The sequence below is a fragment of the Achromobacter sp. SD115 genome (assembly GCF_017355315.1).
GTDB lineage: Bacteria > Pseudomonadota > Gammaproteobacteria > Burkholderiales > Burkholderiaceae_B > Achromobacter > Achromobacter xylosoxidans_B.
Genome location: NZ_JADIJM010000021.1, coordinates 1 through 55,103 on the forward strand (window position 1 = coordinate 1; position 55,103 = coordinate 55,103).

Sequence of the window (55,103 nt, forward strand, 5' to 3'; positions counted from 1 at the left end):
TGAATCACATGATCTCGGCCGGCCACTACCTGGCCACGCAGGCCGGCATGGACATACTCCAGGCGGGCGGCAACGCCGTCGACGCCGGCGTTGCCGCCGGCATCGCCTTGGGCGTGGTTCAGAGCGACATCGTCAACTTCGGCGGCGTCGCCCCCATCCTGGTCTACCAGGCCAAGACCCGCAAGGTGTGGAGCATTTCCGGGCTGGGCTATTGGCCCAAGGCCGCGCGCCTGGAGACCTTCCTGGAAAAACACGCCGGCACGATCCCGGCGGGCGTGCTGCGCACCGTCATTCCGGCCGCGCCCGACGCCTGGATCACCGCGCTGGAGCGATTCGGCACCATGGGCTTCGGCGAGGTCGCGGCCGGCGCCATCCGGCTGGCGCGCGAAGGCTTCGTCATGTACCCGCTGATGGCCGAGGTACTGGCCGAAAACGAAAGGAACTACGCCCGCTGGGCGTCCAGCGCCGCCATCTACCTGCCCGGCGGCAAGCCGCCAGCGCCAGGATCGATATTCCGCCAGGCCGACCTGGCGCGCAGCATCCAGTACATGGCCGACGAAGAACGCGCCCATCGCGGCGATGGCCGGCAGGCCGGCCTGGCCGCGGCCCGCCGCGCGTTCTACGAAGGCGACATCGCCGCGGCCATCGTCAGGTACCACCGCGAGGAAGGCGGGCTGGTCACCCACGAGGACCTGGGCGGCTTTTCCGTCGAGGTCGAACCCGCGCTGTCCACCGACTTTCACGGCACGCAGGTGCACAGCTGCGGCTTCTGGTGCCAGGGCCCCTCGCTGCTGCAAATGCTGAACATTCTTGAGCCCTGCGATTTGCGCGCCCTGGGCCACAACTCCGCCCCCTATGTACATCTGCTGGCCGAAGCCATCAAACTGGCTTTTGCCGACCGCGAGGTGCACTACGCCGATCCCCGCCATGCCCAGGTGCCGCAAGCGGCCTTGCTGTCCAAGGAATATGCGCGCGCGCGGCTGGCCATGATCGCCCGGGATCGCGCCGGTCCGGACATGCCGCCGGCGGGCGCGCTGCCCGAGGCGCGCGCCATCGATCTGCGCGCCGCCGGCCCCGACGACATGGCGCGCACGGATCCGCGTCTGGATACCTCCTACGTGGCGGTAGTGGACAGGGAGGGCAACGCCTTTTCGGCCACGCCCAGCGACGGCTCCTACAACGTCCCCGTCATTCCAGGAACCGGCATCTGCGCTTCCGGGCGCGGCAGCCAATCCTGGGCCGAGGCCGGCCATCCCTGCGCGATCGGGCCGGGCCGCCGCCCGCGGCTCACGCCCAACCCCTCGCTGGCCATCCGGCCCGGCCAATATGTCATGCCTTTCGGCACGCCCGGGGGCGACGTACAGTGCCAGGCCATGCTGCAGACCTTCCTGAACATGGAGGTATTCGGCATGGACGTGCAACAGGCGGTCGAGGCTCCGCGCTTTGCAAGCTTCAGCTTCCCCTCGTCGTTCGAACCGCACAACGCCATGCCGGGCCGGCTGATGATCGAAGACATGATCGCGCGCGGCGCGGGCGAAAAGCTTGCCGAAATGGGTCATACCGTCAAATGGTGGCAAGGCCACAGCTGGCGGGCCGGCGCCGTTTGCATGGTCAGGCATGACCTGGATAGCGCCGTGCGCTGGGGCGGCGCGGACCCGCGCCGGCCGGCGTACGCGGCGGGATGGTAAGTCGGCGCGGCGTCCGGAACGCACGGCAGCGCCAGGCATGACGCCTGCTGCATCTGCCGAGCCACTTGGGTGCAATAAGCGGGAACAGCGATTGCTGGTGAACGCCAAGTACCCCACTAGATGCGCAGACCTGCAGGCGTATCTGCAACCCGTGCGCTTACTGCGGAACATGCATATGGATCGCGAGGAACTATTGGCACACATGATCGCCACGCCAGCGATCGACCGGGACTTCAATGACTGGCCCGAAGTATTGGCCAACTATGCCGAATGCCTGGTCGCGCTGCAGCCGCGGCTGCCGCCCGAGGAACTGGAAAGGCTGATACGCGTCGGCGCGGATTTCTACCGCACGCTGGCGCGCGCCGAACAATACCGGCACATGTCTGTCTGGGACGAGCAGCAGCCCTAATGCTCAGCCATACGTGTAAGAGCGCCGGCGATACGCTTCCTTGACGTAGCGCTGGAGTTCGGCCTCGACCGGCGAGACCGTCGCCGCTGGCTCCGCGTGGGGGTCGAGCAAGCGCCGCGCGGCTTCCAGCGTGCGCCGCGCCCTGAGTTCACCTTGGCTCAAAATCTCGGCGGAAGGCGCCGTCGTATCGCGTTCAAACTTGTCCATGACGCTACTCCTGGAGGTAAGGGGATGCAGCAGTCCGCTACATCAGCAAGCGGTGTGCCCGCGGCCTGGGCAGTTCACCCCGTGGGGCCATGGCTGCCGCAAAAAAGGGCGGCTGATAGCCGCCCTCTTCATCACTTCCGACTTACCAGTAGGGATCCTGGTTGTAGTACTTGTGCACGCTCAGCGCCCAACTTTCATCCGCCATCCTGGGCCAATCATCCTTGTCGAAACCCGGTGCGTTCTTCAACACCTCCTTGTCTACATTCAGGATGAAGCACTTGCGGTCCGTGTCCAGGGTCAATGCCGCCCATGGAATCGCAAAAAGCTTGTCGCCCATCCCCAGAATGCCGCCCCTCGACAACACCGCATAAGCGACTCGTCCGCGCGGCACATCTATCATGATGTCCTTGATGGACCCCAACCCCTCGCCCGCCGCGTTGACGACATCATTGCCCTCCAGGGTGTCCGCAGCCATGACTTCCGGGCCAGGCCCCGTCGCCGAGCCCTTGGGTCCGCCAACAATATTGGTTTGATGCTCCATGCGTTTCTCCTGTGCGGGGCCTATCCCCACGTTGAACTCCGGTTGCGGCGGCACCCTGTGCGCCGATCCGCAATAAGCACTCCAGCAAGCGTCATGCCCGCCTCGCCGTCCAGCACGCCGACCAATATCGCGAGGCCAACGACAACCTGCCGAGCACGCGCGGACGCGGCGCCACGCCGCCTCCTGGGTATCCCAAGAGGGGGGGCCAAGTAAGTCGCCGCCACGGCATGGCCGGCGGGCCCCGGACGGTTGTTTAATTTTGTGCAGTAGCGCCGGCATGTTTTTCACACTCCTTAAAAGACCTCGGAAAGATTCGTTCGACTCGATCGATACATTGCGCGGCAGCGGTCCCCGGACCCCCGAAAAATCGCTGCCGCGCAAACGAGGCCACCCATGCCGGAAGTTGTTGTCTATGTCAGAAGCCAGCCTCGGCTGGGCGACCAGATCGTCGCCCTGCCGGCGCTCTATCAATTGAAAACCTGGTGGGCATCCAGGCGGATCCGGGTAGTCGCCCGCGACGACCTGGCCGGCTTCTACCGGGGCGTGCCCTGGGTCGACGAGTTCGTGCGCGCCACCACCTTCGGCGACTACCTGCGCACCCTGAGGAAGAACACCCCGGTCTGCGTCAGCCTGCATCACAGCAGCGAGCGCTTCGGCCTGCTCAACCTGCTGCGCCGGCCCGCCTTGCGCTTCGGCTTTCGCAACGAACGCGTGAGCGATCTGGTCTGGACGCATTGCCACCGCAAGAACATTGCCGAATACATCGGCCTGGCCAATCTGCGCCTGCTGGCGTCGTACCGCGGATTCGACGCCGAGCTCGCGGCGCGGCGCTGTTTCCAGGCGCTGGCGCGCCCGCATATCGATGAAGCTCCGCGCGCCGACGTGGTGCTGATTCCCGGCGGCGGTTCAGGCGCCTTCAAGCGTTGGAGCCTGCTGAACTATCTGCGCCTGGCCGAAAGACTCAAGCTGCTGCTGGGCCAGGACACCCGCTTCCTGTTCGTGCTGGGAGAACAGGAAACCGTCGAACGCGACAAACTCGAAACCTTGCGGCGTCCGGAGTTCTCTATCGCCTATTGCCGCTCTGTGCCGGAGCTCAGCGCCATCATGCTGCGCGCGCGCCTCGTCGTGGCCAATGATTGCGGCCCCTCGCATATCGCGCAAGGCGCCTGCGTGCCCTATGTCGGCGTATTCAACGAGTCCAATCCCGAGTGGTTCTGGGACCGGCCCTACTCCGCCGCGGTCGTTCCCCGCCATCCCCGCGACGGCATCAACGCCATCACGCCCGACGACGTGCTGGCCGCATGCCGCAAAGTCCTGGAACATCATGCGCATCCTGCATACGTTGGCTGAACGCAGCCTGGGCGGCCTGGAGTTCCGCGTCCTCGAACAATCGGCATGGCTGCAACGCCACGGCTACGAAGTGGCTATCGCCGCTCCCGCGGACAGCGAAATCGGGCGCGAAGCGCGGCAGCGCGGCCTGCGCGCCGTGGACATCGCCTTCGATTCCGCCTACTCGCCCGCCACGGTCCTGAAGCTGCGGCGCGCCGTCAAGGCGTTGCGCATCGACATCATCGACAGCCACAGCCGGGCGGACGGCAAGACCGCCGCGCTGTGCCGCGACCTGTGCGCGGTCGTCAGGACGCGCCATTTCGCCAAGCCCATGCGCTCCTCGCCGCGGCGCCGGCTGGAGTGGAAACTTGGGTGCGACCACGTCATCGCGACCAGCCTGCTGGGCAAACAGGAACTCCTGGCCGCGCGCCTGGCCGCCCCTGAACAGGTCAGCGTGGTCGGAGAATGGGCCGCCGACGAGTTCTTCCAATCTGACGACACCCCGCAGGCGCGCCTGCGCAGCCGGCAAGCCCTGGACATGCGCGCTCCCGACAGCGCCTACGTCATCGCCACCATAGGCATGCTACGCCCCGAGAAAGGCCAGTCCGACCTGCTGCGCGTGGTGCAGCGGCTGCGCGCCCAGGGCCTGCCCGCCATCGCGCTGGTGGTCGGCATGCCCACGGCCAGCACCAAGCCCTACGCCTACGCGTTGCATCAACTGAGCGTGGACCTGGGCGTATCAGAGCATGTGGTGTTCGCCGGCCATCGCAACAATGTTGCAGAGATGATCCGCGCCGCCGACGTGGTGCTGGTGCCATCTGCCACCGAAGCCTGGTCGCGGGTCGTGCCCGAGTCCTATGCGGCGCGGCGGCCGGTGGTCGCCAGCGATGTGGGCGGCCTGCCGGAAATCGTGACGCCGGGCCAGACCGGCTGGCTGGCGCCGCCGGGCGACGTCGCCGCCTACGCAAACCGCATCATGCAGATCCGCGGCAACCCCGCGCAGACTGCGGCCATGGTCGGCAACGCCCGCGCCTATGCGGACGCGAACTTCCGCTTGGCGGGCAAGATGTTCAGCACCCTGGAGGCGTACAAGCGCGCGCTGCGTCCCGGTTGACGGACGAACGCCACGACGAAAGCGCTATCATGGTGCCCCCGATTTATTTACCCGATTCAGTACCGTGACCAAGCCCGCCCTACTGCTCGTCCTGGCAATCGCCTTGACCGGTTGCTCCAAGCAGGAAGAAACCCCCTGGGAACGGCTGCAAGCCGCCACGCCGAAACTACAGCTGGCCGCCAATACGCCCGAAGCAGCGGTGAAATCCTGGTGGCAGGTCCGTGACGCGCACGACCGCTACACCGCCACCGCCTGCAAGGAAATGGCCGAACTGTACCGTCCGTTCAGCGCGGCCGAAGACTCCCTGTCCACGGCGCAGCTCCAGGCGCGCCAGAACGGCGACGAAAAGTGCAGCCTCGAAACCTACGAGCGCAGCGTCGTCAACGTCGACGTCCAGTCCGACACGCGCGCCTTCGTCGTCGCCCAGATCCGCAACACCACGCCCTCGACCCCCGGCTTCCCCGTGGACAACGATGAGCGCGACCGCAAGGAACGCGGCGTGCGCATGCAGTACCTGCTGGAACGCGCCGACCAGACCCAGGACTGGAAGATCGCCCAGGTATTTGGCCGCAACCGCTACTGCGAAGTCGCGCCGGTCAACGGCTGGTGCCCGCTGTACAACCGCGCGGCGGGGTCGGCGAATAGTTATGTGTTTGAGTTCAGCCAGTAGGCAAGGGTGTTTCGCGAACCCCGCCAGAAAGACGGCGGGACGCGAGCCGGAGCCACCACATTACCTGCATTCGCCCTTGGCGGTCGCCTCGACCACCGTTCCCGGGCATGACGAAAATCAGCGACGGACCGGGTCCTGACCCAACCTCGCGTAGCGCCGGACAGCCACACGGCACACGGCACGTAGAATGGCGCAGGGATCACCAGGGAAACCTCAAGAAAGGTTCCAGTATCTCTCGCGCCAGCAAGGCCTATATCCCCTGGCGCGCGTCAATTTCCGGGAACGACGCTACAAGGAGACCGGATGACCTCATATGTTGCCCTTTTGCGTGCCGTGAATGTCGGCGGAACGGGCAAGCTGCCGATGTCCGACTTGAAGGCGATGTGCGAGGCAGAAGGTTTCGGCAATATCCGGACCTATATCGCCAGCGGCAATGTCGTTTTCTCCGCCGAAGGGTCCGAGGCTGATGTCAAGGCAGCCCTGGAGAAGCGTCTGATGGCCTATGCCGCAAAGCCAGTGGGCGTCATCGTGCGCAACGCGCAAGAGATGGCCGACGTTCTTAAGGCCAATCCATTCCCTGATGCCCCACCCAACTGGACCGTCGCCATATTCCTGGATGCTCCGCCCCCCGCCGGCACATTGGAGGCGGTAAAGGGCAGGCAGGATGAAGAGGTCAGCCTGGGCAAGCGGGAAATCTATGTCGCTTATGGCTCGGGCATGGGCCGGTCGAAACTCAGGATCCCGGCCGGGGCTGGCGGAACTGCCCGCAACATCAACACCATAGCGAAACTTGCTCAACTCGCAGCCGCGCCAGGCAACAAATGACGGCATGCCCTGCAACAGATCGCACGCATATCAGTTGCTGAAGCAGCGGCTGCAACAAGAGGTCAATCGGGCGCGGCGCACTCTCGCCACCGGCTCAGGCTCTTCGCGCTTGAGTTCCATTTAGAACAATTAGGCAGAATTTTTGAACTTTTAGGCAGAATTCCGATTTAAAGAAGTGATTCACTCACGGTTCAGGCAAGCTTTCTCCGGCCATGCCCTCCCTCCAAGGATTCCTCCATGACCCAACTTCAAATCAACGGCCAGGCTAAGGATATCGACGTCCCGGGCGAAACGCCCCTGCTCTGGACTTTACGGGATGAACTCGGCATGACCGGCACCAAGTTCGGGTGCGGTATGGCATTGTGCGGCGCCTGTACCGTGCACATGGACGGCGCGCCGATCCGGTCCTGTGTCACTCCGCTCTCCACCGTGGCTGGCCACAGCATCACGACCATCGAAGGGATAGAGGCGGATGCGGTCGGCCGGGCCGTGCAGCAAGCCTGGATAGAACAGAACGTTGCCCAATGCGGCTACTGCCAGGCGGGCCAGATCATGACCGCGGTAAGCCTGCTCAAGGCCTCGGCGCAGCCGACGGATCAAGACATCGAGGACGCCATGAGCGGCAATATCTGCCGTTGCGGCACCTACCCCCGCATCCGCGCAGCCATCCAGCAGGCTGCCAAGCTCCTTGCCCAGGGAGGCAAGCAATGACGCACACTGCTCAACTTTCCCGGCGCGGCTTTCTGCAGGGCGCCTTGGGCGCGTTCACCCTGACGGTCACGACCAAAGGTTTGATCACGACAGCCTGGGCCGCCGAGTCCTCCGCCCAGAAGTACGGCGCTGACAGCATGCCCGGCGGCACCGTCGACGATCCGCTGGTTTTCGTCAGCATCGCCGCGGACGGCACCGTCACCATCGTCGCGCACCGGGCCGAAATGGGCACGGGCGTGCGCACCAGCCTGCCCATGGTGGTGGCCGACGAAATGGAAGCGCGCTGGGAGCGCGTGAAAGTCATACAGGCGCAGGCCGATGAAGCGCGCTATGGCAACCAGAACGTGGATGGCTCGCGCAGCGTGCGCCACTTCCTGATGCCCATGCGGCGCGTGGGCGCGGCCGCCCGCCAGATGCTCGAAGCCGCGGCGGCGGCGCGTTGGTCCGTTCCTCTGGCCGAGGTCAAGGCGGTGCAACATGAGGTGCTGCATCAGCCATCCGGCCGCCGTTTGACTTATGGCGAGCTGGCGGCCGACGCGGCCAAACAGCCTGTCCCCACGGGCGATGCGCTCAAGCTCAAGGATCGGAAAGAGTTCCGCTACATCGGAAAGGACCAGGTGCGCCTGGTGGACCTGGAGGCCATCGGCAAGGGCCAGGCCAGCTACGGCATGGATATGCGCCTGCCCGACATGGTCTATGCCGTCGTCGCGCGTCCACCCGTCGTCGGCGGCAAGCTGCGCCGTCTCGACAGCGCCAAGGCGCTGGCCATGCCCGGCGTGCTGAAGGTCGTGGAGATTCCGCCGATGCAAGGGGCACCCGCGTTCCAGCCCCTGGGCGGCGTCGCCATCGTCGCGCGCAACACCTGGGCGGCCCGCCAAGGCCGCGACGCGCTGGAAATCGAATGGGACGACGGCCCCAACGCCAGCTATGACTCAAGCGCCTACCGCCAGACGCTGGAAGCGGCGGCGCGCAAGCCCGGCAAGACGATGCGCAGCCAGGGCGATGCCGCGCAAACCTGGGCCAAGGCGCCCGAAGCCGAGCGCGTCGCCGCGGAGTACTACGTTCCCCATCTGGCCCATGCCTCGATGGAACCGCCGGCCGCCACCGTCCGGATCAAGGATGGCCGCGCCGAGGTCTGGACGTCGATCCAGAACCCCATCGCCGCGCGCGACGCCGTCGCCGCCCGGCTGAAACTGGAGCCCTCCAACGTCACGCTCAATGTCTTGCTGCTGGGCGGTGGGTTCGGCCGCAAGTCCAAGCCCGATTTCGTGGACGAGGCCGCCATCGTCGCCCGCGCCATGCCCGAAGGCACGCCAGTCAAGCTGGTGTGGACTCGCGAGGACGACATTCACCATGACTATCTGCATACCGTGTCGGTCGAACGCCTGGAGGCCGTCCTGGACCAGAACGGCCAAGTCCAGTCCTGGCTGCACCGCAGCGCCGCCCCCACCATCGCCTCTCTCTTCGCGGAAGGCGCCAAGGGCCAGCAGCTGTTCGAATCGGCCATGTCGGCCATCAACATGCCGTACCGCATTCCCAACGTCCGGGTGGAAACGGCCGAAGTGGAAGCCCATGCCCGCATCGGCTGGTTTCGCTCGGTAGCCAACATTCCGCATGCCTACGCGGCCCAGTGCTTCATTGCAGAATTGGCCCACCACGCGGGCAAGGATCCCAAGGATTTCGCGCTCGACCTCATCGGCCCGGCGCGCAGGATCGACCCGGGCACGATGGCCGACACCTGGAATTACTCAGAATCCCCCGAGCGCTACCCCTATGACACGGGCCGCCTGCGCGGCGTGATCGAAGCGGCTTGCCAAGGCGCGGAATGGGGCAGAACCCTGCCCCAGGGCCATGGCCTCGGGCTGGCATTCTGCTACAGCTTCATGAGCTACACCGCCACCGTGGTCGAAGTGGCCGTGGATGCAAAGGGCGAGGTGCGCGTGGTGGCCGTGGACATGGCGATGGACTGCGGCCCGCAAATCAACCCAGAACGCATCCGCGCGCAGATGGAAGGCGGTGCCATCATGGGCCTGGGTCTTGCCCTTGCCAGCGAGATTACGTTCGAGCAGGGCCGCGTGAAGCAGAGCAACTTCCACGACTATGAAGTGCTGCGCCACAATGCTTCGCCGCGCGTGATCCGCACGCATCTGGTCAACGACGATCACGCCCTGCCTCCGGGCGGCGTGGGCGAGCCCCCGGTACCGCCGGTGGCGCCCGCGCTGTGCAACGCCATCTTTGCGGCCACCGGCAAGCGGATCCGCAGCCTGCCGGTGCGCAGGGTAGCCTAGGCATGGAGACGGTCGACGTCCGAGTTTTGCGCGAAGCCCGCGCCTGGCTGGCGGAGGGGCACAGGCTGCTGCTGGCCACGGTGGTCAAGACCTGGGGTTCATCGCCGCGCCCCGTCGGCTCCATGATGGCCCTGCGTGAAGACGGACGCTGCGTCGGCTCCGTATCCGGCGGCTGCATCGAAGACGACCTGATACACCGGTATACCCGCGCCTTTGGCGAGGGCGCCATTGCGCAAGGCGCGCCGGAACTGGTGCGCTACGGGATTGAAGCCGACGAAGCGCGCCGGTTCGGACTGCCTTGCGGCGGCACGCTGGAGCTGCTGCTGGAGTTCCTGCCGGACTACGAAACGCTGGACGCCCTGGTCCGGCGGCTCGAATCCGGCCAGTTGGTCCAGCGCACCGTCGATGTAACCACCGGAGCGGTGACATTGGCGCCGGCCTCGACGCCCGCGGCAGTGCAATTCGACGGCGCGACGCTTTGTTCCACGCTTGGGCCGCAGTACCGGATGCTGCTCATCGGCGCAGGCGCATTGGCGGAATACCTGGCCACCATGGCCTTGTTCAACGACTTTGCCGTGACGGTCTGCGATCCGCGGGGGGAACACGTAGGCAGCTGGTCCGTTCCCGGCGTGCACATCACACGGGAAATGCCCGATGACGCCGTGCTGGCACTGGCCCCCGACACGCGCACCTGCATCGTCGCCTTGAGCCATGATCCCAAGCTGGACGATCTTGCGCTTCTGGAAGCACTTCACAGCCCGGCGTTTTACGTGGGCGCCATTGGTTCGCGCCGCAATACGGGCATCCGCAGGCAGCGGTTCTTGGAACATTTCGGCGAAACCGCCGCATCCCTGGAACGGCTGCACGCACCAGTCGGCATTCACATCGGCAGCAAGACGCCCGCGGAAATCGCGGTGAGCATCATGGCGGAGATACTTGCCGTCAAGAACGGAATTGCATAGCCTGCCGCGCTGTCTGGCGGCATCCGGTTCCTGACATAGGAGTTTCTGGCGCGGCAGGAGGGGCTCGAACCCCCGACCCCGGGCTTAGAAGGCCCGTGCTCTATCCAGCTGAGCTACTGCCGCGCGGTGTGGTGATGGCCCGGAAACGATCCGGGCGGCGCATTTTACCTTGTTGCGGCCCGCTTGGCAGGCCGGCGGCGCTGGCGCCCTATTCCTCGCCTATATCCGCGTGGGTCGACACCCACAGCACCAGCGCATCCTCCAGGCTCAGGCTGATCACCCGGTGGCCCATCCGGCTGTCTATATAGAAGCTTTCCCCGGCCTTGAGGCGGGCGGGTTCGTAGAACTCGGTGTAGAGCTCGACCTCGCCTTCCAGGACGTAGACGAATTCCTCGCCGCGGTGGCGGCTCCAGTCGTGGAATTCTTCGAAGGAGCGCGCCTTGACCCGGGTATGGAAGGGCATCATGCGCTTGTGCGACAGCGCGGTGCACAGCAGGCGGTGGTCGTAGTACGGGGTGTCGTACTGGCGTCCTTCCCCCTGGCGGCTCAGGCTGCGGCGGCCGGTGCCCATGTGGGCGTCGGACGCGGTGAAAAGTTCGGCCACGTCCAGTTCCAGGCCGGCCGCGATCTTGATCAGGTTGTCATAGGTGGGCGACAGCAGGCTGTTTTCGATCTTGGACAACGTGGACGCGGACACGCCGGTGGCCGCGGCCGCCTGCTTCAAGGTCCACGCCCGCGCCTGGCGCAAGGCTCGCAGCCGCTGTGCCAACACGCTCTGTTTGTTGCCTTCCATCTATGCACCCTGTCATGCGCGCGACCGCCGCTCCCGCCACCAGTCGCGCGCCTGGTATGACCAATAAGTTAGTTGCACCGCCGCCGTGCCAAAGCCGCCGCCGTTCCACGCCAATCCAAAAGGCGCGAACAGCTTGTAGCGCTGGGTGTCGCCCGCGATCCCCTCGGCCACCACCCGGCCGCCGATCGACGCGGTGTTCATGCCATGTCCGCCGAATGCCGTGCAGTACCAGACGTCCGGCGACAGCTGGCCGATCTGCGGCATCAGATGCCGCGCGTAGGCCATGCGCCCCGACCACGCCGTCTCCACTTGCAGCCCCTGCAATTGGGGATAGACAGAGAGCAGTTCGCGGCGCAGCGACTCCGCCAGATCGGGCGGGTCGTCGACACGGGTGGTGATTCTACTGCCCCAGCCGATGCGCCCGCCGTCGAGCACGCGGTAATAGTTGCCGGCGCGCCGGTCGTCGCCGACGGCGGCGGTGGTCCGTATGGCGTCGAGCACCCGGTCGCCCAACGGTTCCGTCAGCATGATGTAGGTGGCGATGGGCAGCATCGCGCGGCGCAGCGCGGGCACCACGCTCTCGGTGTAGCCGCCGGTGGCCAGCACCACGGTGCGGGCCTCGACCTGGCCCTGCTCCGTCTTCAGGCGTTTGACCGCGCCGTCCAGGGCCGCCTGCGTGACGGGCGAGTCCTCGTGGATGCGCACGCCCAGGCTCGCGCATTCACGGGCCAGCGCGCGGGCGTAGTTCAGCGGATGGAAGTGGAAGGACGTGGGGTCCTCCACGCCCTGGTGGTAGACATCGGACAGCAGGCGCTCGCGGACCTGATTGCGGCTCAAGAGGCGCACCTCGCGGCCAAAGTCGCGCTGCTGGCTGTCGCACCACTGCCGCAGGGAGTCGGTCGCCTCGTAACGCACCACGCGCAGCCGGCCGTCGACCTTGCGGGCGTCGACGATGCCCAGGTCGCGGATGTTGTTGCGGATGATCTCCACGCCCTCCATCGACAGCCGGTAGAGCTTGCGGTAGTGGTCTTCGTCGACGTGTTTCCTGATGGCGTCGGCCCCTGCCGAGAATGCCGGTGACACCGAGCCGCCGTTGCGTCCCGACGCCCCCCACGCGATGCGCCGCCCTTCCAGCAAGGTGACGTCGCGGCCGCGGCGGGCCAGTTCCAGTGCGGTGGACAGGCCGGCCAGTCCGGCTCCGACCACGCAGACGTCGGTGCTGGAGGTGCCGGACAGGGGCGCATAGCGGGTGTCGCTGTCGGCCAGCGTGCGCTTGTAGTAGGTGTCGATGTACTCGGAAGCCATGGTGGTCGGCATCAGTTCAGGCCTGCGCCCTGCAAGCCGCCCGTCAAGCGCTTCTCCAGCCAGTTGGCCAGGCGCAGCAGCGGGTAGCAATAGATAAAGTAGATGGCGGCGATCATGCCGTAGATGAACAGCGACTTGGCCGGAAAGGTGATGATGAAGACCTCGCCTTGCCGCGTCAGTTCGGTGATGCCCACCACGGAAAGAATCGCGGTGCTTTTGATCAACATGACGTAGACGCCGCTCATGGGCTGCACGATCAGGCGCATGGCCTGCGGCAGGATGACCAGGCGCAGGATCTGGAACGGTCTCAGGCCCAGCGTCATGGCGCCTTCGGTCTGGCCGCGCGGCACGGCCTGGATCGCGCCCATGACGATCTCGGCTACGTAGCAGGAGGTGTAGACGGACAGCGACACGAAGGCGGCGGTGCCGGAATCCCAATGCAGCATTTCGATGCCCGAACTGGGCAGCACGAAATAAAAGATATAGAGCTGCACCAGGAACGGCGTGCCGCGCAGGATGTGGATGTACAGGCCCAGCAGCTGATGCACGCCGCGGATGCGGTAGCTGCGGATCACGCCGATCACGAAACCCAGCAGGGAGCCGGCGATGATGGCCACGAAGGAGATCTTCAAGGTCTCCCAGAAGCCCTTCAGCAGGAAGGGCAGCACGACGCCGGCGGTGGAGAGATAGGAATCCAGCATGCTTACCTCGCGTTCCAGGCGGGACCCGCCAGCCAAAGGCTCACGCCGCGCGACAGCAGCAGCATGCAGGCATAGATCAGCAGATAGCCGGCCGCGATGGTCAGGAAGCTCTCGTTGGGCACGATGCGGTCGCTGTTCATCTGCACGCCAGCCGCGACCAGTTCGAACACGGTGATCAGCGACAGCAGCGAGGTGTCCTTGATCAGCACGGCGGTCTGGCCCAGCAGGGGCGGCAGCGTATTGGCGAACGCCTGCGGCAGCACCACATAGCGCAGGCGCTGGCCGTAATTCATGCCGCAAGCCTTGGCGCCTTCGATCTGGCCGCGCGGCACGGATTCGATGCCCACGCGGATGATCTCGCTCATGTAGGCCGCATGGTGCAGCGTCATCGCCATGATGCCCAGCAGCATCTCGCTCCAGCCCTTGGCGCCCGGCACCAGCATGGGTACGGCGTAATAGACCAGGTAGATCTGCACCAGCAAGGGGGTGGAACGGATGAATTGCACATAGGCCGCCACCGGCCGCCAGACGGCGGCGCGGGGCGACATATGGGCAAGCGCCAGCGGAACGCCGGCCAGCACCGACAGCACCAGGCTTGCGCCCGCCGCGATCAGGGTGTTGGCCAGACCGGTGGCGAACTGGCCCGTGTACTGGCTGACGATGCGCCAGTTATAGAAATCGAGCAGCCAGTCCATGGGCTCAGTGGTCTTTCTTCCAGTCGGTGGAGTACCAGTACTTCACCTGTTCCGGCAGCGTGTTGTCGGCCGTCTTCAGCGTCTGCCAGTTATCCAGCCAGAACTTCAGGCGGAAAGCGTTGGGCCCGACGGCGAAGGCCAGGGGCTCGCGCACCATGATGCCGTCCAGCACGCGCAGGTTGCCGAAGTCGACCAGGAACTGGTTGGCGGTGGACAGCGACATGATGCCGGCGTCCAGCCGGCCGCTGGACAGGGCCTGCCCGACCGGCGCGCTGCCGCCCGAGAATTCCTTCATGGTGGCCTTGGGCAGCATCTTCTTGCCCACTTCCGCATAGGTGCTGGCGCCCAGCACGCCCACGGTCACGCCGTCCTTGTTGAGTTCCTCGTACGACTTGTAGGGCGAATCCTTCGGTACCACGGCCACGGTGTCCGCATAGAACATCGGGGTGGAGAACAGCACCTGGGCCGCGCGCTGCGGCGTGGGCGTCATGTCGGCGGCCACCATGTCGGCCTTGCCGGACAGCAGCGCCGGAATCAGGCCCTTCCACTCGTAGTCCTGCAGCACCAGCTTCACGCCCAGGTCGTCGGCCATGCGCTTGGCCACTTCCACGGCCAGGCCGGTGCGCTTGCCGGTCTTGTCCATGAAGCTCATCAGCGGCCCGGAGGTCTGCACCGCGACGCGCAGCTCGCCGCGCTTGAGGATGTCGCCCAGCTCGTCGGCCTGAGCCGGCAAGGCCACCGTGGCGGCCGCCAGGGCGACGCCGGCCAGGCCCAGCCATTGTTTGATTTTCAGCATTTCCTACCCCTTGTGGTGAATGGACTCACGTCGTTCCGGGCAAAGCACAGTGCGCCGGCAGCGCCCGGATCAGCCGGACCGGCCCTGGTTACCGCCGGACGCCGCGCAGGCGCGGACAGCCCGTTGCTACCTTGCTGCTAGGGACTACAGAATCTTTTCCAGGAAGGCGCGGGTGCGCGCTTCCTTGGGGTGGCCGAACACCTCGTCCGGCGTGCCCATTTCCACGATGCGGCCGGCGTCCATGAAGAGCGCGCGGTCGCCCACGTCGCGGGCGAAGCCCATTTCATGGGTCACCACGGCCATGGTCATGCCGTCGCGCGCCAGCGCGCGCATCAGTTCAAGAATGCCTCCCACGGTTTCGGGGTCGAGCGCCGAGGTGGCCTCGTCGAACAGCATCAGCTTGGGGTCCATGGCCAGCGCGCGCGCGATCGCCACGCGCTGCTGCTGGCCGCCGGAGAGCTGGCTGGGATAGCGCGCGCCGTAGTCGCCCATGCCGACGCGGCCCAGCAGCTCGCGGGCATAGCGTTCGGCGTCGGCGCGGGCGCGGCCGCGCACCACGCGCTGGGGTAGCGCGACATTGTCCAGCGCGGTACGGTGTTGGAACAGGTTGAAGTGCTGGAACACCATGCCGACTTCGGTGCGCCAGCGGTTGACGTCGGTGGCCGGGTCCGTGAGCGACACGCCGTCCACGCGGATGGCGCCGCTGTCTATGCTTTCCAGGCCGTTGAGCGTGCGCAGCAAGGTGCTTTTACCGGATCCGGACGGGCCGACCACCACCATGACCTCGCCGCGGCCGAGCTGGCAATCGATGCCGTCCAACGCCAGATGCGGGGCCTGCCCGTCGCGTTGATAGGTCTTGCTGACTGCCTGGACGACCAGCAGAGGTTCCGCCACGGATCCACCTTCGTATGAGTGCTGCCTTGGTTTAAAAAGGTTTCGCAATTCACGCTGGAGTTTCGTATAGTAAATTTTTTTCCAGAATCGCCACTTAGGCATAACCCTTAAGCGAAGACAGGCTCTTCGCAGGCAACCCAAGGAACCGGCATGGACACTCCCCAAGACATCCTGCGCGCGCTCGGGCTGAACCCGGAATCCCTCACCGGCGGCACGCTGCGCGCGCGCAGCCCGATAGACGGCGCCGAACTGGCTCAGGTGCACGAGCACACGGTGGCCCAGGCCCATTCCGCCATCACCCGCGCGCGCCAGGCCAGCCTGGCATGGCGCGACGTGCCGGCGCCGCGCCGCGGCGAACTGCTGCGCCTGTTCGGCGAAATATTGCGTCAGCACAAGCGCGAGCTGGGCCGCCTGGTCAGCCTGGAAGCCGGCAAGATCGTGGCCGAAGGCGAAGGCGAAGTGCAGGAAATGATCGACATCTGCGACTTCGCCGTTGGGCTGTCACGCCAGCTGTACGGTCTGACCATCGCTTCAGAGCGCCCCGGCCACCGCATGATGGAAACCTGGCATCCGCTGGGCGTGGTCGGCGTGATCAGCGCGTTCAACTTCCCGGTGGCCGTGTGGTCCTGGAACGCCGCGCTGGCGCTGGTCTGCGGCAACGCCGTGGTCTGGAAGCCGTCGGAGAAAACCCCGCTGACCGCCCTGGCCTGCCAGGCGCTTTTCGCGCAGGCCGCGCAACGCTTCGGCGATGCGCCCGCCGGCCTGTCCGAGGTACTGATCGGCGGCCGCGAGATCGGCGAGGCGCTGGTGGATTCGCATGCGGTGGCGCTGGTGTCGGCCACCGGCTCGACCCGCATGGGCCGCCAGGTGGGTCCGCGCGTGGCGCAGCGCTTCGGCCGCGTGCTGCTGGAACTGGGCGGCAACAACGCCATCATCGTCGGTCCCACCGCCGATCTGGACATGGCCGCGCGCGGCATCGTGTTCGGCGCCATCGGCACGGCCGGCCAGCGCTGCACTACGACGCGCCGCCTGATCGTGCACGAAAGCGTGGCCGACGACCTGGTGCAGCGCCTGCACAAGGCTTATGCCAGCGCCACCATCGGCAACCCACTGGACAGCGGCACGCTGGTCGGCCCGCTGATCGACCGCGTGTCCTTCGACGCCATGCAGGCCGCGTTGACGGCGGCGCGAGAACAGGGCGGCAAGGTCACGGGCGGCGAACGCGTGCTGGCCGAGCAGTATCCCGAGGCCTGGTACGCGCGCCCCGCCATCGCCGAAATGCCGGGCCAGACCGACGTGGTCTGCCACGAAACCTTCGCGCCCATCCTGTACGTAATGCGCTACACCGATTTCAACCAGGCCCTGGCCTTGCAGAACGGCGTGCCACAAGGCCTGTCGTCCGCCATCTTCACCAATGACCTGCGCGAGGCCGAGACCTTCCTGTCCGCGGCCGGCTCGGACTGCGGCATCGCCAACGTCAATATCGGCACCTCGGGCGCCGAGATCGGCGGCGCCTTCGGCGGAGAAAAGGAAACCGGGGGCGGCCGCGAATCGGGCTCGGACGCCTGGCGCAACTACATGCGCCGCGCAACCAACACAATCAATTATTCGCGCCAGCTGCCGCTGGCCCAGGGCATCAAGTTCGGCGAGTAGGCCCGCGCGCAGCCCTGTCCCCACAAGCCCCCGCCATGCGCGGGGGCTTACGCTTTCTACATACGATTAGCCTGGCTTACAAACTGTAGCCGGGGTCGATGCTACATTTCCTGGTCACAAAACTACGTTATGACCCGATGACCATCAGCCGTCCAGCACGATCCGCCCTCCTCCTGCGCACCCTTGCCGCCGCCCTGGCCATGGGTCTGGCGGGCGCAGCCACCGCGGGCGTGTCGTACCGGCTGGATCGTCCATCGGCCGCCCCCGGCGAGACCGTCACCATCGAAGCGGTGTACTTCAACGAAGGCACCGCCCGCTCCAACTGGGAAGCGCCGCCCGAACTGGTGCTGCAATGGCGCGGCCAGGACGGCCAGATCGTGCGCAGCCTGGCCAAGCTGCGTGGCGGCCCGGCCAGCTTCAGCGTGCCGGTCAACAACTTCGCGCGCATGGCCTGGACCGCGGTCGTGCCCGCCACGGCCAATGGCCTGCAGGCCGTGTCCATCGAGGGCCAGCCGGCGATGATGGCGCTGGATGCCACCGGCCGCGACAGCGGCACCTTGGCCAGCACGCCTGCTCGCGGCCCGGTGGTGGACGCGAGCAGCGGCCAGCCCGTGCCCGCCGCTGCCGTGGCCGCGGTCGGCGCTTCGCCCGAAGGCGGCCCCTCGCCCGACGCTTCCGCGGTGCCTACCGTGCAGCCGCAAAACGCCTTCGACCGCTTCCGCAGCTCGGTTTCCGAATACAAGCCGGTGTACTTCGACATCGGCACGCGCGGACAGACCACCGCGCGCTTCCAGATCAGCGCCAAGTACCGCCTCTTCAGCCCCGCGGGCGACCGCCCGGCGACCTGGGACGAGAACTTCTACCTGGCATATACCCAGACCTCGCTGTGGGACCTGCAGGGCGATTCCATGCCCTTCATCGACACCACCTTCAATCCCAGCGCCTTCTGGCTATCCGACAATATCTGGCAGTCGGCCAGCCAGAACTGGCGCTTCGGCATGAACACCGGCGTCGAGCACAACTCCAACGGCAAGGACGGCGCGGATTCGCGCTCGTTGAACGACGGCTATATCGAACCGCGCTTCCACTACCGCTTCGACGGCGGCAGCACGCTGACCTTCGCGCCGCGGGTCAAGGCCTACTTCGGGGTCGCCAGCGAGAACAGCGACTACGCCGACTACGCCGGCCACGTCGACTGGCAATTGCGCTGGGCCCAGGACAACGGCGCCGTCATCTCCGCCATGTACCGCCAGGGCGATCAGAAGCGCCGCACCACCCAGCTGGATTTCGCCTGGCCGCTGCAGCGCACCTGGCTGAACATGAACGGCTACCTGCATCTGCAGTACTTCAACGGCTACGGCGAAACGCTGCTGGGCTACAACCAGCGCAACGAATCGCAGTTCCGCGTCGGCCTGTCGCTGGTGCCTTGAACCTGCCGATCCGGCGGGGCGACCTAGCCTTCCATCGCCAGTTCTTCCCAGCCCAGTTCGCGGGTGCGCTCCAGCGCCACCGTAACCTGGGCGGCGGCCGCGCGCACCGCCTCGATCAGGTCCTGTCCGGTCAACAGCCGCGCCGTGACGCTGGCCATGAACACATCGCCGGTGCCGTGCACCGAGGGCGGTATCGCGATCTCCGGATGCGTCACCACGGTGGCCTGATCCCGCGTCACCACCGCCAGCTGCAAGGTGCCGGCCGCCGCGGCCATGGGCGCCGCGCTGGTCACAACGATCCAGTCCGGACCGCGCGCGATCAGTTCGCGCGCCGCAGCCACCACTTCGTCGATCGATGACAGGGCGCGCCCCACCAGCAATTCCAGCTCGAAGTGGTTCGGCGTCATACCGTTGGCCAGCGGCACCAGCAGGTCCCGGTATTGCGCGACCAGTCCTTCGTTCACGTACAGGCCGTCGTTGCGGTCGCCCATGACGGGATCGATATGGATTTTGACGTCCGGCCGCGCTGCGCGCAGCGCGGCCAGCCAATCGGCAAGCAGCCCGGCCTGCCCGGGCTGGCCCAGGTAGCCGCACACCACCGCGCGCGCCGTCCTGCTGACGCCGCGCTCGTCCAGGCCCCGCAGCAGTCCTTCGAACCAGTCCAGCGGCACCGCGCCGCCGTGCAAGGTCGGATAGTGCGGCGTGTTGCTCAGGATCACGGTAGGCACCGCGATCGCGCGCAGGCCCGCCTTGCGGAAGACCGGCATGGCGGCGTTATTGCCGACGCAGCCATACACGACCTGGGATTGGACGGAAACGATATCCACCTGCGCGGTAACGGCGGGGATTGCGCTCATGGGGCTGGCTCCTGGCTGCCGCGGTTTACGCGGCCCTACATGCGGGTGATGAAATAGATCTTCTTGACGAACTGGTCGACTTCCCAGCGGCCGGTATAGCCCTCGGGCATGACGAAGGCTTCGCCCACCGTCAGCTCGTGCACGGTGCCGTCCGGGTCGACCAGGCGCGCCGAGCCTTCGACGATGTAGCCGAACTCGATGTAGCCGGTGGTGTTGGACTGGAATACGCCGGCGGTGCTTTCCCAGACGCCGGCCTCTGCCTTGCCGCCATTGCCTTCGAAGGCGGTTACGGTGCGGAACGCGGCGTCGCCCGAGAGCGGACGGCGCGGCTTGCCTGGCACCGGATTCTTCATGGGGCCGGCGTCAATGCGGACGAGGCGCGATTGGTCGTTCTTCATGGCGGTTCCTGTATGCGGATAGATGATGAGTCCGGAGGCCTGCTCAGTGCGCGGCCACCACCAGCACTTCGGCCATGGCCCGGCTGACGGTGCGCATGCGGTGCGGCAGTTCGGAATCGAAATAGACGGAATCCCCGGTCTCCAGGCGTAACTGGCGCTCGCCCACGTGAACCTCGATGGCGCCCTTGAGCACCAGCAGGAATTCCTCGCCGGGGTGCGGAAACACCGCGGTCGCATCGGGAAATTCGCGCGGCGGATGCACCACGAAAGGCTCCATCGCCTTGACCTTGCGCCGGCCGGCCAGCGACTCGTAGTGATACTCGCTGCCCAGCCCCCGGCGCTGCAAGGCCTCGCGGTCCGCCACCCGCACCACGCTGACGACTTCCTCCTGTGCGGCGTCGTCCGTGCCCACCAGTTCCGACACGCCCAGGCCGTAAGCTTCCGCCAGCCGCAGCACGGTGGAAATGGAAGGCTCGCTCAGGCCCCGCTCCAGTTTGGAGAGGTAGCTCTTGGTCAATCCGGTGCGCTGCGCCAGCTGTTCCAGGGACAGGGTTTGCTGGCGGCGGAGGGCGCGCAGGCGGTGCGGCAGGTCTATCATCGGCGGGGTTGCGGGCGGAGATGCGAAATACGGTCGCGGAATACGACCGGTAAGCATGCCCTAATCCGGCCCCGCCGTCGAGCCGGCCCCGCCCGCAGCGGCCATCAGGCCAGCACGTCGGGATGCGCCCGCAACGCGCGCCGCGCATAGTACGAGAAGCCGACTTGCGAGCGCTTCGGCGTCAGGATCCAGTCATGCGCCTCGCGGCCCAGGGCCGGCGGAATGGGCTGGATCTTGCCGGCGGCCATGGCCAGCAGCTGCATGCGGGCGGCGCGCTCGAACTGCAGGGCCAGCACGCAGGCCTCTTCCACCGAACCCGCAGCGATCAGCATGCCGTGGTGCGACAGCAGGATGGCGCGCTTGGAACCCAGCGCCGCCGAAATGATCTCGCCTTCCTCATTTCCCACCGGCACGCCGGGCCAATCCTTCAGGAAGGCCACGTCGTCATACAGCGTGCAGTTGTCCATGTGCGAGACTTCCAGCGGCACCTCCAGCATCGACAGCGACGCGACATGCAGCGGATGCGTATGGATGATGCAGTTCACGTCGGGACGCGCGCGGTAGACCCAGGAATGGAAGCGGTTGGCCGGATTCGGCATGCCGCCGCCTTCCTGCACGCGCAGGTCCTCGTCGACCAGCAGCAGGTTGCTGGCGGTGATCTCGTCAAAGCCCAGGCCCAGGCGCTGCGTGAAATACCGGTTCGGCTCCGGCGCGCGCGCCGTGATCTGCCCGGCCAGGCCGGAATCATGCCCGCCGTCGAACAGGATGCGGCAGGTCAGCGCCAGGCGTTCGCGCAGGCTCCATTCGGGCGTCTCGAACTGGCGCTGCATTTCGGCTTTCGCCCGCGCGATCAGTTCGTCCTTGCCCAGGTGCATCGTATCGGCCATCGTCGTCACTCCTAAGATTGTGTCCGTGTCATGCCGCTACGATCAGCGGCGTAAAGCCGGGCAAGGCGCGCATGCGCGCCAGCCAGGCGTCGATATGAGCGAAGCCGGACAGGTCGTAACCGCCCTCGGCCGCCATGCTCGTATAAGGGAACAGCGCGATGTCGGCGATGGTTGGCGCGGTTCCCACCAGATAATCGCGGCCCGCCAGATGCGCATCCATCAGCGCGGCCGCCTTCATGCCGATCTCGCGCCATGCCTGCATGGCCGGATCGTCCACCTGCGCCGTGCGGCGCAAGTGGATCAGCAGCCGCGGCTGCGCGAAGGCGTGCATGTGCTGGGTCTGCTCGAAACTGAGCCAGCTGCTGACCTGCGACTGTTCCAGCCGGCCGGCGGGCAACCAGGGCGTACCCAGTCCCAGATACCAGAGTATGGCCTGCGATTCGGCCAGCCATTCCCCTTCCGGCGTCAGCAGGGCCGGCACCTGGCGCCACGGATTGATGCGCGCGAACGCCTCCGTTTCCAGGTCGCCCTGCACGATGTCGAAGGTTCGCCGCTTGATCGGCAGGCCCATGTAGCCGCAAGCCAGCCGGATCTTCCAGGCGTTGCCCGAACGCAGCGTATCGGCCAGTTCCAGCGGCTTGCCCGCCAGCGGATGCGGTGTCTGGTTCATCGTCAGTCCATCTTGATGTTGGCGCGCTTCACGATCTCGGTCCACTTGGCCTTCTCGCCGGCGATGAAGCGCTGATACTCATCCGGCTTGCCCGTGTACAGCTGCGTACCCTGGGACGCGAGCCGCTCCTTCAGTTCCGGCGACGCCAGGGTCTTCTGCAGCGCGGCGTTCAGCTTTTCCAATACTTCGGGCGGCGTGCCCGCGGGCGCGAAGAACGCGTTCCACGAACTGATCTGCAGGGCCGCGTCACCCACTTCGTTGCTGGCGGGCACCTCGGGCGCGGAAGGCAGCCTCTTGTCGGCGGCCACCGCCAGCGGGCGCAGTTTGCCGGACGCGGCGTGCGGCATGATCACCGGACTGGCGTCCATCACCACGTCCACCTGCGCGCCGATGGCGGCATTCACCGCTTCGCTGCCGCTCTTGAACGGCACATGCACGATATCCACGCCCGCCGTCAGCTTCAATAGTTCCAAACCCAGATGCGGCGAACTCGCGTTGCCGGCCGAACCGAAATTCAGCTTGGCCGGATTGGCCTTGGCATAGGCTACGAACTCGCTGAAGGTCTTCGCCGGCACGCCCTCCCGGACCGCCAGCAGATACGGCGACCCCGACACCATGCCCACCGGCGCGAACTTGTCCGCGTCGTAGCTGAGCTTGCTATAGATCAGCGGGTTGACCACCTGCGTCCCGACCGTGCCCATGAAGATCGTATAGCCGTCGGCCGGCGCGGTGGCGGCCACCTGCGCCGCAATCACCCCGCCCGCGCCCGGCCGGTTCTCGATCACGATGCTCTGTCCCAAGGCATCGCCCATGCCCTTGCCCACCTGGCGCGCCACGATATCCGTGATCCCGCCCGCGCCGAACGGCACCACCAGCCGGATCGGCCGGTCCGGATACGCCGCCAGGGCGCCACTGCCCGCCATGGCCGCAACCAACGCCAGCGCGCCGGCAATTCCCGAAATCTTCATGTCATCCCCCTACGGGCGCCGCCTATCGGCACCATCATGACACGAAGTGTCCTATAGGAGATTGATTTTCCGCAAGGAAAAAGAGTTTAGGGAAAACCCTGAGCAGCAGGAATAAAGTTCGCCTTTTTCGTTAAAGTCCGCCTTTTCGTAGAATTCCGGATCACCCACCCATCTTCTTGCATACCCTTCCAATTTGCGCTCAACATCGGACGCACGCATACCACTCATAGACTACAAATGCCTGAGTGGGTGCGAGACGGCCGTGATGTTCGAAAGAGGCTGAACAATCAGAGTTTTTGGCGGAATTGAGGCGCGGCGCATCCCAACCGTCTCGGTACAACGCAGCAGCTCGTCCCGAGTCGTTGTCACTGTCGTTTTTGTGGGGCAGAGGCGCTTAACAGCGCCGTCTTTTAAGATTTGATTAGACGTTCCCGGCTACCGCCTAAACTTTCCATCGCCGGTCCTGCCATGCGTATCGCGAGGTTCAACATGCACCGTCCCAAACAGCTAAGGCTTAACTTGACCCCGGAGTTCGGCGCGCTCTTGGAACGCGCGGCTGCGCTGGAAGGTTGTTCCGTGAATGAGTTTGCGGTCGGAGTTCTGCACCGAGCAGTCCAGCCCGTGGTCCAACCTGATGCCGTGATTAATTTGACTACGGCAGATCAAAACGCCGTTGCACAGGCGCTACTCAATCCCGATCCGCCAAATCCAGCATTAGTTCGAGCCTTTGCGCGTAAAAGACAACTACTCAGATAGGCGCTATCAGAAACCGAACTCTGCGGGCCAGGCGGCCCGATGTCTGTCGCGGACTTCCATCGCCAATGATCTAGTCAGTTGTAGCTTGCACATGGCTGAGATATCAGAGGCAGAAACCTACGCAGCTGCCAACTTTGCACAGGGGTCAACAAACCGCCTTCAGTGAAGAGGGTTTTGGGATGGTCTATGTACCGGGGCACGGCTGACGCCCCCCTCGACTTTCAAACTCTATCCCTCCCCTGCCGAATACACCTCAATCCCGTCAACGCTAACGCGTTAGCCAGAATGGAGTCGGCAGGTTAAATCGCTACCCAGCCCCCCCGCCTTGCCCAAGACCGCTTTCGGCTGTGCATTCAACCGGTCGTTGCAACACTCCCTCTGCTCGCGCAGCCTCTAGTGTGTTGCAACGACCGGTTGAATGCACAGTCGAAGGTTGGCGTCCGCGATGCCTTGATCTGGCGATCACAGCTAGCCGGACAATCTTGCCGAACAGGCGGACCGCTCCGCGGGGGCCCCGAGAATGTAATGAATCGACTCCCTTGTAATGTCCTCGTTGCCAATGACCGGCTCGTCCCTACCGATCATTCTCAGTAATTCCGGGGCACAATCACGCGGGTTCCAACTTTCTGAAATCATCATGCAAGCCACCATTGCCGCTTTGACCTGTGCCGTGTTCGTTGTGCTGTCGCTGTGGCACATCTACTGGGCCCTAGGCGGTCGCGTCGCCTACCAGATCGCCTTGCCTGTTAAAGACGGAAAGCCCCTGTTTCGGCCGTCTGCTCTGGGGACATTCGTGGTGGGTTTGGCATTGATGGCGTTTGCCGGGCTCGTTGCGGTTAACGCGGACTTACTGAACACACTTGGGGCGCCAACCTGGCTACGCTGGGTTGGCGCTGTGCTGGCGCTGGCTCTGCTCGGACGGGCAATTGGCGACTTCCGCTACGTGGGATTGTTCGAGCGGTTTGGCGGCGAGCCCTTCGCCCGGTTGGACACGTACGTGTTTTCACCACTGTGCCTGCTGCTGGCCGCCGGCGAGGCGGCCAGCAGCAGGCAAGGATGAGAGAGTAACGGGTTGGCGGCGCCCGGCCAATAAGAGACCTTCGTCCACTGCGTCCCTAAGACAACAACACACCGGCCCAACGCAGCAAGCGGTGGATCTATCGCCAAAGACCGCATCATATTCATAGTTCGCTCTAGTTGAATGCTTTGTTGAAGAATAGATAGACGGCGTTAGGCGCCAGTGAATTTCGCGTAAACACGGAGAACTGTGCCTTGAACTTAACGCTGCATTTGCAGTCCGGCATGTTGTACGCGATGACCGGCCCGACCGCCGCGCTGGCGAAGCGATTACCCGACACACGTTGCCCGTTCAGCCTGTCGTCGGCGATCTGGCGCGCGTAGTACCCCGCCACGCCCAGCTGCCATCGACCGATGACCTCACTGATCGCCATGTCCACGTCCACCACCATCCCGTTCCGGTAGCCGGTCGCAGAATTCTTGCGGGCAATGTCCAGGAAATAGCTCATGCTGAACTCGGTGCCGTCGCCCAAGAAGTTCGGCCCGGTCAGATAGGTGAACGCACCGTTCGGGATGTAATAGAGCGTATTGCGTCCTGTCGTGTACAGTTCTTTCGCGTCGTACTTGCCAGTGGGCAGTACCATCGAATACCCCAGCTTCATCGTCAAGCCGCGCGGTCGGCCCTCTTCGACAGTGCCAAGATGCTTGCTCCACATGAGTACGTCGGTGTAGATGTCGTTCATACCCTTGAAGTTCTGATGCTTGCCGTTGACGGTGATACTGCCCCAGCCGTAGCCAGTAGAGACGGAACTGCCCAGCGTCCCGCCGAACAGCTTATGCGGATAGACATACAGAAGACCGAACTGCGCAATTCCGCCCGGCAGCCTTCCGGAAGTCGTGGAACTCTGCCCGGAGTTGTCATAGAACTTTTCCCCCAACGCGCCCACGGCGATAGCCGAACCATATAAGCCCGGATACGGCGGCAGGTAGGCGCTCTGTATGTCGGTGCCCCCGACTGGACCACCATAGGTCACGCCTTGCGCCGCCAGCGCGTTGCGCGAACAGGCCCAGAGCAGGATGCCGATGAAAACGAAATGCCTCATGATTTGTCTCCTTTATAGGTCTTTTGTGTGTGACTGCTGCTTGAATGGCGCGGGCCCGCGCGGCCTGCCGGCCGGCGCCGATGCACGGACGGACGGTCTGATATCAATCCTGGCGCGCGCGGGCGTGCGTCGTTGATGGCACCGCGTCCTTCGCCAGCGCAAAGCGCGCGGGCCCGAATGCCAAGGCCAGGCGCCGCATGAAATCCTCGAAGCCGAACCAGGCCCGGTTGCCGGAGGTGAACGGATGCACGACCAGCACCCAGGGTTCGTCGGGACGCGCCGTCTCGTGGGCCAGCGCGGACAGATACAGCTGCTCATAGGCTGCCGTCGCGTCCAGCGTGCCGAAAATGCCTCCGAATCGTGGATGGATGACCGCGCCGTCGATCAGCGTGGGATCGGTAGGCAGCACCGCCACCCGCGTCGGCATCGTCGCCGTGGTGCCGGATGCTGGCGCGCGCGCGTCGGTCCCGCCAAACAGCGACAGCGACACGTAGCGGATGCCGTGCGTCGCCAGCACCTCGTCCGTCCAGGGATTGATAGCCAGCCCCGGCGGCCGGAAGCCCACCGGCGCCAGCCCTGTCAACCCACGGATGCTCGACACGGCGAGCTGGATCAGGCGGTCTTCTTCTTCGCGCGAGGAGATCCCCGTCCACATTTCATGTTTCCAGCCGTGCATGGCAACTTCATGCCCAGCCGCATGCCAGGCCAGCAGCTCATCCGGATACCGCAGGGCCGCATAGCCCTCGGCGAAGTAGGTGCAGCGGATCTGTAATTCATCCAACAACTGGAGGATGCGCGGATGGCCCAACTCCAGGCCGATTTGGTTGTAGGCAGCCCATTCGGCGGCGGGGATGCTGGCGGGGCAAGGCCAGGGCAGCGCGTCGCCGGCCGCGCTGCCGAAATTGTCAAACGTGATGCATAGCATGATCGGAAGTCCTGATTGGAAGGTGCGGACGCCGCCGTTTAGGCCTGCGCGGGCGGCGCGGCCACGACGCGGTTCCTGATGTCGCCGATGCCTTGGATATGCATGCGCACGACGTCGCCGGGTGCGAGGAACAACGGTGGTTGGCGCGCGGCGCCGATGCCGGCCGGCGTGCCCGTGGCCAGCACATCGCCGGGCTCAAGTGTCATGGCGCTGCTCAGCTCCTCGATCTGATCGAAGATGTTGAAGCGCATCTCCGCCGTGTTGCCGTCTTGCCGCAGTTCGTCATTGACCCAGGTGCGGACCCGGAGCGCATGCGGGTCCGCGATCTCGTCGGCCGTGACCAGCCACGGCCCCAGCGGGCCCAGCGAATCGAATGACTTGGCCAGCGTGATTGTCGGACTGAGGTGATGGCGCTCGCGGATGGTGGCGTCGTTGCAGACGGTGTATCCGGCGATGTAGTGGATGGCGTCGCGGGCTCGCACGTTGCGGCAACGCCGGCCGATAACCACCGCCAGCTCCACTTCGTAGTCCAGCGTCGACATGCCCGGGGGAATGATCAGGTCATCGAACGGCCCGGTGATGCAGGAGGCCTGCTTGTTGAACCAGATCTGGTGCTCTCCCACGCTGACGTTCAGATGGGCGATCTCCCGCAGATGCGAGGCATAGTTGCCGCCGATGGCCAGGAACGCTGACGGCCGCCGCAGCGGCGGCAGCAGCCGCACGGCGGATAGCGGCAGGCGCGCCGTGGACTCGCGCGCCAGCAGCGCAAGCAGCCGCCACGACGTGTCCTGCCCTGGCAGCCAGTCGGCAAGATCGGGCGACAGCGCCGGCAGGTCCGCGGTCACGTCGATGATCGCGTCCCCCTCGACGATGCCCAGGCGGTCTCGGCCGCCCTCGTGGAACATGGCAAGTTTCATCCTATCTCCTAGGCATGTTGTGGCGCCCGACCGCCAGCGAACCGGATGACGGGTGCAAGTGATGTTCGATTGCCCCAGCGCGCCGCCTCAAAGGTCCAGCGTGAGCGACGCCGACTTTGCGCGCGAAACACAGGGCAGGATGAGGTCGTTCGAGGCGCGCTCGGCCGCCGACAGCACGTCATCGCGATGGTCGGGGATGCCGTCGAGGACCCGCGTCATGCACATGCCGCACACGCCCTGCTCGCAGGACAGTGTTACCTCCACGCCGGCGCGGGCCAGCGCGGTGGCGATCGAGCAGTCCGGCGGCACGTCGACGCGCCGGCCACTGCGCGCCGCCACCACTGCGAATGTTCCCTCTGCCGCCGCCTGTGCCGCTGGCGGCCGGCTCGCGCCGAAGCGCTCGAAATGCAGGCGGCCGGCCAGGCCATGCCGTTCGGCCGAAGCCACGGCGTCGCCCAGCATCGCGTTCGGACCGCATAGATACACGTGCTGGTCCGCGTCCAGGCCGGCAAACAGCCTGTCCAGATCCAACCGCCCGTCCTCGGGCTCGTCATCGAAGTGGTATCGCACCTGGTGCCGGCAGGCGCCGGCATCGAGCCGGTCCAGGAACGCGGCGGCGGCGCGGCGGCGCGCGCAGTAGTGCATGGCGAAGTCCAGGCCGCGCCGCGCCAGGTATTCCGCCATCGCGATGATGGGCGTGATGCCGATGCCCCCCGCGATCAGCACAACCCGCCGATGCCGGGGCGACAACGCGAAAAGATTGCGCGGCCCTCGCACCAGCAACGGCGCGCCGATGGAGTGCGTCTCGCACAGATAATGCGCTACGCCGTGCGCGGACGCGCAATGGATGGCCAAGTGGTAGCCGTCCCGCGCGTCGGGTGGATTGCACAGTGAGTAGGCGCGCGTGCCGCCCGGCACCTGCACTTCGATGTGGTCGCCCGGCGCGATGTCGGGCAGCGGCGCGCCCTGCTCGCAGGCCAGCGTCACCGCATAGATGTTGTCGGCGATCCGCTGGCGCCGCGCCAGCTGCATTGGCCGCCAATTCGCCGTCTCGCGGCCCGGAGCGTGCTCAACCATGCGAAGCCCGCTCTGGGTCGTCGGATGCACTGAAGAAAATGGCCTGTGTCGGACACTCGCTGGCGGCCTGCGAGATCGCCGCCGCATAGTCGGCCAGCGGCGCGTCAGGCACGATTCGCGTCCGGTTCGTATCGTAGTCGAGCGCGAAGACCTGGGGGCACAGCGCCGCGCAGTTGCCGAAGCCGCAACACATGCCGTTCAGGATCTGGACGGTGATTTGACTCATGACCGTTCAACCTTGCTCGGCGCGCAGCGAGACCGTCATGCGCAGGAGCATCGGGAAGGTCAGGTCCGGCACGCGCTCGAAGCGCGTTTCCGTCAGCCGCATGGCGGGAAATCGCTGGAAGATCGTGCGCAGCAGCACGTCGCCTTCCAGCCGGGAAAGCTGCGAGCCCAGGCAGAAATGGCCGCCGCCCGCGAACGCCAGATGGCGGTTGTCGGGACGGTCGATGAGATAGCGGTCGGCCTGCGCGAAGCGGTTCTCGTCCCGGCTCGCCGCATGCAGCCCCAACAAGAGCCGCTTGCCCCGCGCGACGCGCTGGCCGCCGATCGTGAGCGGCTCGGACGCGTAGCGGTGCACGAAATGCACCGGCGAGTCATACCGCAGCGACTCTTCCCAGGCATTGCGAGCCAGGTCGGGCTGGGCCACCAGCCGCGCCCGTTCGCCGTCGTGGTTCAGCAGGGCCAGTACCGTGTTGGTCATCGCCACCTTGGTGGTGTGGTAGCTGGCCACCAGGAAGCCGATCAGCGTGGTCACCAGCTCGGAGCGCGTCAGGCCGTTGTCGCCGCCCTCGGCGGCCATCAGCGCGCCGACGAAGTCGTCCTCGGGCAGCTTGCCCTTGAGCGTGTCCAGCACGTCGTTCATGTACTCGTAATAGAAGGCCGCCGAGGCGTCCGCCTCGGCCAGCCGTTCCGGCGTGATGTCCGACACGCTCAATACCGCATTCAGGCCGTGCTGCCGCGCGAACAGCTCAGGGGCGTCGGACACCGGCACGTGCAGCAACCGACAGGCAATTTCCGCGGGCACCGGGTCGGCGAAGGAAGACACGAAGTCGATTTCGTCCTGGCCCTCGAGCCTGTCCAAATGCTCGACGATGACCTTTTCCACCCAGCCGCGCATGTTGGCGACGGTCTTGGGATTGAACGCAGGGGTGACGATGCGGCGGATGCGGGTATGGTCGGGCGCGTCGATGTTCGGCAGCGACTCGCGATAGAAGCGTGCCCCCGCGCCCTGGCCGATGCGCTCGGGAAACACGCCGGGAGCCTGCTGCACGGTCGCCAGCGGATTGCGCAGCACTTCGTCCACATCGCTGTAACGCGTCAGGACGATGCACTCTTCGCCATTGATGTCCATCTCGAAATGAGGAAAGTCGCTTTGCAGGCGGCGATAGGTCGGATATCGGTCGGCGAGGAAAGCCGCGGACTTGAGATCGGGGATGTCGGTAGGGAGCATCGCATTCTTCTTGAAATGGGTGAACGATCCGCCGCGCGTCTTGAGTCCCAGCTTGGTGTCTCCTGTGCTCGGAACGTCTGCGCGTCGGCCTGGCGGGAGTATGGTTTCGCGCCGCCGAGCAAGGGACTCGTTTCCTTTTGCGAAAGCGCCACCGGCGGGGGGGCTGTCCGGATGCTCGGGGATTCACGGATTGCGCGCCTGTCCGACAGTGTTTACCTTCCGGCATGGCCCCTCGAGTAAAAATTGGGGCCGCATGTCCCTCCCCGGAGGGTCGAAATGGATGGAAGACACAGATGGACCCGATAAGCGCCGCGCTTGACGCTTGCCGCCTCGCCGAGATCGAGGCGGGCCAGGCTGAATCAAGCAGCCCATGGGCCGTGCACATGCCCGGCGGCGTCTGGCCGGTGTCGCTATATGTGTTCACCGGCGCGGGCTGCAACCTGCTCATGACCCGTTCGGGGCAAAAGAACGCGGTGCGCGACAAGACCGTGTGCCTGATCCTGCGCGCCCAGGAACATATCGTCCAGGATGCGTTGCGCACCTCTCCCAACCAACCCGTTGATCTGCGCAATCCCGCCAATGCCGACCGCTTCCGTACGCTCACGTTCGGCGAGTCACCTGATACGGGCGTCACGTCGACGTTCTACGCCGGCATGGCGCCGGCCAAGGGCACGAGCACGGCGCTGTTCGACGCGTTGCCCGACGTGCTGCAACTGGACTTCGACGAACTGCCGCTGTGGCTGTGCCGCGCGACCGAATCCATCCGCGACGAACTGACTTCGCAGCGCCCGGGTTTTCGCGCCGTGGCGTTGCGCCAGGCCGAGTTGGTCGTGATCCACTTGATCCGGCACTACATCGCTGCGCACACGGCGTTACTGCCGGCATGGATAGCGCTGCCCGACGATTCAAGGGTGGCGCTTGCGCTGCGCGAGTTCCACCGCGACATTTCCCGTCCTTGGACGTTGGAAATGCTGGCCAGCGCTGCCGGAACCTCGCGCTCGCGGCTGATCGCCGCGGCGCAACGGGAGCTGGGCGCGGGCATTTTCAATTACATGACTCGCATCCGAATGCAGGAAGCCGCGCGCCTGCTTGTGGACACTTCGATGTCGATGGGCCGGATTGCCTGGCAGGTGGGCTACCAATCTGAAGCGGCGTTCTCGATCGCGTTCAAGCGCTACAGCGGCGAGCAGCCGAGGCAGTTCCGTGCAGGCGACCGGCGGCCGTTCGCGCTACGGTAGGCCAATGCTAGACAGCAATGAGTGACCCGAACCTGGGGATCACTCGATCAGTGTCGAAGCTCATTGAAGGTCGAAATTCAATCACATTGAAATCGAAGACGCGGAGAGATTTGTTCGTCTCTCGCACGGTCATTTTGCTTTGTCGAACCTGTTTTTTTACAGACAGTTCATCAACTTGCACGGCACGCGGTTTAGTCACGCCGGTTGGGGCTATCGGTAATCCCCCCATTTTTAGCGATTGCCAGAAGTAGCAACGCTATGCGGCCATGGCTAGCCGCTGATTGGGGGTGAAGCCGCCCAGTGCCATATTTGGGCGTTCGTGATTGTAGGACCACATCCATTCGGTCGCGGCGCGCTGCACGTGATCCAGGTCGTCCCAGTGGTATTGAGATAACCATTCGTAGCGCACGGTTCTGTTGAATCGTTCGACGTAGGCATTCTGCTGCGGCTTGCCCGGCTCGATGTATTCGAGCTTGATACCCCATTGCTCCGCCCACTCGGTGATGGCAGCGCTTAGATATTCCGGTCCGTTATCGCAACGTATCGCCAGTGGCTTGCCCCGCCAACCGATAATCTGCTTCAAGGAGCGGATCACGCGCTCGGAAGGCAGCGAGAAGTCGATTTCAATGCCCAGGGCTTCCCGATTGAAGTCATCGATCACGTTGAACAATCGGATACTTCGGCCGTCGGCCAACTGATCGTGCATGAAGTCCATCGACCATACGTGGTTAAGCTGGTTCGGCACGGTCAGTGGCTCGGGCGCTTGTCGCACCAGGCGCTTTCGCGGCTTGATGCGAAGATTCAGCTCAAGATCTCGGTAGATTCGGTAAACCCGCTTGTGATTCCATGGGTAGCCCTTGACGTTGCGTAGATACAGGTAGCACGGCCCGAACCCCCAACTGCGGTGGTTGTCTGTAAGCCGCATCAGCCAGTCCGCAATCTCATCGTTCTCGGTGCTGCGCTTGCAGACGTACCGGTAGCAGGTCTGGCTGATGCCAACCACCTCGCAGGCCAGGCGTACTGAAATCCCTCGCTCGCGCACCATGTGCTGGGCCATCTCGCGTCGACGAGATGGCCTCACCACTTTTTTTCGAGTGCCTCCGCTCGAAGCTCGGCTTTGAGCTTCTCCTCGACATACATCTTGCGAAGCCGGGCGTTCTCGGCCTCCAGCTCCTTCATCCGCGACATCATTGACACATCCATGCCGCCGAACTTGGCCCGCCATTTGTAGAACGTTGCCGAACTGATTCCCAGCTCGCGGCACAGTTCGGGCACTGCCAAGCCTGCCTCGGCCCGCTTGATCGCTTCGATGATCTGGCTGTCCGTAAATCTCGACTTCTTCATGCTGTAGAACTCCTCAACGAGAAAATTCTACTTCTGGATGCGACGCTTCTATGGGGGGATTACCTAGCCGCCAAGATCCCGACCACGGGAAAATTCTGTCTTCGTGATAAGAGTCGCGAGCATTGGACGGCCATTGTGATCGCCTAAATCTCGGAGCTTCCGCGGGGATTAGCTAACGTCGGCACGTTAGGCATAGCCCGCGAAGCGTTCACCTGCCTCGAGCCCTGGCGGATAGTGAGTCCGATAAGCGCCTCGTAAAGCTCTTGCTGCCCAGCGGGCAGTACAGGCTGCAGCGTGGCTCGTCGTTTTTCGACGTCGAACAGGGACTCTACCATCCACCCCACCAGATAGATTGCAGCAAGGCAGCCTCCGGCCGTTGCGATGCTTCCTTCGCATACCAAGGGCTGATCCACTGGCTCCAGTCCTAGAGCTTGCAGGCCTCCACGTGCATCCGGGTGCGTGGTGGCACGACCGCTGGAAAGCAGTCCAAGTCGCTCAAGGATGAAGGCGCCGGCACAAATGGAGCCAATAAGCTGTCGTGTGGGATCGAGCTGGAAAGATGACAGAAAATCCGGATCAGCAAGCGCAGCCGGTATGCCCAGCTTGCCGCTGGAGAACAACACTGCATCGGCCTGATTGGCCTCAGAGAGAGCGCCGTGCGCCGAAACGGACAGGCCATGCGCCGATCGCACGATGGAACTAGATGCCAAGATGCGCACGTTCCAGTCCTTAGTGTTGCGCCCCAAGATGTCCCACATTAGGAAGAGGTCGATGTCGGTGAATTGGTCGAACGTGACCAGGGCAATTTCTTTCAAGGCGAACTCCAGGAGAAGGGCCGCTGTGCGACATGCCGCGGCGGTCTGTGCTAGTGTTCGCAGCGTATCAATCTAGATCGCACCATACACAGTCTGTATGGCGCAGACATATGAGCAAACTGACTCGTAATCATTGGGTTGCGGCTGGCCTTGAGGCCCTCGACCAAGAAGGGCACACCGGCGTCTCAGCCGAAAGTATCGCTCGGCGATTGAACGTCACCCGTGGATCGTTCTATCACCACTTTCACAATCGTGAAGAGTTCGTGCGTACATTACTTGGCAAGTGGGAAGAGGACTATACGACGCGGATGCTTGCGTATGCCGCGCAGGGACGCAGCGCCAGCGAAACCCTGACGCGCTATTTGCGCATCGCCGCCGAGAAGCAACCGGGCAGGGAAGTCGCCATCCGAGCGTGGGCGTTAATCGACCCGTTGGTGGCCGAGTTTCAACGGCGAGTCGACGCAACTCGTCTGGCTTTTGCCGTGAGAACATGCAGTCGATGGGTGCGCACGCCTGGCCATGCAGAAATAGTCGGCCAAGCAGCTCACCTATGCTTGATCGGTGGCCAGCAGACAGGGCTGCGACGTGACGCCGGTCACTTCAATGGGCTAATGCAGCATGCGTTCACCCTCATCAAAGGCACACTTGCATCGCGTGCCTGAGGCCTAAGTGCTGCCTTAGCGCATGGCCGTGATGAGTTCTGGTTATCGCGCAGCAAGCGTATAGAGCTCGTTACTCAGCAGAAGTCTCCGAATCGTTGACCAGATCTCGCTCGCAATGATGTCAACAACCGTCTCCAGGGCCTCTTTGCTTGATTGGGCCGCACTCAAACGCTTAGAGCGTGTTAAGACCCTTGCCGGAGCGCGGCTATCGTAGAGGGATGTCGAAGCGACGCCCGCAATCATGGCCCAACCAAGCATGCCATTCATGGCTCTGTTCCCCCTGGGACGGGGGCCATACACTGGCCAGCTTCAGCAGTGCTTCTTCTTATCAGGTGCCTCCATGACAGATCGTATCGACTACACCCAGGCCTCTCCGGAAGGCTACAAGAGCCTTACCAACGCCTATCTCTACCTGCAGCGTTGCGGCTTGCCGACAGAACTGGTTGACCTGGTGTATCTGCGTGTGTCCCTGATCAATGGTTGCGCCTATTGCATCGACATGCATGCGCGTGAGTTGCGCGCCCGCGGCGTTGCGGATGACAAGCTTGCTCTGCTGCCCACCTGGCGCGAAGCTGGTCTGCTCTACACCGCGCAAGAGCGCGCCGCGCTGGCCTGGGCGGAAAGGCTGACGCTGGTAGCGCAGGCCGGCGTGGCCGATGCGGACTATGACGCCGTCGCGGCCGTGTTCAATGCGCGCGAAATTGCCGACTTATCCTACGCCGTCTGCCTGATCAACAGTTTCAATCGCCTAGCGATCGCGTTTCACAGGACGCCGCAGGCCGTCGCAGCACTCCAGGTCTAGGGCGTTTCAAGACACCTTGCAGGAGCGCGACTGCCGTAGCGAGGGGCAATGGTGGACGAACTGCTGCTGGCGCAGCAGCGCCAGGGCCAGCCTAGTGCTGCGATCCTTGACGGGCGCGCGCCGCAGTCGACTTGCGAGAACAGCCCGCGAGCAGGCTATAACAGCTACAAGCTCTATGGCTTGTCTTGACCGTCAAAGCCGAAAGACGGACTTCAAAAAAAAGCGAACTTTATTCCCGCTGCTCAAACCCGGAGTGGCGGGAACAAAGTTCGCCTTTTGCATTGAGGTTCGCCTTTTGGCTTTGGCGGGCAAAACCAGCTGACACCAATCAACGTAAAATGTCAGGCTTCCAGCCTCCAAATGCTTCCCTTATGAACCTCGAACGACTCCGCCGCGAATTTCCTGACTTCGACATAACCACCCTCCCGCCCCTACCCGAAGGGTATTTCGACTCGTCGAGCTACATCGACGCAGCTCCTTCATTCGAGAACAAGGAGCGCGGCTTGAAGGTGTATGTCGACTACGCCAACTATGCCGACCGCGAATCCGGCAGAAGCCAGCGCTTCTGCGTTTCGCGCTACGACGAGGAAGCAGGCGACTTCGAAGACGTCGCCCTGTCGACCAACGACTGGGCCGAAGTCACGCGCTTCCTGACCGCCTGAATGCCCTCGCCCGGGGGCGATCGATTTCCGCTCCGATCGTCGGATGATCGACCCCGCGACCGTTCCTGGCCGATAACGGACATAGCCCAGGACAAGCAAGTCGCTGGTCGAGATGCTGCGCGGTCAAGACGGCGCCCTTTGGCGGGCAAGACCGGGCTGGCAGGTCAGCCGCAACCGAGTCTATCGGCGGTATGCCGATGAACAATTGCAGTTGCGTGGCGAGGCTTGGCGCCAGGACTACAATGACGCTCGGCCTCACATGGCTTTGAAAGATCTAACACCGGGCGAATTCGCCCGGAAATACTGCCTCCGACAACAGGTCGGGGGCTCATGGCAGCCCGATCACTAGCATCGACGCGGATCAGTCCGCGAGTATTTAGTGAAGCTGCTGAAGCAGCGTTTTGAGGAAATGATGAATTTCTGGGTCCCTGTAGTCTTCGGTACGTTCAAGCTCCTCGTGTTGGGTACGGGCATGTTTCTCGCCATCAAGTCTCACTACGATGGAGAAAAAAAGGAGAAGAAGGAGAAGGAGCAGGAGATGAAGGCCCCGTAGTGGATGCAGGCTCCCGCTTCAGGCAGGCACCAGCCGGCAGGATTTCGGAGTCTCCATGAGTCGGAGACTCCCTTGAAGAAAAGCGGATTTGCAGAGAGTCGGCCGGTCACCATCGCCCACTCTAGAAAGCCATCCTGAAACCCGCGGTAGCGGTGACGATATAGCTGCCGGAGAAATCCGCGTCGGCTTCGACCTGGCCGTAGATCGCGTAGCGCTCCCCCCAACCAAAATTTGCTCCCGCTCCGATGCTGCCCCAGGTTCGCGCCATGCGACTGGCCGCCGGCACGCCGGCGACACGGACACTGGTTCCGTCCAGGAACTCATGCTTCACGTTGACCACGCCATAAACGCTGGATTCCCGCTTCATGCCGGCCGTTTGCCAATTTCTCTTGTAGTCCAGCGCGATGCCGAAACGGCCCAGCAGGCTGTCGCCCTTGTCGCTTTCAACGCGCGCGCCGAATTTGTCGTTGAAGCTGTCGAAGCGGGTCGATACGTATGTCAGCTGCGCCTGCGGGATCAGGGCGAGCTCCTCCGTCAAGCCGAAAGCCTTGCCCGCTTCGATACCCAACCCATAGCTCTGGGCCTTCTGGCCGCCCTTCAATTTGCCGGCCAGCCCTGAGTTCAGGTCGCTGTCGAACCAGGTCGCCTGAGCCTGGGTGTCGATATACAGGCCATTCTTGCCGTACCAGGTCAGTGTCGGCGTCAGGCCATAGGAAGTGGTGTCGATCGTGCCGTTGCCGTAGACCGACGACACCCGCGAGTCGGCCTTGCCGTAGTGAAAGGCCAGGCCACCCACCAGACGGGATCCCTCTTCCTTACCGGCCAGGATGCGGTCAACACCAAATTGAGCCTTCCAGCTATCGACGTTCTGGCGCGCGCCGGTGGTGGACGCCGCAGGATCGAGCCGTCCTGTCGTGCCCTCGACGCGGCTCCATACGCCATTGCGGCCGGCGTCCGCCGGATCATAGAGGCGATTGCCGACCCGCTGGCGCAGGGTAGGCAGCTGGCTCAGGTGGAGCAGCGTATTGGCATAGGCCTCGTAGACCGGCACGCCAGGCTGATAGAGCAAGGGAGGTTCCGCGCCCGGCGAACCGCCCCCGGGCGAGGGAGTGCCTGGATTGGTCGGGGTAGTGCCTGGATCCGTTGGGGTGGTGCCTGGATTGGTCGGGGTAGTCCCTGGATTGGTCGGGGTCGTGCCCGGATCCGTCGGGGTGGTGCCGGGATTGGTCAGGGACGATCGCAAGTACCAGCCGCCGTCGGCCGGGTCCTGTTGCAGCACATAGCCATAGGCGCCGGCCACCAGAGCCGGACGCCCCCCGATGACGTAGTCGCCATTGGCCAGATCGAATTTTCCGGCCGACAGGCCGTAGACCTGCACGACTTGTATCCCCCGTTGAGTCTGCGCGCCAGCGCCTCCCATGTTCTTCACCGTGACCGGCGTCGTGCCAGCGCTGTCGCCGGTAATCACCAGCTTGTCCGTCGGCGAGTCATCGGCGCCAAGCTGTGTACGGATTTCCAGGTTGCCGCCCTGCGCCGCATAATTGCCAGCAATCGTGAGGGAGCCGAAACCGCTGCGCGGACCCGGCGCGATCGTGCCCTGGTTGGCCGTTGCGCCCACGCGTCCCGTGCCGGTCAGTCGCGCTGCCACAAGCACCGTCACCGGCCCGCCAAGGATGCCATCCACCTGCAGCGTTCCAGCCTGAACATCGGTATTGCCGGTGAACGCCGCGCTGTTGCCCGACAAGGTCAACGTACCCGCGCCCAGCTTATTCAAGCGTGACGTCCCTGAGAACGCGGTCGTCACGCCCACTTCGTGGCCGTTGGTATCAAACCCGGCGCCGCCACTGCCCACCGCCTGCGTGGAGAAGCCTTTCAGGAAATTGCGTTCATCGCGATTGGCGCGCAGGACGCCGCCGTCCAGATTGAAAGTGGCGTCGCCGGCGCCCTTTATGACCGAGCCGGTCTCCAGCACGCCGCGGCCGCTGGCATCGCCGGTCAAGTTCAGCGTGCCGGTGGCGGAGGCCGCCACGGTAAGCCATGTATCGCTGGCGGCGATGGCCTTCCCGCCTTTTTCGATGGTCAATGTTCCTGTGCCTGCCGAGCCGATCTCGATGCGGTCGCTTGCCGCGAGCGTCGAAACATCGGCCGTTGCGCTCGACACCGTCACCGTGCCGACCCCGGCCGCGCTCTCGCCGATGTAAACCGTTGCCGCGGCGCCTGGCGCTGTCGATCCGACCGTGCTAACGGTGGCGCCATCCAGGACGCGAAGCTCGCCCGTTCCGTCGAGCCCCACGTAGATGTTGTTTAGCGGGTCCCAGACCGTTGCCGCGCCCGACACCGTGGCGCTGCCCTCGCTGCCGACTTCCCAGCCGAGGATCGACTGGCCGCTGTGCACCGCCCCACCATTGTCGATCCGCAGCGAGCCCTGGCCGCGCCCGCCGATCACGAACGCGTTGGGCGTGGAGAGATTCCACGTGGACCGCGGCCCGGAAACGAGAACATTCCCGACGCCGCCGGTCTCGGAGCCGATGCTGGCCGATTCGCTTTGCGCCAAGCCCCCGTCCAGGATTTTCACTGTGCCGCTGGCGCCGGTGTCGAGGCCGAGCTGTACAGAACCGAGGCTGGTCCAGGTGGAAGCGACGCCATTGCCGTCACGACCCGACACCGTCACGACGCCTGCGGCGCCATTGAAGTTTCCAATGGATGCCGAGTCATTGACTACGGAACCGCCCGCATCGATGACCAACTCCCCGGCGAGGGTATCTCCGACCGTGAGATCGCTCCCGACAGTCCAATGCGGCGTCTGGACCGGCGCGGGTTGAACGTCGCCAGTGCCGGAAACCGATTGGGCGTTTGCGGGATAGGCGAAGTTCGCCGCGTAGAAAACGAGGGCAGCCGACTTCAACCATCCCGTGCGCGGGCAATTCCTGGCGACCATGACACATCCTTTTTAAGTAGACGCAACCTCCTAGCGATACGGCATGCGGCAGGACTTTCTTAATAGGTGTCTACACCTATCCGCGTTCCGCCTGCCGAAAAGAATGCAGGATGCAGGCGCAACACCCAGTCTTGCGCTCCAAAGGATGATCTGGGATTCGCGGATCGACTGAACACAGGCGTTGGTATCCCCGAGGGCAAGGAGACGTTGAACGCGGCCGCGCGGCGCCTGGCCCTGGTTCGGAAGGCCAGCGCCGAGGGAGCTGCGAATCTTGCCCGCAACGATCAACGATCAAATGCAGCCTGCAGCGCTTCCTTGCTGTGCTGCCCCTGATGCAACAGCAGCATCAGCAGCAGCCGGGCCTTCTGCGGGCTGAGGTCGCCCGCCATGACCGCGCCGGCGTCGAAAGTGGTTTTCCCGCCGCCGGGGAAACCGTAGACCGGCATCGTCCGGCCATTGGGCACGCGCGTCGATATGACCACCGGCACATCCTTGCCCAGCGCATACTTCACGGCCTCGAACATCGAAACGTTCATGTTGCCCATGCCCACGGCCTGGACCACGATGCCCTTCGCGCCCTGGTCCACGGCATAGCGCAGCAGATCGCCGTCCGCGCCGCCGAACATCGGCAGGATTTCCACGCGCGGCATGTCGCCCGCGCCGATATCGATGTGCTGCCGCCGCAAGGGCGTGCGCGAGAATTGCACGCGATCCGACCAGACCTCGCCGAGAAAGCCGAAATCGCCCGACTTGAAGGTCTCGACATCCGCGGTATGGGTCTTGGTCGCCGTGCGCGCGGCGTTGATCTGGTTGTTCATCGCGATCATCACCCCCTTGCCCTTGGCGTCCGGCGCCGTGGCGATCCGGATGGCATTGAGCAGATTGCGCGGCCCGTCGAAATCCGGAGACGACGCATTGCGTTGCGCGCCGATCAGGATGACGGGCTTGTCGGACTTCACGGTCAGATCGAGCCAGTACGCGGTCTCCTCCATCGTGTCCGTACCATGGGCGATGACCACGCCGGCCACCTCAGGCCGCGCCAAGGCGTCATCCACCGACTTGGTCAAGCGCGTCCACCACTTGGGCTCGACATAGTTGGCCGACATGGCCGAGAAGTTGTTGACCTCTATGCGGGCGTACTTGGCGGCGTCGGGCACCGTTTGCATCAGGTCATCTCCCGAGATGGCGGGAACCACCCCCTTGGTGACCGGATCCACTTTCATCGCAATCGTTCCGCCCGTGGCAATGAACTGGACAACCGGCAGCGTTTCAGCCGCAGCGCCGGCCGACATCACGCACATGGCAAAAAGCGAGAGAATTCGTAATTGCAAGTTCATGGGACGACTCCAGAGTGGTGAACGCGAAGCCCATTCTATTCAGGAAGGCGACGCCGAGTCGATGCCAGCGGCCGGTCCCGCTCCCGGCCTTTTCCGGAGCGATGCGCCAGGCAGGCGCAGGCGCATGCGGCCGCGACGCTTGCGCCCCAGACCGCATGATGCAGCGGCATCGCCAAGGCCGTCTTCAGGCCGGCATCGCACGCCATGGCCAGCAGATCAACAGGCGTCACCGCCAGCCATAGCAGCGCCGCGGCCCTCCATTGCTCCGGCCACAAGCGGCGTTCGGCGCGCGCCAAGGCGTGCACGCCGCAGGCGATCCAAGCCAGAAAGAAAGCCGCAACCTCGCGCTCATGCAAGCCCTCCGACGTGGGCCACGCCAGGCGGTTGGCCAGCAGATAGGCGGCACAGGCGCATGCCGGGCCGCATACCATCGCCACATTCAGCCGGTGAGCCGCCCGGCCGAAGCGGAAGGCGGCGGCCGCCGGCCGCGCCGTGTACAGCACCAGTCCCGTCGCGATCATGGCTGCGCCTGACAAGGCCAGCAGAAAGTACAGCGCGCGCAACAGCGGCGCGGCGTAGTAGCCATAGTGCAGTCCGCCCAGCGTCCGGATCAGCTGCAAGGACCCGGGATAGCTCATCTGCACATCGACGACCTCGCCGCTCGCCGCCTTCAAGGACACGCGGTCGGGAAAGGCCAGCAGGCGGTCGTCGTAGCGGCGCCAGACATCCGCAAGCGCACCTTGCGTGCCGGGCTGCCTGATCCCGATCGCGGCGATCTTGCCAGCGCCCAAATCCGCCTCGGCGCGCAAGGCCAGCGTGCTCAACGGCAGCATCTCCGTCGCGCCGCCTGGCCGCGGCGCGGCCGGCGGCTGCGGAAACACCTCGGCCACCATCGCCGCCACATCGCCGCCATAGCGGCTTTGCACCCCGGCAGGCAAGTAGCCCAACAGCAGCGTGCTCAAGGCGGTGAGCAGGATCATGCAGTGGAACGGCAGCGGCAGCACCGACAGCACGTTGTGCGCATCGAGCCACGCACGGCCGGGCGAGGCGCGCGGCCTGAACACGAAGAAATCCGCGAAAAATCGCCGGTGCACGATGATGCCGGAAACCAGCGCGACCAACAGCGCCAGCGTACAGGCGCCGACCAGCCAGATACCGGCCTGTCCCGCATGCAGGCTGTAATGGAACTCGACCAGGAAGTCGCCGCCCTCGGTGTCGCGCGGCACGATCTCGCGCCCGCCGGCCGGGTCGAGCGTCGCCGCGCCGCCACCGTCTGCATCTTCCCACGACAGCGCCAGCAAGGGGCGGCGGGCATCCGGCAGTTCGATCCGCCATGCAGCCGCACCCCCGGCGTTCCGCTCCAGCCAGTCTTGCGCCAATTCCAGGGCCTGGGCCTGGCTGGCCTTGCCGGCGGCCGAAATCTCGGGCTTCATCCAGCGGCTGATCTCCGGCGCATAGACGCTGAGCGCCCCGGTCAGGAATATTGAAAACGCCAGCCAGCCGAACAGCAGGCCGACCCAGGTGTGCAGCCAGGCCATGCGCTGGCGCAGGCTGCCTTCCGGATACGCGTTCATGCCGCCGTACCCCAGGTCAGCAACCAGGAGCCCATGCATCCCGCCACAATGGCCAGCCACACCCTGCCAGGGCTGCGCGCCGCGAATGCCCAAACCGTGAGGGCCACCTGCACGGGTATGGCGGCCAGGGCCGGATAGAGTATGGCGTCGGCAGGCGCCAGCGGCAGGCGGGCCGCCGCCGCAACCGCTACCCACACCAGCGCGTAGGCGCCCAAGGTGGCTGCGGCCAGGCGCGCCGCCACGCCGCGCCAGCTGCTGCGGGGCCTCACCACGCGTACCTGAGCGTGGCCAGCAGCAAGCGCCCGGCGCCGTAGGTGCACGACGTCGTCGTCACGCAAGTACCCACGTAGGTGCGGTCGAACAGGTTGCTGGCGTTCAGCGACAGCGTCATGCCGCGCATGGCGGGCTGCATCTGGCCCAGGTCGTAGGACAGGGCGGCATCGACCAGCGTCACCGCGGGAATGCGCAAGGTATTCGCCGCGTCGCCCCAGTCCGCACCGATGTAGCGCACCCCTGCCCCCAGGCCCAGTCCTTGCAGCGGCCCGTCCTGCACCTTGTAGGCCAGCCATGCCGCAGCCTGGTGCGCCGGCGCGTAGTACTGCTTCTTGCCTTCGCGCGATTGCGGCGCGCCATCGACGATGTCGACGTTGGAGCTCTTGGTCACCACCGCGTCGACGTAGGAATACGAGGCGATCAGGTCCCAGCCGCGGGCCAGGTTGGCCTTGCCTTCCAGTTCAATCCCGCGCGAGCGGACCTCCCCCGCCTGGAGCTGGAAGCCCGGCGGACGCCCCGGGGTGGTATCGGTGGTCAGCACATTGGTTTGCGTCAGTTGATAGGCCGACAGGGTCACCATGCTGTCGCTGCCCGGCGGCTGGTACTTCAGTCCCGCCTCGATCTGCCGGCCCTTGGTCGGCTGGAACGGGTTGCCCTGGTAGTCGGTGCCGCCCGTGGGCGCGAACGACGTCGAGTACGCCACGTAAGGCGCCAGGCCGCTCTCCAGCATGTAGGTCAGGCCCGCCCTGCCGGTGAAGGCCGAGTCGTCTTGCGAGACCTTGCCGGAGGTCAGCAGATTGCGGGTGGTGCTGCGCGCCATGTCGTAGCGGCCGCCCAGCGTCAGCAGCCAGTTGCCGTACGAGATCTGGTCCTGCGCATAGACGCCAGACTGTTCGGTACGCTGGCGCGAATCGACGCGGGATATCAGGTCCGCGATGCCGGGCCTGGGCCGCCCGTAAACCGGATCGTAGAGATCCAGAGGCGGCACGCCGGCAATGACGTTGGCGAACTTGTAGGTGTCGCGCATGTCCAGATAATCGAAACCCGCCAGGAACTCGTGCCCGACCTGGCCGGTGTTGAAGCGCGCGACCGCCTGGGTATCCACGTTCAGCGTCGCGCCGGTGCCCTGGCCGCGCGACATCGAGCGCGACCAGGTGCGCATGTCCACCGGGTTGAGCATATAGCCCACGGTGGTGCGCGCCTCGCCCCGCATGTGGCTGTAGCGCAATTGCTGCCGCACGGTCCAGGTGTCGTTGAACTGATGCGAGAACAGGTAGCCGGCGGAGTACTGTTCCCGGTCATAGGTATCCCAGCCGGGCTCGCCGGTATAGCGGTCGCGGGGGATGCGGCCGTTGGGATTGGAATAGAGCGTGCCCGCGGCCGGCAGATTGCCGTAGATGGGCACCTGATGGTCTTTCTGATAGAAGCCCAACAAGGTCAGCGAGGTGGCCGCCGACGGCCGCCACGTCAATGCCGGCGCCACGAAGGTCCGGTCTTCTTCCGAGTAGTTGGCGGACTGGGCCGCGTCCCGTTGCAAAGCGACCAGGCGGTAGCTCCACTGCCCTTCCTGGTCTATCGGGCCGCTCAGATCCAGGGCGGCCTGCGCCCGGCCGTAGCTGCCGGTCTGCAGCTCGATTTCGCGCAGGGGCGTTTGCGTGGGCAGCTTGCTCACCATATTGATGAGTCCGCCGGGCGTGTTCTGCCCGTACAGCACCGAGGATGGACCCTTCAGCACCTCGACCCGCTCCAGCCCGTAGGGCTCGATCTGCAGCATGCCGAAGCTGTAAGCGCCAAAAGGCAGCCGGGCGCCATCCAGGTTGTTGCGAGCTGCGTGGCCACCGCGCAGGTAGATGTTGTCGTAGCGCAGATCGGCGCTGCCGCCCGGAGAATAGGCGCCCGGCGTGTAGGCCAGCGCCTCGACGATGCTGCGCGCGCCGCGCATCGTGATCTCGTCGCGCGTGACCACGTTGACGGTCTGCGGAATTTCCAGGATGGGCGTGTCGGTCTTGGTGCCGGTGGCGCTGCGCTGCGCCACGATGCCGACGACCGGCCCATAAGCCGACTCCTGCGCCCCCTCCACCCGCACCGCCGGCAGCATCGCCGCCGGCTCCGCCGGAATCCGCCTGAGCGTGTAGACATTGGCGCCATCGCGACGCGCCGCCAGCGGCGTGCCCGCCAGCAACTTCGCCAAGCCCGCCTCGACCGTCCAGGCGCCTTGTAGCCCTGCCGTGCGCCAGCCTTCGGCCAGCGCCGGATCGAACGAGAGATTGATGCGCGCCATCCCGGCGAATGCCGATAGCGCCGGTCCCAGCGGACCCGCCGGGATCTCGAACCGCGTCTGGGCGGCCGCGCCGGACGCCGAGGCGGCCGGCTGCGCGTGGATGGCCGGCGCCGCTGCGCCCAGGGCAGTGCAAAGCGCGCCTACGACCGCGCGGCGGCGCGTACGGCGAGGTGGCCTGGCCGCGTTGATCTTGCTTGAAAACATGCTGATCCCGACTGAGTGCTAGCGAAGGTGCTATATGGACTTGTCGGACGAGCCCGGAAAAGGGGCCAAAAATCCGCGCAGCCCGGTCAGGCCGGCACCACGCTCACCCAGTAGCGGCTGCGCGAAACCACCCGCACCGGCAGGCTGCGCGACACCGCCAGCAGCACCGCGTCGGTATCGTCCACCTGAAAGCCGCCGGAAATGCGCAACTCGGCCACCGCCGGGTCGCAGCGCAACAGGCCGGGGCGATAGCGCGCCAGCTCTTGCAGGAAGTCGGCCAGCCTCATGTCGTCCGCATAGAGCACCCCATCGAGCCAGGCTTGGGGCGGATGCACATAGGCGCGGGGCGCCAGGACCTCGCGCTCCGAAAACTCGCTGCACTGCCCCGCAGTCAGGACGACACCCGCCGCAGCTGCTCGCGGCTGCAGCCGCACTTGGCCCTCGATCACCGCGACCCGGCTGCGCGCCTCCAGCTGGCGCACGCCGAAGTACGTCCCCAGCGCCTGCACGCTGCCTTCGGCGGTGCGGACCCGCAGCGGCCGCGGATCGGCCGGCACGGCATGGGCCGAACGCAGCAGGATTTCGCCTTCGCGCAGCAGCACCAGACGCTGTTGCGCCGAGTAATCCAGGTCCACCGCCGACGCCGTGTTGAGCGCCAGCACGCTGCCGTCCGGCAACTCGAACTGCCGGCGTTCGCCGCTGCCCGTGGCGTAGTCCGCCGTCCAGCTCTGCCAGGGCGCCGTGCGCCATGCCAGCCAGCCGGCGGGCAGCGCCACGATCAGGCCGGCCAGCGTCCGCAGGCCGGCGCGCCGCGTGGCGTCCGCGTTCAATGCGGCCCGCCCCAGGCCCGGCGGCAAGCCGCCGAACTTGGCCAGGATCGCCTGAGCCCGGGTCCAGGCGCGGTCGTGCTCGGGGCTGCGCTGGCGCCAGCGCTCGCAAGCCAGTTTGTCCGCCTCGGAGAAGCGCCCCGAATGCAGCCGCACCAGCCAATCCGCGGCTTCGCCCGCGATCTTCGGGTCGATGGCGTCGGTTGCCGTGGTCATGGCGCCGCCAGGATGCAATGCTTGAAGGCTTCAGCCATGTAGCGCTTGACCGTGCGCACGCTCACCTCCATCTCCGCGCCGATCTGTTCATACGTCAGCCCGTCGAGCTGCGACAGCAGGAATGCGATGCGGGCCTTGTCCGGCAAGGCCGCCAGCAAGGCATCCACCTCCCGCAGCGTCTGCAGCACCATCAGCCTCTGCTCTTCCGACGGCGCATGCCGCGCCGGCATGGCTGCCAGGGCGTCGAGGTAGGCCTGTTCCAGCGCGTGGCGCCGGTACATATCGACCATGAGACGTTTGGCGATGGTGGTCAGGTAGGCGCGCGGCTCCTGCAAGTCCGGCATGGCGCGCCGCCGGTAGCTGCTCAACAGCCCGACGAACGTGTCCTGGGCCAGGTCGGCGGCATCGGCGCTATTGCCCAACCGCCGGCGCAGCCAGCCAAACAGCCAGCCGTGATGCGCGTCGTAGATGCGCTGCACGGCGACGGCGGTTTGTTCGGGTTGCGGCATGGCGAGGGGGGCGGCTATTTCGATAATAGGAATTAATCGCAATTATCACCATAAAGCCGCGCACCGGCAATGCGCCGGTTCCGATCCCAGGCTTGCAGCCCGGCGCGGCCCGTCGAGCGAACCCGGCTCCGATCCGGTACAGCCCGACTCGCGTCCGGCTGCCCTCCACCATCAAAGCGCTGCGCCGTACGCCTCCAGGTCCCCGGGATCCAGCCAACCCGCCAGCGCTCCAGCATCCGGCGGCTGCGGCGCCGTCGGCCTGGCGTTGGGTGTCCTGCTGAAGCGCGGCGCCGGGGCTGGCTGCGTGATGCCGTCCACCTCCAGCAAGGTGCCACGCGCCCGGACCTGGGGATGCCCGGCGGCGTCCGCCAACGTTTGCACGGGCGCCACGCACACGTCCAGCTGCGCCAGCCGCTCGCACCATTCGTCCCGGCGGCGCTGGGCGAAGGCGGTCGCCAGCACCGTCCGCAGGCGGGGCCAGGTGGTCCGGTCCTGATGGTCCCCCAGTTCGCGGATCGCATCGTCGTCCAGGCCCAGCTGCCGCAGCAGCCGTTCGTGAAAGCGGCGCTCTATCGGGCCGACCGACAACCATAGGCCGTCCGCACATGCATACACGTCATAGAACGGCGCGCCCGAATCGAGGATGTTGCTGCCCCGCTGGGGCTGCCATGACCCCGACGCGGCCAGGCCGAAGAAGGCCGTGGCCATCGAGGCCACGCCGTCCATCACGGCGGCGTCCACCACCTGGCCTTGGCCCGACTGGCGCGCTTCGATGATGGCGGCCAGCATGCCCAATGCGAGGAAGGGGCCGCCGCCGCCAAAATCGCCCACCAGCGCGAGCGGAGGCGTGGGCGGCTGGCCGGCCCGGCCGATGGCGTCCAGCACGCCGGTGACGGCGATGTAGTTGATGTCATGCCCGGCCACTTGCGCCAGCGGCCCGTCCTGGCCCCAGCCCGTGATGCGGCCATAGACCAGCCTGGGGTTTTCAGCCAGGCAGGCTTGCGGCCCCAGGCCCAGCCTCTCGGTCACGCCGGGACGGAATCCTTCGATCAGCCCGTCGGCCTTGCGCAGCAGACGCAGCACCAGCGCGACCGCGCGCGGATCCTTCAGGTCCAACGCGATCGAGCGCCGGCTGCGCAGCAGCAGGTTGTATTTCAACTCGCGCTTGACGCCCAGGTCGGCAGGCTCCTTGCGTTCGATCCGCAGGACCGTCGCGCCCATGTCGGCCAGCAGCATCGCCGCCATCGGCCCCGGACCGATGCCGGCCAATTCAATGATCCTGATTCCAGCCAGTGGTCCCATGTCTTGGTCTCCCCGTGTCCAGGCGGCGGATGCGCCGCCGGATCAAAGCAATTCGATGGCGATGGCCGTGGCTTCGCCTCCGCCCAGGCACAGGCAAGCCACCCCGCGGCGCAGCCCGCGCCGCTCCAGCGAGTGCAAGAGCGTGACGATGATGCGTGCGCCGGTGGCCCCCACCGGATGCCCCAGTGCGCAAGCGCCCCCTTCCACATTGACCCGCTCGGCCGGCAGGCCCAGATCCCGCAGCGCGATCAGCGCGACTACGGCGAAGGCCTCGTTGATTTCGAACAGGTCCACCGAATCGCGGCTCCAGCCCACCCGGTCGAGCAGGCGCGCGATGGCGTGCACCGGCGCGACGGGGAATTGCCCCGGCGCCAGCGCCGCGGCGGCATGCCCGGCGATGCGCGCCCGCGGCGTCAGCCCCAGCGTTTCCGCGTGGCCCAGCCGCGTCAGCGCCAGCGCGGCCGCGCCATCCGAAATCGAGGACGCGTTGCCGGCCGTGACCGTGCCATCGGCAGTGAAGACCGGTTTCAAGCTGGCCAGCCGCGTCGCGTCGCACAGGCCCGGGGTCTCGTCGTCGGCCACGAGCGCGCCCGCCGGTTCGCCACGGCGGGCCCGCGCCGCAATGGGGGCGATCTCCGCCGCGAACGTCCCTGCCGCGATGCTGCCCTGAGCGCGCAGCACGCTCTGCTCCGCATAGGCGTCCTGTTGCGCGCGGCTGAAACCGTGCTCACGCGCGGCCAGATCGGCGTAATGCCCCATCAGATGGCCTTCATAGGCATCCTGCAGGCCATCGCGGTACATGTGGTCCAGCAACTGCCCGTCGCCCAGCCGGTAGCCCTGCCGCGCCCGGGGTATCAGATGCGGCGCGTTGCTCATCGATTCCATGCCCCCGGCCAGCACCACATCCGCCGATCCGGCGCGCAGGATGTCGTGCGCCAGGGTCACGGCCTTCATGCCCGAGCCGCACATCTTGCTGAGCGTGGTCGCCTGCACCGTGGTCGGCAGCCCCGCGCCCAGCACGGCCTGGCGCGCGGGCGCCTGCCCCAGGCCGGCGAACAGGCAGCAGCCCATCAATGCCTCCTGGGCCGCATCGGACGGCAGGCCCGCCTGACGCATGGCGGCAGCCAGCGCATGGGCGCCCAGTTGGGGCGCGGTGTAGTGCGACAAGGCGCCCTGGAAGGCGCCGATGGGCGTGCGCTTCGCGCCGACGATGACGACGGCATCTGAACTTGAGGGCATGGATGATTACCTCGGTTGCATGGAATTCGAAAGAAAGACGCCGGCCCGTCTCGCGCTACGCGGGGACGCGCGCCGCGTCGGCCTCGCTATCCGCCGGCACGGCCGCCATGACGCCGCGCACGAACTCCAGCATCGACGGGCTGTCGCCGGCCAGCAGCTGGGTTCCGATCAGGCCGGCGCAGGCGTCTTCGCTCATGCCGCTGGCACGCCACTCATGCAGCCGCGTGGTGTAGAGGCCCAGGGCCAGCTCTTCGGTGATCCCGATCGCCCCGTGGATCGCGTGCGCCAGGGAGCACACGACGGGAATGGCCTCGCATGCCCGCAGCCGCGCGCAGGCCGCAAGCGTGGCGTCGGGAAACAGGGAGCCGCTGGAGCAAGCCAGCCGTGCCGCCATGGCGGTGGACGCCACCTGCTCCGCCAGCACGCTGATCTCCTGCTGGATCGCCTGGAAACGGCCCAGCGCTTTACCGAACTGCTGGCGTTCGCCCACGAAGGCGATGCAGCGGTCGAGCACGGCTTGCATCGCGCCAGCGATTGCGGCTGCGTCGGCGGCGTTGCGCCAAGCCTGCACGGCCTCGTCCGGCAAGGCGATACGGCCGAGGACAGGCGGCGAGTCGGTCCATGCGGGGGCGGCGCTGGCGCGCGGCCGGAACACGCCCGGATCGGATGCGGCCGGCGCCGCCAGCAACAACAGGCAGCCGTCGCGCTGAACCAGCAGCGTGCGCGCCAGCCCGGCTCCCGGCGTCTGAACGCAGCGCAGACCGCGCGGTCCCGGCAACGCCTGGGCCAATGCAATAGGCCCCTCTGGCACGGTCTGGCCGCTGGTCCGCAACAGGGCGCGCGCCAGCATGGTGTCGGCCAGCGGGTAAGGCAACGCAAACGCGCCTGCCGCGCGCAGCAGGCCCTCGGCGTCGGCCAGCGGCAATCCGGCGCCACCCAGTTCCGCGGGCGTCAATGCGTCTACATACCCGAGCGCGTCGATCTCCCGCCATGTGCGGGCAGCGAGGCTGCCCGGGTCCGTTGCACCACCCTGCGTCTCGATCTCGCGGACCCGCTCCAGCGGGCACAAGCCGGCCAGGGCGCGTGCAAATTCGTCGTACAGGTCTTGCTGGATGGATGCCGCCATGGGGCCCTCCTTCAGGTGTCGATAGGCCCTAGCGCAGGCCAAGCTCGCGCGCGATGATGCCGCGCAGGATATGGCGGGTGCCGCCGCGCAGCGAAAAGGTCGGGTTGATCAGCGTCAGGTAAGCCAGCGTGCGGGCAAGCACCTCATCCGGCGCTGCTCCCGCATCCGCGCGCAGGGCCTGGCCTATCCATTCGGGCACGGCCTGCTCGAACTCCGTGCCCAGGTCTTTCACCAGCACGGCCGCGAGGCTGGCGTCGGCCCCATCGTTGAGCCGCTGCGTGACCGCCAGCGACATGGCCCGAAGCACCGCCAACCGGCCGGCCAGGCGTCCCGCCAGCCGGACGTGCGCCGGGTCCGGCGACGCCGCCCGGCGCAGATGCGCGAGCCAGCCGTCCATCAGCACCATGCTGGAGTAGATCCGCTCCGGGCCGCTGCGCTCCAACGCCAGTTCGGCCGTGACCTGCTGCCAGCCGCTGCCCTCTTCGCCCACCAGCGCATCGCGCGGCAGGCGGACGTTGTCGAACAGGACTTCACAGAAATGCGCGTCGCCCGCGATGTCGCGGATCGGACGGATTTCGATGCCGGGCAAGGACAGGTCGAAGATCATCTGCGACAGTCCCTTGTGCCGGTCTTCCGGCACGCCGGAGGTGCGCACCAACGCGCACATGTAGTGCGAGCGGTGCGCGTTGGTAGTCCATATCTTGCGGCCGTTCAGCAGCCAGCCGCCGGCATCGGGGGTGGCGCGCGTGCGCACGCTGGCCAGGTCGGAACCAGTGTCGGGTTCGCTCATGCCGATGGCGAAGAAGGCTTCGCCCCGAATGATGCGCGGCAGATAGAAATCGCGCTGCGCCGGCGAACCGTAGCGCAGGATCAGCGGCGCGGTCTGGCGATCGGCGATCCAATGCGCCGACACCGGCGCGCCCGCTGCGAGCAGCTCCTCGCTCAACACGAAGCGGGCGAAATTGCTGCGCGCCGCGCCACCGTAGGCCGCAGGCAAGGTCAGGCCCAGCCATCCCTGCCGCGCCAGCGCGCGGCTGAACTCCGCGTCATAGCCCATCCAGGAACGCGCACGGCGGTCCGCCGGCATGTCCTTCAGCGCCTCGCGCAGGAAGGCGCGCACCGACGAGCGCAGCGCCTCGTCCTGCGCAGGAATCGCGGCAAGCCGCAGTGCCTCGTTGATAGCGCCCAATGTGGTCCCCGGAACGCGCGGCGGCACGGCGCCGCCGCATGCATTCGAACTGCCGAAAGTGCCGTGAAAGCCCTGCCCGGCGCGATGCGCGCGGGCTTCATGGCAATCTACACGGGGGTCACATCCCGGTCTAATATTAGATGTGGACCGGGTAATACATCACAAATATCGCGAGCCCGGCGCATCAAGGGAGACACCCGTGGAGCTACGCCAGCTCAAGCAGCTGTTGGTCCTGTCCGAAACGCTCAACTTCCATCGCGCCGCCGAGCGGCTGCACATGGCTCAGCCGCCCCTGTCCACCGCGATCAAGAAGCTGGAGCAGGAGCTCGGCGTGCAGTTGTTCGAAAGGCTTCCCGCCGGCCTGCGGCCCACCCCGGCGGGCCAGGTCGTGCTGCAGTACGCGCGTACCACCCTGTTCTATGCCGAGGAGATCCGCCGTGCGGCAAGAGAAGGCGCCAGCGGCGAACAGGGCGTCCTGAAGGTGGGCTTCGTCGGCTCGTCCACCTATTCGCTGATGCCGCGGCTGCTGTCGGAGTTCCGCAAGGATTACCCGCGCGTCGACCTGATCATCGAAGAATCCACCACCGTCGATCTGCTGCGCCGCCTGGACGCGCACACGCTGGACGTGGCGTTGGTGCGTTTTCCTGTGTTGGAACCGACGGCGGCGCGCGTCACCTTGCTGCAGCCGGACCACCTGATGCTGGCGGTGCCAGCCGGCAGCCGTCATGCACAGCGCGAGGACGTTGCGTTGAGCGAACTCGCGGACGAGCCGTTCATAGGCTATTCGCGCGCACATGTGCCGGGAATGCATGCGCTGGTGATGTATGCCTTCCAGCAGGCGGGCGTGGTGCCGCGCATCGCGCAGGAAGCGATCCAGGTGCAGACCATATTGAGCCTGGTGGAGAGCGGGCTCGGGATAGCCATCGTGCCGGCGGTGGCTCGCCGGCAAGCCGGCAGCAATGTATGCCTGGTGAATGTTTCGCAGCTGGCCGAAACCATCAAGGTGGGCATCGCGCTAGCCGTGCACCCGGACAACGCCACGCCGACCACCGCCAATTTCGTCGAGATGGCCTGCCGCCTGATGCGGCCGGAGACCGCCGCAGCAGTCTCCGCATGACAGGCCCTGGGCGCGCCTACTCCTGCTGGATGTTGGCCAGTTTCGCGATACGTCGCATGGACTCGAGTTCGTCCTTCTGGAAGGCCGCCAGCGTGTCGGGGCCGCCCACGAACGACTCGCCGCCCAGATTGGCCATGAACGCCCGGCCCTCGTCGCTGCGCACCAATGCCTGCACCGCCTCCGACACCCGCGCCACGATGGCGGGATCAACCTTCGCGGGAAAGAACGCGGCCGTCCAGGCATAAGCCTCGTAGCCCTTGGTGCCGCTCTCCTGCATCGTGGGCACGTCCGGCAGGTCCTTGATGCGCTGGGCGCTGGTCACGGCCAGCGGCCTCAGCTTGCCGCCGCGGATCAAGGGCAGCGCCGCGCTGACGTCGGCCAGGCTGTATTGCACCACCCCGCCAGCCAGGTCCGCCAGAGCCGCCGAAGTGCCCTTGTACGGCACGTGCGTGGCCTTGATCCCGTTCTGTTCATGGAACAGCTCAAGCACCACTTGGTAGGTCGCGGTTCCGCTCGCGAAGTTCAGTTTGCCGGGAGCTTCCCTGGCGGCCGACACCAACTCCGCCACGCTTTTGTATGGCGAACTGGCCGGCACCACCAGCACCATGGGAAAGCGCGCGATGGGCGCGACCGGAGAGAAATCCTTGATCGCGTCATACGGCAGGTGCTTGAAGACGGCGGCATTGGTCGTCATGGGCGAATTGCTGGCCACGAACATCGTGTAGCCATCTGGCGCGGCGGTCGCCACGGCTTGGGCCGCGATGAAGCTGTTGGCGCCCGGCCGGTTCTCGACGATGAAAGGCTGGCCGAACTGCTCCGCCAGATGCTTGGACAGGAATCGCGCCGTGGTGTCGGCGCCGCTGCCCGGAGGCAGCGATACGATGATCCTCGCGGGATGCGAGGGATACTTGTCTGCCGCACGGGCATTGCCGCCCAAGGCCAGCGCCGCGCCCAGCATGGCCGTCATGGCCAGGGTCCTGATGTTCATGCTTGTCTCCGCAAGGCTGTTGCCTTCATGGCCGTGGCTTTGCCGCCATGGCGTTTGCCGTGTTCATTCGGGCTGTATGCCCGCCATTCTGACCGCATCGCCCCAGCGCCTGACCTCCTGCCCCAGGTATGCCTGGAACTCGGCGGGCGAAGAACTGCGCAGGTCCACGCCCTGCGCCGTGAACGGTCCGGCAATGGCCGGATCGCGCACCGCCGCGGCCACCGCCTGGTTCAGGCGCTGGATCACGGGCTGCGGCGTGGCGGCCGGCGCCAGCACGCCTTGCCAGGTGCTCATCGTAAGGTCCTGCAGGCCCGCTTCGCGCAACGTGGGCACCTGCGGCAGCGCAGGCGAACGCTCTGCGCCGGTCACGGCCAGAGCCTTGACCCTGCCGTCGCGGATGTAGGGCAGCGCCGAGCTTATCGCGTCCACCATGAATTGCACCTGGCCGCCCAGCATCGCCACCATGGCCGGATTGGTGCCCTTGAACGGAATGCCCACGGCGCGCGTGCCGGTGGCATGCAGGAACAACGCCACGCTCAGATGCGTAATGTTGCCGACGCCGCCGGTCCCATAGCTGAGCGCATCGGGCCGCGCCTTGAGGTAGGCGATGAACTCCTTGGTGTCCTGGGGCGGCAAGGCCTTGGTCGTCATCAGCACCAGCGGGATCGAGGCCGTCAGCCCCACCGGCGCGAAATCGCGCAGGGGGTCATAGGGCAATTGCCGGTACAGCGCGGGGCTGATCGCCAGGCCGGACGAGTGGTACAGCAGCGTGTAGCCATCGGGCCGGGCGCGTGCCACGGTTTCACCAGCGATGTTGCCGCTGGCGCCGGTCTTGTTCTCGACGATCACGGGCTGGCCCAGTTCGCGCGCCACATGCTGCGCCACGGCCCGCGCCAGCACATCGGTCGGGCCTCCCGCCGCGTAGGGCAGGATCAAGCGCAAGGGCTGCGCCGGCCACGCCGCCGTGTTCGCGATGGCGGCACGCGCCAGCGGCAAACCGGCAAGCGCGCCTAGAGCGGCCACCAGTGTTCTTCTCCTTGTCTGCATGGGTCTCCTCCTTGTATCGCCTCGTTATAGGTTGCGCGCCGGCGAGGCTGCCGTGGCCAGGGCCGGAGCCGCTCAGCCGCGCGTCTTGTCCAGGTACGCGTCCAGTGCGCTGGCGTGCTCTTGCGTGTGGTGCGCCAAGGCCTGGAAGCCTGCTGAAAGCTCCAGCAAGGTGTCCAGCCGCGTGTGCTGGCCCTCGCGCAACAGCCGCTTGGTCAGGCGCAGC

At 65.7% G+C, this 55,103-nt stretch carries 57 protein-coding genes and 1 tRNA gene (1 of these 58 running past the window's edge); 21 read left to right on the forward strand and 37 right to left on the reverse strand.

Annotated features, from left to right (window positions below; genetic code table 11):
- Together IPU70_RS24710 and IPU70_RS24715 are read left to right on the forward strand one after the other, a co-directional pair.
- A partial coding sequence (locus IPU70_RS24710; protein ID WP_207471371.1) for a gamma-glutamyltransferase family protein occupies positions 1–1,688 on the forward strand: 1,688 nt, incomplete at its 5' end.
- Positions 1,689–1,863: 175 nt separating this feature from the next.
- The gene (locus tag IPU70_RS24715) at positions 1,864–2,097 is read left to right on the forward strand and encodes a DNA-3-methyladenine glycosylase (protein WP_207471373.1); all 234 of its coding nucleotides are present in this window, start codon (positions 1,864–1,866) and stop codon (positions 2,095–2,097) included.
- Between the two features lie 3 nt (positions 2,098–2,100).
- Here the strand turns inward: IPU70_RS24715 and IPU70_RS24720 are convergent, their stop codons facing one another.
- Both IPU70_RS24720 and IPU70_RS24725 read right to left on the reverse strand, forming a co-directional pair.
- Positions 2,101–2,304 (reverse strand): hypothetical protein, encoded by a 204-nt coding sequence (locus tag IPU70_RS24720; RefSeq protein ID WP_207471375.1) that lies wholly within the window; start codon positions 2,302–2,304, stop codon positions 2,101–2,103.
- 142 nt (positions 2,305–2,446) lie between these two features.
- Positions 2,447–2,845 carry a PRC-barrel domain-containing protein gene (locus IPU70_RS24725; RefSeq protein WP_207471377.1) on the reverse strand — a complete coding sequence of 133 codons (399 nt, stop codon included), beginning with the start codon at positions 2,843–2,845 and terminating at the stop codon, positions 2,447–2,449.
- Between the two features lie 393 nt (positions 2,846–3,238).
- Between IPU70_RS24725 and IPU70_RS24730 the strand changes: the two genes are divergently transcribed.
- The 7 genes from IPU70_RS24730 (at position 3,239) to IPU70_RS24760 (ending at position 10,744) form a co-directional block, all read left to right on the forward strand.
- Complete coding sequence (locus tag IPU70_RS24730) at positions 3,239–4,195, forward strand: glycosyltransferase family 9 protein (protein WP_207471379.1); 957 nt, start codon at positions 3,239–3,241, stop codon at positions 4,193–4,195.
- Positions 4,170–5,288 (forward strand): glycosyltransferase family 4 protein, encoded by a 1,119-nt coding sequence (locus IPU70_RS24735; protein ID WP_207471381.1) that lies wholly within the window; start codon positions 4,170–4,172, stop codon positions 5,286–5,288. Before IPU70_RS24730 ends, IPU70_RS24735 begins: the two co-directional genes overlap by 26 nt.
- Positions 5,289–5,352: 64 nt before the next feature.
- A complete protein-coding gene (locus IPU70_RS24740) occupies positions 5,353–5,958 on the forward strand; it encodes a hypothetical protein (protein ID WP_207471383.1) in 606 nt (201 codons plus the stop codon).
- 303 nt (positions 5,959–6,261) lie between these two features.
- Positions 6,262–6,783: a DUF1697 domain-containing protein gene (locus IPU70_RS24745; protein ID WP_207471385.1), complete on the forward strand. Its 522-nt coding sequence runs from the start codon at positions 6,262–6,264 to the stop codon at positions 6,781–6,783.
- Positions 6,784–7,020: 237 nt separating this feature from the next.
- On the forward strand, positions 7,021–7,494 hold the full coding sequence (locus tag IPU70_RS24750; RefSeq protein WP_207471387.1) for a (2Fe-2S)-binding protein: 474 nt from the start codon (positions 7,021–7,023) through the stop codon (positions 7,492–7,494).
- A complete protein-coding gene (locus IPU70_RS24755) occupies positions 7,491–9,782 on the forward strand; it encodes a xanthine dehydrogenase family protein molybdopterin-binding subunit (RefSeq protein ID WP_207471394.1) in 2,292 nt (763 codons plus the stop codon). Before IPU70_RS24750 ends, IPU70_RS24755 begins: the two co-directional genes overlap by 4 nt.
- A 2-nt stretch (positions 9,783–9,784) precedes the next feature.
- Complete coding sequence (locus IPU70_RS24760; RefSeq protein WP_207471396.1) at positions 9,785–10,744, forward strand: XdhC family protein; 960 nt, start codon at positions 9,785–9,787, stop codon at positions 10,742–10,744.
- A gap of 46 nt (positions 10,745–10,790) precedes the next feature.
- Here IPU70_RS24760 and IPU70_RS24765 read toward each other — a convergent pair.
- The 7 genes from IPU70_RS24765 to IPU70_RS24795 all read right to left on the reverse strand — a co-directional run bounded on the left by IPU70_RS24765 (position 10,791) and on the right by IPU70_RS24795 (position 15,928).
- Positions 10,791–10,867 (reverse strand) — tRNA-Arg (locus IPU70_RS24765).
- A gap of 85 nt (positions 10,868–10,952) precedes the next feature.
- Positions 10,953–11,537 (reverse strand): helix-turn-helix domain-containing protein, encoded by a 585-nt coding sequence (locus tag IPU70_RS24770; RefSeq protein WP_207471398.1) that lies wholly within the window; start codon positions 11,535–11,537, stop codon positions 10,953–10,955.
- A 12-nt stretch (positions 11,538–11,549) separates the two neighbouring features.
- The gene (locus IPU70_RS24775; protein ID WP_207471602.1) at positions 11,550–12,842 is read right to left on the reverse strand and encodes an FAD-binding oxidoreductase; all 1,293 of its coding nucleotides are present in this window, start codon (positions 12,840–12,842) and stop codon (positions 11,550–11,552) included.
- Positions 12,843–12,853: 11 nt separating this feature from the next.
- Entirely contained in the window at positions 12,854–13,543 is a 690-nt protein-coding gene (locus IPU70_RS24780; RefSeq protein ID WP_054451276.1) for an amino acid ABC transporter permease, read from the reverse strand.
- Positions 13,544–13,545: 2 nt separating this feature from the next.
- A complete protein-coding gene (locus tag IPU70_RS24785) occupies positions 13,546–14,238 on the reverse strand; it encodes an amino acid ABC transporter permease (protein WP_207471400.1) in 693 nt (230 codons plus the stop codon).
- Positions 14,239–14,242: 4 nt separating this feature from the next.
- Entirely contained in the window at positions 14,243–15,034 is a 792-nt protein-coding gene (locus IPU70_RS24790; RefSeq protein WP_207471408.1) for an ABC transporter substrate-binding protein, read from the reverse strand.
- Positions 15,035–15,178: 144 nt separating this feature from the next.
- Complete coding sequence (locus IPU70_RS24795; protein WP_371819076.1) at positions 15,179–15,928, reverse strand: amino acid ABC transporter ATP-binding protein; 750 nt, start codon at positions 15,926–15,928, stop codon at positions 15,179–15,181.
- A 150-nt stretch (positions 15,929–16,078) separates the two neighbouring features.
- Here IPU70_RS24795 and IPU70_RS24800 point away from each other — a divergent pair, with 150 nt between their 5' ends.
- Both IPU70_RS24800 and IPU70_RS24805 read left to right on the forward strand, forming a co-directional pair.
- Positions 16,079–17,581, forward strand: a complete 1,503-nt coding sequence (locus IPU70_RS24800) for an aldehyde dehydrogenase family protein (RefSeq protein WP_207471410.1) — start codon at positions 16,079–16,081, stop codon at positions 17,579–17,581.
- Positions 17,582–17,718: 137 nt separating this feature from the next.
- Positions 17,719–19,011 (forward strand): phospholipase A, encoded by a 1,293-nt coding sequence (locus IPU70_RS24805; protein WP_013395348.1) that lies wholly within the window; start codon positions 17,719–17,721, stop codon positions 19,009–19,011.
- A gap of 23 nt (positions 19,012–19,034) precedes the next feature.
- Here IPU70_RS24805 and pdxK read toward each other — a convergent pair whose 3' ends face one another.
- From pdxK to IPU70_RS24835, 6 genes are all read right to left on the reverse strand, one after another.
- Positions 19,035–19,868 carry a pyridoxine/pyridoxal/pyridoxamine kinase gene (gene pdxK, locus IPU70_RS24810; RefSeq protein WP_207471412.1) on the reverse strand — a complete coding sequence of 278 codons (834 nt, stop codon included), beginning with the start codon at positions 19,866–19,868 and terminating at the stop codon, positions 19,035–19,037.
- A gap of 35 nt (positions 19,869–19,903) precedes the next feature.
- Positions 19,904–20,266: a cupin domain-containing protein gene (locus IPU70_RS24815; RefSeq protein WP_013395350.1), complete on the reverse strand. Its 363-nt coding sequence runs from the start codon at positions 20,264–20,266 to the stop codon at positions 19,904–19,906.
- Positions 20,267–20,309: 43 nt separating this feature from the next.
- The gene (locus IPU70_RS24820) at positions 20,310–20,864 is read right to left on the reverse strand and encodes a helix-turn-helix domain-containing protein (protein ID WP_207471414.1); all 555 of its coding nucleotides are present in this window, start codon (positions 20,862–20,864) and stop codon (positions 20,310–20,312) included.
- A 104-nt stretch (positions 20,865–20,968) separates the two neighbouring features.
- Positions 20,969–21,751, reverse strand: coding sequence for an aldolase (locus IPU70_RS24825; protein ID WP_013395352.1), 783 nt, complete (start codon positions 21,749–21,751; stop codon positions 20,969–20,971).
- A gap of 28 nt (positions 21,752–21,779) precedes the next feature.
- The gene (locus IPU70_RS24830; protein WP_207471416.1) at positions 21,780–22,421 is read right to left on the reverse strand and encodes a glutathione S-transferase family protein; all 642 of its coding nucleotides are present in this window, start codon (positions 22,419–22,421) and stop codon (positions 21,780–21,782) included.
- Positions 22,422–22,423: 2 nt separating this feature from the next.
- Positions 22,424–23,389 carry a tripartite tricarboxylate transporter substrate binding protein gene (locus tag IPU70_RS24835; RefSeq protein WP_207471418.1) on the reverse strand — a complete coding sequence of 322 codons (966 nt, stop codon included), beginning with the start codon at positions 23,387–23,389 and terminating at the stop codon, positions 22,424–22,426.
- A gap of 489 nt (positions 23,390–23,878) precedes the next feature.
- Here IPU70_RS24835 and IPU70_RS33100 point away from each other — a divergent pair, with 489 nt between their 5' ends.
- Positions 23,879–24,145 carry a DUF1778 domain-containing protein gene (locus IPU70_RS33100; RefSeq protein WP_207471420.1) on the forward strand — a complete coding sequence of 89 codons (267 nt, stop codon included), beginning with the start codon at positions 23,879–23,881 and terminating at the stop codon, positions 24,143–24,145.
- Between the two features lie 637 nt (positions 24,146–24,782).
- Entirely contained in the window at positions 24,783–25,205 is a 423-nt protein-coding gene (locus IPU70_RS24845) for a DUF3995 domain-containing protein (protein WP_207471422.1), read from the forward strand.
- Positions 25,206–25,338: 133 nt separating this feature from the next.
- On the opposite strand, the gene IPU70_RS24850 is transcribed toward IPU70_RS24845, so the two are convergent.
- The 6 genes from IPU70_RS24850 to IPU70_RS24875 form a co-directional block, all read right to left on the reverse strand.
- Entirely contained in the window at positions 25,339–26,265 is a 927-nt protein-coding gene (locus IPU70_RS24850; RefSeq protein ID WP_207471424.1) for a transporter, read from the reverse strand.
- Positions 26,266–26,368: 103 nt separating this feature from the next.
- The gene (locus tag IPU70_RS24855; RefSeq protein WP_207471426.1) at positions 26,369–27,190 is read right to left on the reverse strand and encodes a polysaccharide deacetylase family protein; all 822 of its coding nucleotides are present in this window, start codon (positions 27,188–27,190) and stop codon (positions 26,369–26,371) included.
- Positions 27,191–27,228: 38 nt separating this feature from the next.
- Positions 27,229–28,107 (reverse strand): fumarylacetoacetate hydrolase family protein, encoded by an 879-nt coding sequence (locus IPU70_RS24860; protein ID WP_207471433.1) that lies wholly within the window; start codon positions 28,105–28,107, stop codon positions 27,229–27,231.
- Positions 28,108–28,194: 87 nt separating this feature from the next.
- Positions 28,195–29,184: a PDR/VanB family oxidoreductase gene (locus IPU70_RS24865; RefSeq protein WP_207471435.1), complete on the reverse strand. Its 990-nt coding sequence runs from the start codon at positions 29,182–29,184 to the stop codon at positions 28,195–28,197.
- Complete coding sequence (locus IPU70_RS24870) at positions 29,177–29,410, reverse strand: ferredoxin (protein ID WP_207471443.1); 234 nt, start codon at positions 29,408–29,410, stop codon at positions 29,177–29,179. The genes IPU70_RS24865 and IPU70_RS24870 overlap by 8 nt, the downstream gene beginning before the upstream one ends.
- 6 nt (positions 29,411–29,416) lie before the next feature.
- Entirely contained in the window at positions 29,417–30,637 is a 1,221-nt protein-coding gene (locus IPU70_RS24875; RefSeq protein ID WP_207471445.1) for a cytochrome P450, read from the reverse strand.
- A 293-nt stretch (positions 30,638–30,930) separates the two neighbouring features.
- Between IPU70_RS24875 and IPU70_RS24880 the strand changes: the two genes are divergently transcribed.
- Positions 30,931–31,875 (forward strand): AraC family transcriptional regulator, encoded by a 945-nt coding sequence (locus IPU70_RS24880; protein WP_207471447.1) that lies wholly within the window; start codon positions 30,931–30,933, stop codon positions 31,873–31,875.
- A 256-nt stretch (positions 31,876–32,131) separates the two neighbouring features.
- On the opposite strand, the gene IPU70_RS24885 is transcribed toward IPU70_RS24880, so the two are convergent.
- Together IPU70_RS24885 and IPU70_RS24890 are read right to left on the reverse strand one after the other, a co-directional pair.
- A protein-coding gene (locus IPU70_RS24885) for an IS3 family transposase (protein ID WP_207471450.1) occupies positions 32,132–33,219 on the reverse strand; the annotation gives its coding sequence in 2 pieces (ribosomal slippage) (positions 32,132–32,967 and positions 32,967–33,219; 1,089 coding nt in all).
- 143 nt (positions 33,220–33,362) lie between these two features.
- Positions 33,363–34,034 (reverse strand): DJ-1/PfpI family protein, encoded by a 672-nt coding sequence (locus IPU70_RS24890; RefSeq protein ID WP_207471452.1) that lies wholly within the window; start codon positions 34,032–34,034, stop codon positions 33,363–33,365.
- A 110-nt stretch (positions 34,035–34,144) separates the two neighbouring features.
- Here IPU70_RS24890 and IPU70_RS24895 point away from each other — a divergent pair, with 110 nt between their 5' ends.
- The 6 genes from IPU70_RS24895 to IPU70_RS24920 all read left to right on the forward strand — a co-directional run bounded on the left by IPU70_RS24895 (position 34,145) and on the right by IPU70_RS24920 (position 36,713).
- Positions 34,145–34,696 (forward strand): TetR/AcrR family transcriptional regulator, encoded by a 552-nt coding sequence (locus tag IPU70_RS24895; RefSeq protein ID WP_013395373.1) that lies wholly within the window; start codon positions 34,145–34,147, stop codon positions 34,694–34,696.
- Between the two features lie 340 nt (positions 34,697–35,036).
- Complete coding sequence (locus IPU70_RS24900; protein ID WP_207471454.1) at positions 35,037–35,498, forward strand: carboxymuconolactone decarboxylase family protein; 462 nt, start codon at positions 35,037–35,039, stop codon at positions 35,496–35,498.
- Positions 35,499–35,546: 48 nt separating this feature from the next.
- Positions 35,547–35,687, forward strand: a complete 141-nt coding sequence (locus IPU70_RS24905; RefSeq protein ID WP_371819078.1) for a hypothetical protein — start codon at positions 35,547–35,549, stop codon at positions 35,685–35,687.
- A gap of 314 nt (positions 35,688–36,001) precedes the next feature.
- The gene (locus IPU70_RS32875; RefSeq protein ID WP_242702690.1) at positions 36,002–36,160 is read left to right on the forward strand and encodes a hypothetical protein; all 159 of its coding nucleotides are present in this window, start codon (positions 36,002–36,004) and stop codon (positions 36,158–36,160) included.
- 112 nt (positions 36,161–36,272) lie between these two features.
- Positions 36,273–36,509, forward strand: coding sequence for an integrase core domain-containing protein (locus IPU70_RS24915; protein WP_207471456.1), 237 nt, complete (start codon positions 36,273–36,275; stop codon positions 36,507–36,509).
- Between the two features lie 30 nt (positions 36,510–36,539).
- Complete coding sequence (locus tag IPU70_RS24920; protein WP_158307669.1) at positions 36,540–36,713, forward strand: hypothetical protein; 174 nt, start codon at positions 36,540–36,542, stop codon at positions 36,711–36,713.
- Positions 36,714–36,834: 121 nt separating this feature from the next.
- Here the strand turns inward: IPU70_RS24920 and IPU70_RS24925 are convergent, their stop codons facing one another.
- The 11 genes from IPU70_RS24925 to IPU70_RS24975 all read right to left on the reverse strand — a co-directional run bounded on the left by IPU70_RS24925 (position 36,835) and on the right by IPU70_RS24975 (position 51,728).
- Positions 36,835–39,651, reverse strand: a complete 2,817-nt coding sequence (locus tag IPU70_RS24925; RefSeq protein ID WP_207471458.1) for an autotransporter outer membrane beta-barrel domain-containing protein — start codon at positions 39,649–39,651, stop codon at positions 36,835–36,837.
- Positions 39,652–39,935: 284 nt separating this feature from the next.
- The gene (locus tag IPU70_RS24930) at positions 39,936–40,988 is read right to left on the reverse strand and encodes an asparaginase (RefSeq protein ID WP_207471459.1); all 1,053 of its coding nucleotides are present in this window, start codon (positions 40,986–40,988) and stop codon (positions 39,936–39,938) included.
- A gap of 35 nt (positions 40,989–41,023) precedes the next feature.
- Positions 41,024–42,562 carry a PepSY domain-containing protein gene (locus tag IPU70_RS24935; RefSeq protein ID WP_207471461.1) on the reverse strand — a complete coding sequence of 513 codons (1,539 nt, stop codon included), beginning with the start codon at positions 42,560–42,562 and terminating at the stop codon, positions 41,024–41,026.
- Positions 42,559–42,831: an iron transporter gene (locus tag IPU70_RS24940; protein WP_207471463.1), complete on the reverse strand. Its 273-nt coding sequence runs from the start codon at positions 42,829–42,831 to the stop codon at positions 42,559–42,561. The genes IPU70_RS24935 and IPU70_RS24940 overlap by 4 nt, the downstream gene beginning before the upstream one ends.
- A complete protein-coding gene (locus IPU70_RS24945) occupies positions 42,828–45,320 on the reverse strand; it encodes a TonB-dependent siderophore receptor (RefSeq protein ID WP_207471465.1) in 2,493 nt (830 codons plus the stop codon). Before IPU70_RS24945 ends, IPU70_RS24940 begins: the two co-directional genes overlap by 4 nt.
- 86 nt (positions 45,321–45,406) lie before the next feature.
- Positions 45,407–46,363: a FecR domain-containing protein gene (locus IPU70_RS24950; protein WP_207471467.1), complete on the reverse strand. Its 957-nt coding sequence runs from the start codon at positions 46,361–46,363 to the stop codon at positions 45,407–45,409.
- Positions 46,360–46,872: a sigma-70 family RNA polymerase sigma factor gene (locus IPU70_RS24955; protein ID WP_207471470.1), complete on the reverse strand. Its 513-nt coding sequence runs from the start codon at positions 46,870–46,872 to the stop codon at positions 46,360–46,362. The genes IPU70_RS24950 and IPU70_RS24955 overlap by 4 nt, the downstream gene beginning before the upstream one ends.
- A gap of 171 nt (positions 46,873–47,043) precedes the next feature.
- Positions 47,044–48,174, reverse strand: a complete 1,131-nt coding sequence (locus IPU70_RS24960) for a CaiB/BaiF CoA-transferase family protein (protein ID WP_207471471.1) — start codon at positions 48,172–48,174, stop codon at positions 47,044–47,046.
- Positions 48,175–48,216: 42 nt separating this feature from the next.
- On the reverse strand, positions 48,217–49,413 hold the full coding sequence (locus IPU70_RS24965) for a thiolase family protein (protein WP_207471473.1): 1,197 nt from the start codon (positions 49,411–49,413) through the stop codon (positions 48,217–48,219).
- A 55-nt stretch (positions 49,414–49,468) separates the two neighbouring features.
- Positions 49,469–50,539 (reverse strand): acyl-CoA dehydrogenase family protein, encoded by a 1,071-nt coding sequence (locus tag IPU70_RS24970; protein ID WP_207471475.1) that lies wholly within the window; start codon positions 50,537–50,539, stop codon positions 49,469–49,471.
- Between the two features lie 28 nt (positions 50,540–50,567).
- A complete protein-coding gene (locus IPU70_RS24975) occupies positions 50,568–51,728 on the reverse strand; it encodes an acyl-CoA dehydrogenase family protein (protein WP_207471476.1) in 1,161 nt (386 codons plus the stop codon).
- Between the two features lie 199 nt (positions 51,729–51,927).
- Here IPU70_RS24975 and IPU70_RS24980 point away from each other — a divergent pair, with 199 nt between their 5' ends.
- Positions 51,928–52,845: a LysR family transcriptional regulator gene (locus IPU70_RS24980; protein WP_207471478.1), complete on the forward strand. Its 918-nt coding sequence runs from the start codon at positions 51,928–51,930 to the stop codon at positions 52,843–52,845.
- 16 nt (positions 52,846–52,861) lie between these two features.
- Here the strand turns inward: IPU70_RS24980 and IPU70_RS24985 are convergent, their stop codons facing one another.
- The 3 genes from IPU70_RS24985 to IPU70_RS24995 all read right to left on the reverse strand — a co-directional run.
- Positions 52,862–53,833 (reverse strand): tripartite tricarboxylate transporter substrate binding protein, encoded by a 972-nt coding sequence (locus tag IPU70_RS24985; RefSeq protein WP_207471479.1) that lies wholly within the window; start codon positions 53,831–53,833, stop codon positions 52,862–52,864.
- A gap of 63 nt (positions 53,834–53,896) precedes the next feature.
- The gene (locus IPU70_RS24990; RefSeq protein ID WP_207471481.1) at positions 53,897–54,880 is read right to left on the reverse strand and encodes a tripartite tricarboxylate transporter substrate binding protein; all 984 of its coding nucleotides are present in this window, start codon (positions 54,878–54,880) and stop codon (positions 53,897–53,899) included.
- A gap of 72 nt (positions 54,881–54,952) precedes the next feature.
- Positions 54,953–55,103, reverse strand: partial view of a crotonase/enoyl-CoA hydratase family protein gene (locus IPU70_RS24995; RefSeq protein ID WP_207471483.1) — the final stretch only. 635 nt of this gene lie beyond the right edge of the window; only the last 151 of its 786 coding nucleotides appear in the window; its start codon lies beyond the right edge, outside the window; its stop codon occupies positions 54,953–54,955.

Excerpts from the sequence above, each read along its gene's own strand:
- IPU70_RS24715 (WP_207471373.1), top strand. The coding sequence starts at position 1,864 with ATGGATCGCGAGGAACTATTGGCACACATGATCGCCACGCCAGCGATC.
- IPU70_RS24720 (WP_207471375.1), bottom strand. The coding sequence starts at position 2,304 with ATGGACAAGTTTGAACGCGATACGACGGCGCCTTCCGCCGAGATTTTG.
- IPU70_RS24725 (WP_207471377.1), bottom strand. The coding sequence starts at position 2,845 with ATGGAGCATCAAACCAATATTGTTGGCGGACCCAAGGGCTCGGCGACG.
- IPU70_RS24730 (WP_207471379.1), top strand. The coding sequence starts at position 3,239 with ATGCCGGAAGTTGTTGTCTATGTCAGAAGCCAGCCTCGGCTGGGCGAC.
- IPU70_RS24735 (WP_207471381.1), top strand. The coding sequence starts at position 4,170 with ATGCGCATCCTGCATACGTTGGCTGAACGCAGCCTGGGCGGCCTGGAG.
- IPU70_RS24745 (WP_207471385.1), top strand. The coding sequence starts at position 6,262 with ATGACCTCATATGTTGCCCTTTTGCGTGCCGTGAATGTCGGCGGAACG.
- IPU70_RS24750 (WP_207471387.1), top strand. The coding sequence starts at position 7,021 with ATGACCCAACTTCAAATCAACGGCCAGGCTAAGGATATCGACGTCCCG.
- IPU70_RS24755 (WP_207471394.1), top strand. The coding sequence starts at position 7,491 with ATGACGCACACTGCTCAACTTTCCCGGCGCGGCTTTCTGCAGGGCGCC.
- IPU70_RS24760 (WP_207471396.1), top strand. The coding sequence starts at position 9,785 with ATGGAGACGGTCGACGTCCGAGTTTTGCGCGAAGCCCGCGCCTGGCTG.
- IPU70_RS24770 (WP_207471398.1), bottom strand. The coding sequence starts at position 11,537 with ATGGAAGGCAACAAACAGAGCGTGTTGGCACAGCGGCTGCGAGCCTTG.
- IPU70_RS24775 (WP_207471602.1), bottom strand. The coding sequence starts at position 12,842 with ATGGCTTCCGAGTACATCGACACCTACTACAAGCGCACGCTGGCCGAC.
- IPU70_RS24780 (WP_054451276.1), bottom strand. The coding sequence starts at position 13,543 with ATGCTGGATTCCTATCTCTCCACCGCCGGCGTCGTGCTGCCCTTCCTG.
- IPU70_RS24785 (WP_207471400.1), bottom strand. The coding sequence starts at position 14,238 with ATGGACTGGCTGCTCGATTTCTATAACTGGCGCATCGTCAGCCAGTAC.
- IPU70_RS24790 (WP_207471408.1), bottom strand. The coding sequence starts at position 15,034 with ATGCTGAAAATCAAACAATGGCTGGGCCTGGCCGGCGTCGCCCTGGCG.
- IPU70_RS24800 (WP_207471410.1), top strand. The coding sequence starts at position 16,079 with ATGGACACTCCCCAAGACATCCTGCGCGCGCTCGGGCTGAACCCGGAA.
- IPU70_RS24805 (WP_013395348.1), top strand. The coding sequence starts at position 17,719 with ATGACCATCAGCCGTCCAGCACGATCCGCCCTCCTCCTGCGCACCCTT.
- pdxK (WP_207471412.1), bottom strand. The coding sequence starts at position 19,868 with ATGAGCGCAATCCCCGCCGTTACCGCGCAGGTGGATATCGTTTCCGTC.
- IPU70_RS24815 (WP_013395350.1), bottom strand. The coding sequence starts at position 20,266 with ATGAAGAACGACCAATCGCGCCTCGTCCGCATTGACGCCGGCCCCATG.
- IPU70_RS24820 (WP_207471414.1), bottom strand. The coding sequence starts at position 20,864 with ATGATAGACCTGCCGCACCGCCTGCGCGCCCTCCGCCGCCAGCAAACC.
- IPU70_RS24825 (WP_013395352.1), bottom strand. The coding sequence starts at position 21,751 with ATGGCCGATACGATGCACCTGGGCAAGGACGAACTGATCGCGCGGGCG.
- IPU70_RS24830 (WP_207471416.1), bottom strand. The coding sequence starts at position 22,421 with ATGAACCAGACACCGCATCCGCTGGCGGGCAAGCCGCTGGAACTGGCC.
- IPU70_RS24835 (WP_207471418.1), bottom strand. The coding sequence starts at position 23,389 with ATGAAGATTTCGGGAATTGCCGGCGCGCTGGCGTTGGTTGCGGCCATG.
- IPU70_RS33100 (WP_207471420.1), top strand. The coding sequence starts at position 23,879 with ATGCACCGTCCCAAACAGCTAAGGCTTAACTTGACCCCGGAGTTCGGC.
- IPU70_RS24845 (WP_207471422.1), top strand. The coding sequence starts at position 24,783 with ATGCAAGCCACCATTGCCGCTTTGACCTGTGCCGTGTTCGTTGTGCTG.
- IPU70_RS24850 (WP_207471424.1), bottom strand. The coding sequence starts at position 26,265 with ATGAGGCATTTCGTTTTCATCGGCATCCTGCTCTGGGCCTGTTCGCGC.
- IPU70_RS24855 (WP_207471426.1), bottom strand. The coding sequence starts at position 27,190 with ATGCTATGCATCACGTTTGACAATTTCGGCAGCGCGGCCGGCGACGCG.
- IPU70_RS24860 (WP_207471433.1), bottom strand. The coding sequence starts at position 28,107 with ATGAAACTTGCCATGTTCCACGAGGGCGGCCGAGACCGCCTGGGCATC.
- IPU70_RS24865 (WP_207471435.1), bottom strand. The coding sequence starts at position 29,184 with ATGGTTGAGCACGCTCCGGGCCGCGAGACGGCGAATTGGCGGCCAATG.
- IPU70_RS24870 (WP_207471443.1), bottom strand. The coding sequence starts at position 29,410 with ATGAGTCAAATCACCGTCCAGATCCTGAACGGCATGTGTTGCGGCTTC.
- IPU70_RS24875 (WP_207471445.1), bottom strand. The coding sequence starts at position 30,637 with ATGCTCCCTACCGACATCCCCGATCTCAAGTCCGCGGCTTTCCTCGCC.
- IPU70_RS24880 (WP_207471447.1), top strand. The coding sequence starts at position 30,931 with ATGGACCCGATAAGCGCCGCGCTTGACGCTTGCCGCCTCGCCGAGATC.
- IPU70_RS24895 (WP_013395373.1), top strand. The coding sequence starts at position 34,145 with ATGAGCAAACTGACTCGTAATCATTGGGTTGCGGCTGGCCTTGAGGCC.
- IPU70_RS24900 (WP_207471454.1), top strand. The coding sequence starts at position 35,037 with ATGACAGATCGTATCGACTACACCCAGGCCTCTCCGGAAGGCTACAAG.
- IPU70_RS24905 (WP_371819078.1), top strand. The coding sequence starts at position 35,547 with ATGGTGGACGAACTGCTGCTGGCGCAGCAGCGCCAGGGCCAGCCTAGT.
- IPU70_RS24915 (WP_207471456.1), top strand. The coding sequence starts at position 36,273 with ATGCTGCGCGGTCAAGACGGCGCCCTTTGGCGGGCAAGACCGGGCTGG.
- IPU70_RS24925 (WP_207471458.1), bottom strand. The coding sequence starts at position 39,651 with ATGGTCGCCAGGAATTGCCCGCGCACGGGATGGTTGAAGTCGGCTGCC.
- IPU70_RS24930 (WP_207471459.1), bottom strand. The coding sequence starts at position 40,988 with ATGAACTTGCAATTACGAATTCTCTCGCTTTTTGCCATGTGCGTGATG.
- IPU70_RS24935 (WP_207471461.1), bottom strand. The coding sequence starts at position 42,562 with ATGAACGCGTATCCGGAAGGCAGCCTGCGCCAGCGCATGGCCTGGCTG.
- IPU70_RS24945 (WP_207471465.1), bottom strand. The coding sequence starts at position 45,320 with ATGTTTTCAAGCAAGATCAACGCGGCCAGGCCACCTCGCCGTACGCGC.
- IPU70_RS24950 (WP_207471467.1), bottom strand. The coding sequence starts at position 46,363 with ATGACCACGGCAACCGACGCCATCGACCCGAAGATCGCGGGCGAAGCC.
- IPU70_RS24955 (WP_207471470.1), bottom strand. The coding sequence starts at position 46,872 with ATGCCGCAACCCGAACAAACCGCCGTCGCCGTGCAGCGCATCTACGAC.
- IPU70_RS24960 (WP_207471471.1), bottom strand. The coding sequence starts at position 48,174 with ATGGGACCACTGGCTGGAATCAGGATCATTGAATTGGCCGGCATCGGT.
- IPU70_RS24965 (WP_207471473.1), bottom strand. The coding sequence starts at position 49,413 with ATGCCCTCAAGTTCAGATGCCGTCGTCATCGTCGGCGCGAAGCGCACG.
- IPU70_RS24970 (WP_207471475.1), bottom strand. The coding sequence starts at position 50,539 with ATGGCGGCATCCATCCAGCAAGACCTGTACGACGAATTTGCACGCGCC.
- IPU70_RS24985 (WP_207471479.1), bottom strand. The coding sequence starts at position 53,833 with ATGAACATCAGGACCCTGGCCATGACGGCCATGCTGGGCGCGGCGCTG.
- IPU70_RS24990 (WP_207471481.1), bottom strand. The coding sequence starts at position 54,880 with ATGCAGACAAGGAGAAGAACACTGGTGGCCGCTCTAGGCGCGCTTGCC.